Raw genomic sequence first — 57,671 nt, 5'->3', positions numbered from 1 at the left:
GTATCCAAAAGGTGGAAATATGCTGCATGCCATCAGGCATAGCCTTAATAACGATGATTTGTTCAGGTCTATCCTGCGGGGATTAAATAAAAATTTTTATCATAAAACTGTTACCAGCGCACAGGTAGAGTTATACATTTCCAAGCTTGCAGGCTATTCTTATGCTAAAGTTTTTGACCAGTATTTAAGAACCACTCAAATTCCTGTTTTTGAGTATTCTATTAAAAATGGTGTGGTTAAATATCGTTACACCAACTGTGTAGAAGGGTTTAATTTACCTCTGGTACTTAAAAAAGATGGCGTTCAACCCTTAAAAATTATACCGGGCAAAAATTGGAAACAAACTAAACTTGGTTTAAAGCAATCGGCTTTATTTGAAAAATCAGCAATCGAATTTATGTATTATCTGCAGGCAAAAGCACAATAAAAACCTACAAACTTAAAAAGGTATATTTACAGTTGGTATCGGTTAAAATAAAATAATTGTGCGCTGTGCCTATAGCATAACTTTGAAACAATCTTGAGATAGATGAGAAACATCTTTAACAAATCGGGATCAAAAAATCAATCAAAAAGAAAATTATTATTAATAAAAGAATTAAAAAATGGCAATAAATTGGACAGGGGTTTTTCCGGCGGTAACAACCAAATTTACAGCAAACGATGAATTAGATTTTGCAGCATTTGATTTAAATATCGAAGCGCAACTGGAAGCAGGTGCTAAGGGGATTATCCTGGGTGGTTCTCTTGGAGAGGCTAGCGTATTAACGGATGAGGAGAAATTTGGCCTGCTATCACATACTTTAGAAGTTGTAAATGGTCGCGTGCCGGTGTTATTAAACATTGCAGAGTCAACTACTAAAAAAGCAATCGAGGCTGCTAAAAAGGCAGAATCTCTTGGGGCGCAAGGTTTAATGTTATTGCCGCCAATGCGCTATTATGCATCGGCAGATGAAACTTTAGCTTTCTTTGGTGCCATTGCAGAATCAACAGATTTACCAATTATGATTTACAATAATCCGGTAGATTACAAAATTGAGGTTACTTTAGATATGTTTGAAGCATTAGCGAAATATCCAAACGTTCAGGCGATAAAAGAATCTACCAGAGATGTTTCAAACGTAACACGATTGATAAACAGATTTGGTGATCGATTTAAGATATTTACAGGCGTAGATCCGCTTGCAATGGAAAGTATTGTAATGGGTGCACATGGATGGGTTGCAGGTTTGGTAGATGCTTTTCCAAGAGAAACGGTAGCTATTTTCAATCTGATAAAAGAAAACCGAATCAGCGAAGCGTTAACAATTTATCGTTGGTTTTTACCTGTATTAGAGTTAGATATTCACCCAAAATTAGTTCAGTACATTAAATTAGCCGAGGTTGCAACAGGTTTAGGCACCGAAGCGGTAAGAGCACCCCGCTTAGCACTTGTAGGCGAAGAAAGAACTAAAGTATTGAAAATTATCAATGATGCCTTAGCTGTTCGTCCGGAACTTCCTGCTGGCAGCTGGGGTAAATAAAACTAAATATGATTGGAAAAAATATTGTTGCGAGCGCATACAAAGATAGTCACGAAACTCCGCTCCAAGCGATAAATCCTGCAACAGGCTTATCGCTTGAGGGCGATTTTTTTAAGGCAAACCAAACAGATGTTGAAGATGCTTTAGTAGCCGCTACAGCCGCATTTGAAACTTTTAGAAACATCCATAAGGATAAAAAGGCAGCTTTTTTAAATGCTATTGCTGATGAAATTTCTGCTATTGCTGAGGTTTTAGTGCCTCGTGCATCTGCAGAAAGTGGTTTGCCAATTGCCAGATTGCAAGGCGAACTGGGCAGAACAACCGGTCAGTTAAAACTTTTTGCCAACTTAGTTGCAGAAGGTTCCTGGGTTGATGCGGTGATTGATACCGCCATGCCCGAAAGGCAACCTTTGCCTCGCCCGGATATTCGTAAAATGCTTGTGCCTATTGGTCCGGTTGTTGTTTTTGGCGCCAGTAATTTTCCATTAGCGTTTTCTGTAGCTGGTGGCGATACGGCTTCAGCCTTAGCGTCTGGTTGCCCTGTAATTGTAAAAGCTCATCCTGCTCATTACGGCACTAGCGCACTTGTTGGTGCAGCCATTATTAAAGCCATAGAGAAAACAGGCATGCCAAAAGGATTATTCTCACTGCTTTTTGATGATGGTTATGCTATTGGTTCTGCGCTTGTATTGCATCCTTTAACTAAGGCCGTAACTTTTACTGGCTCTTACAATGGAGGCATGGCATTGGTTAAATTGGCTCAGGAACGTAAAGAACCTATCCCGCTCTTCGCTGAAATGGGTAGTATAAATCCAATTGTTTTATTACCGGAGGCGATAAATACACAAGCTGAAGAATTGGCGAAGAAATATGCTGCATCTATTACTTTAGGTGCTGGTCAGTTTTGTACTAATCCAGGTTTAATGCTGGCCATATCATCGCCAGAATTAGAAAATTTTAAGCAGCTATTGGCTGCAGAAATATCTAAAGTTCCTTCTGCTACCATGTTAACTCCTGGTATTGCTAACAATTACATTAAACTTTCAACAGCAGTGCATGCAGAAGATGGCGTCGAACTTCTTTCTGCATCAACGGTAAAAAATGCAGAATTGCAAAACCAGTCTGAAGCGAAAGTAGCACAAGTATCTGCCGCGAAGTTTATCGAAAATCCAAAGCTCCACGAAGAAATTTTTGGCCCTTACTCGCTCTTGGTTGTAGCAAATAATGTTGCAGAGCTAGAACAGGTTATTGCGGTATTAAATGGACAATTAACAGTTACCATCATGGCGGCGGCTGATGAAATTCGCCAATACCAATCACTTATTCATCTGTTAACAAATAAAACCGGGCGTATTATTTTAAACGGTGTGCCAACAGGTGTAGAGGTTTGTGCTGCTATGCAACACGGTGGGCCATTTCCTGCCACCAACGACAGTAGGTTTACTTCGGTAGGTTCATCCGCAATTCATCGTTTTGTGCGGCCGCTTGCTTACCAGGATTGGCAACAGGAATTTCTGCCAGAAGAATTGAAAGACAGTAATCCCCTTGGGATATTTAGAATGGTAAACCAGCAATTAACAAAGTAATATGAATAAAACCTTCTTTTGTGTAGATGCGCATACATGCGGTAACCCGGTAAGATTAGTGGCCGGCGGTGGGCCACAATTATTAGGGGCTAATATGAGTGAAAAGCGTCAGCACTTTTTAAAGGAATATGATTGGATTAGAACTGGTTTAATGTTCGAGCCGCGTGGTCACGATATGATGTCAGGAAGTATTTTGTATCCACCACACGATCCGGCAAATGATGTTGCTGTTCTGTTTATCGAAACCAGCGGTTGTTTGCCCATGTGTGGTCATGGCACCATTGGTACCATCACTATTGCCGTAGAAGAAGGCTTAATTCAACCAAAGGTTCCGGGTGTAATTCGTATGGAAGCGCCTGCAGGACTTGTAGAAATTTCTTACAAGCAGGAAGGAAAAAAAGTAAAATCTGTAAAGCTAAAAAATGTGGCTTCTTATCTTGCTGCTGAGGGATTGGAAATTGACTGCCCTGATTTAGGAACATTAACTTTTGATGTAGCTTATGGTGGAAATTTCTATGCGATTATTGATCCGCAAAGCAATTTCCCCGGTTTGGAAAATTATACTGCATCTCAATTAATAACCTGGAGCCAAACCATACGTAAGCGTATCAATGAGCAATATACTTTTGTTCACCCGCAAGACGAAACGATTAATGGCTGTAGCCATGTTTTATGGACTGGTAAAACTTTAGACCCGAACTCTACCGCTAGAAATGCAGTTTTTTATGGTGATAAAGCCATTGACAGGTCGCCTTGTGGTACCGGAACATCTGCCCGTATGGCACAATGGTATGCAAAAGGTAAGCTTAAAGTTGGTGAAGATTTTATACATGAAAGTTTTATCGGGAGCAAATTTACGGGTAAAGTAGAAGCTGAAGTTGAATTAAATGGTTTTAAGGCTATTATTCCAAGTGTAGAGGGATGGGCAAAGGTTTATGGATATAACACGATTAAAATAGATACGGAAGATGATCCTTATGCTTATGGATTTCAGGTCATCTAATCAGATCTTAAAATAAAGAAATAAATGTCGAAAGTAGTGATAATAGGAGGAGGAATTGTTGGACTAAGTTCGGCATACTATCTCCAGAAGAAAGGATTTAAGGTTACAGTTTTAGATAAGGGAGATATTACTGATAATTGCTCATTTGGAAATGCCGGAATGATTGTACCCAGTCACTTTATTCCTTTGGCGGCTCCCGGTATGATCAGTCAGGGTATCCGCTGGATGTTCAATAGTAAAAGTCCGTTTTATGTACGTCCATCGCTAAACCCAAATCTTATCGGCTGGGGATTAAAGTTTATGAAACATGCCAATGAAAAGCATTTGGCTTATTCGGCAGAACCTTTGAGAGATTTATCACTATTGAGCAAGAAACTATATGAGGATTTATCAAATGAGCCCGGTTTTGATTTCGAATTAAAAAATAACGGAATTTTAGCTTTCTATAAAACTGAAAAAGCAGCAGAAGAGGAGGCGCATTTAGCTGATAAGGCAAAAACACTTGGTTTGGATATGGCTATTCTATCTGCAGCAGAATGTAAAGCATTACAACCAGATTTAAACTTGGATGTGTTAGGTGCGGTGCATTATCGCTGCGATGCACATCTTTATCCCGGAAAGTTAATGAATGGGTTGTTGCAATACCTTAAAGCTAATGGTGTAGATATTGTATACGGAAAAGAAGTTGATAAGATTGAAACCGAAGGCGATAAAATTACAAAGGTTTTTGCAGGCAATAACGAATGGGCTGCTGATCAGTTTGTGTTAGCAACAGGCTCTTGGTCGCCGGCTGTGGCTAAAATGGCCGACTTAAAAATTTCGCTTATGCCCGGCAAAGGTTATTCTTTTATGGAAAATGAGCCGCTAAACCGGATGACTATTCCAGCTTTACTGTGTGAGGCAAGAGTGGCTATTACCCCAATGAATGGAAAGATTCGTTATGGGGGTACAATGGAATTGGATAAGATTAACGAAAGGATAAATATGCAGCGTGTTAAGGGAATTGTAGAATCTATACCCAAATATTTTCCTGATTTAAAACCTGCTATCCCCGAAGCGAAAAATATTTGGTATGGTTTCAGGCCATCTTCTCCTGATGGTTTACCTTACATTGGTCGCAGTGAAAAAAGAAAGAATTTGATAATCGCTACCGGACATGGTATGATGGGCTTAAGCTTGGGTCCGGCAACCGGTTTATTGGTTAGTCAAATTGCTGCGGAGGAAAAAACTGAGATGAATACGCTCGCTTTCCAGGCAGAGCGGAATTAAATGCCGCGAAAACTATTAGTGTAGTAAATATTTCTTAAATAATATTCCTGTCTCTATTATATAAACCCGTAATCTTAATTGATTTGCGGGTTTTTTTGCTATTTAAATTGTTTTGGACATTTTTTTTAATTGTTTTGAGAGTTTTTTTGTCGCAAGTTTCTGTAAATAACTTATTTTTCTGTCATTTAGCTCCATCAAGGTTATATCCACGGTGCATCAAAGCAAAAAGCCGCATTTTTCTTTAAAGAATTACCCTTGTTTAATGGGCAGCTAAAACTGAATATTGTCGAATACCAGCAGGATTTTAACCGTATTTGTGTTTTATTGTGTTTTTTGAGTTAATATCCTTATTTTCAGTCTGTGGATCAACTAACCACCAAACAAGATGAAAGTATTACCATTTACAATGCTTGTCCCAGATGACAAGAGTGTGATTTCGGAGCATATTCAGCTCCCGCATTTTTATCAATACCTTCACAGGCATGATGAATGGCAGATTACCTACATCGAAAAAGGTGAGGGAACGCTTATTGCAGGTAATGATATGCACAGTTTCAGAGCGGGAGATGTATTTGTAATTGGTGCTAAATTGCCTCATTTGTTTAAAAGCAATCCTGAATATTTTGCCGGTCAGGAAAAGTCTGTTTCAGCATGCTCTATTTATTTTAATCCTTCCGGAATTCTGGCTTGCTTATTTGCACTGCCAGAAATGAAATTAGCCAGCACTTATCTATCAAAAAATAAACACGGATTTAAAATTGCAGCCGGCTATACTCGTCAAATTTCAGCGAAGATGTTTGATGTTCACGAATCTTCAGGTCAGGATACACTTTTTGCATTCTTAAGTTTACTTACCGGTTTACAACAGCTGGGTGATAATATAGAGCCACTTTGCTCGGATTTATATTCTTCTAATTTTTCTGAGAATGAAGGTATGCGCTTAAGTAAAATCATCAGTTTCATTACCGAAAATTACAATAATCACATTACACTTGAGGATGTTGCAAATGCAGCATTTATGACACCTCAGGCATTTTGCAGATACTTTAAAAAGCATACAGGGCATACCTTCGTAACTTTTTTAAACGAAGTAAGAATTAACGATGCTTGCAAAAGTCTTCTTTCCGGTGATAAGGCCGATTGTATATCAGGCGTAGCCTATAAAGTAGGGTTTAACAGTATTACTAATTTCAATCGTGTTTTTAAAAGCATTATTGGCCAATCACCAAGAGCATATATTGATACCTACAATAGTGTAAGCAGGGTAACTTATGTAAGTGCATAGAATTTAAATAACAATAAATTTCACCTTAAAATGCCGAAGCTATCTTATTGATGGAGGCATTTGCTATTCCTTTTTTTTCACAATCATGTTAAAAAAAAATATAAAAAATACCCTGTTTGCATGCTGCATTTTGCTTGTTTCGGTTCAGGTAAAAGCCCAAACATCTAACTCAGAACTTTTTGAGCAAACCAGTGAAATGGGCACTATGATTCGGGGATATCAAAGCGATATTGATGCATTAAATGATTATTATAATCCATATTCGCAGGGTGGCTACTATAATTGGCCAATCCGTTCTTTTAACAGTCCCGATCAACGCAAACGCCTTACCGAGATTAATAACGACTACCTGAAAAAACTCAGTGCAGCAAAATTTGAATCATTTAGTATTCATGGAAAAGTTGATTACGTTTTGCTAAAGCGTGAAATTGAAAGTGCGCTTTTTAAACTTAATGCAGAGCAAAAAGATTATAAATCCGTAATAAAATATTTCCCTTTTGCCGATACGATTTATGGGCTTGAAAAGCTGAGAAAACGTGGCGTTTATCTGGAAGGCTCGGTTTTGGCTGCTCAGATTAATATACTTGCCAAGCAAATTGATACAGCTTGCATCTCTATAAAAAAAGCGAGCTTAAACTCAAGCGATTTAAAAACCGCAGCTGATGTTGCTACTGGTTTGAAATCACGGCTAACAAGTTTTTATCAGTTTTATAATAATTACGAGCCGGGTTTTAGCTGGTGGGTGCCTAAACCTTATCACGAGGCTGATTCTGCTTTAACGAAATATGCGGCGGTATTTACAAATAGCCTGGATTCGATTGCCAATTTAAAGGTTGATAAATTAAATATTAAAGGCACGCCAATTGGCCGGGCAGAATTAATCAGGCAGTTAAAGGAAGAATTTATTCCATACACACCAGAACAACTTATAGAGCTTGCCGAGAAAGAATTTGCCTACTGCGATGAAGAACTTTTAAAAGCTTCTGCAGCAATGGGTTTTGGTAAAAACTGGAAAGCTGCACAAGAGAAAATCAAAAATAGCTATGTGCCCTTAGGCAGGCAGGCAGAATTGATTGTGAAGTTGCAGGATGATGCCCTGCGCTTTATTAAGGCTAATGATTTAATCGATATTCCGCCACTTGCCGAAGAGACCTGGGGAATGGTTATGATGTCGGAAGAAAGGCAATTGGTTAATCCATTTTTTACAGGCGGCAGAGAAATTAGTATCAGTTATCCAACGGCTAGTATGCAAGAGGATGATAAACTAATGAGTATGCGAGGCAATAATCCTTATTTCTCCCGCGGAACCGTTCAGCATGAACTATTGCCTGGTCATCATTACCAATATTACATGAATAGCCGTTATAAAGGTTATCGCGATATGTTTAAAACGCCTTTTAGTGTAGAAGGCTGGCCACTGTATTGGGAGCTTTTGCTGTACGAAAAAGGCTTTGCCAAAACACCTGAAGAAAAAATGGGCATGCTTTTTTGGAGAATGCATCGTTGTGCCCGCATTTTATTTTCACTCAACTTCCACCTCGGGAAATGGAATCCGAAGCAATGTGTAGATTTTTTGGTAGATAGAGTTGGCCATGAAAAGGCAAATGCAGAAGGCGAAGTTAGGCGTTCTTTTAAAGGAGATTACAGTCCATTATACCAAGTGGCCTATCTTACAGGCGGTTTGCAACTATATGCTTTAAAAAAGGAGTTGGTAGATGGTAGAAAAATGTCTTTCAAAGAATTTCATGATAAAATTATTAAGCAAAACCTCATCCCGATCGAACTAATTAGAGCAACGCTGATTAATCAACCCATAACCAGAGATTTTACAACCAGCTGGAAATTTTACCAGCCTGCCCGCTAATTATTTTATTCTTTCTCAACTGAAAACTAAACCATCAATGAAACAAGAAACCACAGAATTTAAGCCTACCTTAAAATTAATGGATGCCACCATGCTGGTTGCAGGTAGTATGATTGGCTCAGGAATTTTTATTGTAAGTGCCGATATTACCCGAAATGTAGGCAGTTCGGGATGGTTATTGGTGGTTTGGTTAATTACCGGCTTTATGACATTAACGGCCGCATTAAGTTACGGGGAACTGAGCGCTATGTTTCCAAAAGCCGGCGGACAATACATTTATTTGAAAGAGGCCTACAATCCTTTAGTAAGCTTTCTGTATGGCTGGAGCTTTTTTACAGTGATACAAACCGCTACCATTGCAGCGGTGGGTGTGGCTTTTGCGAAGTTTACCGCCTACCTCTTGCCCGCACTAAGCGAAGATTTAGTTGCAGTAGATTTAGGATTTCTCACCATATCACCGGCGCAGCTGCTTGCCATAGGCGTAATTGTATTGCTTACCTACGTAAATAGCAGGGGCGTAAGCGCAGGTAAAACCATACAAACCACTTTTACCGTAGCTAAGTTATTAAGCTTGTTTGGGTTAATTGTTTTTGGTTTGTTTTTTCTTGATCAGGATATATGGAAAGCCAACTGGAATAATATGTGGACGCTCGGTTCGCTTTCGGCAGATGGAAACATTACAACCTATACCACATTTGCAGCATTTGGCGCAATTGCGGCTGCGATGGTAGGCTCTATTTTTAGCAGTGATTCATGGCACAATGTAACTTTTATTGCCGGAGAAATCAAAAATCCGGCTCGTAATATCGGCTTGAGTTTAGCCCTTGGCACCATCATCGTTACCGTACTCTATATTCTTACTAACGTGATGTACACGGGTGTACTAAGCCTGCATGATATAGCTTATGCAGATAAAGATCGTGTAGCAGTTGCAGCAGCAAATGGCATTTTTGGCACCGTTGGTACCATTACTATTGCAGTGATGATCATGGTATCTACCTTCGGATGCAATAACGGATTAAATATGGCCGGAGCCAGAGTATATTATTCTATGGGTAAAGATGGACTGTTCTTTAAAAAAGTAACCGAACTTAATAAAAATGCTGTGCCAGGGTTTGGTTTATGGATTCAGTGCATTTTTGCTAGTCTTTGGTGCTTAAGTGGTAAATATGGAGACTTGCTGGATATGATCTCTTTTGTTGTGGTTGGTTTTTACATGTTAACCATATTCGGGATTTTCATTCTCCGCAAAAAAAGACCAAACGCAGAACGACCATACAAGGCATTTGGTTATCCGGTATTACCCATTATTTACATACTTATGGGTTTATCTTTCTGCATTTTACTTATCATATTTAAGCCAAAATTTACATGGCCGGGTCTCATTATCACTTTAGCTGGTATTCCAGTTTATTATTTAATCAGGCGATTTAATCCTGATAAGTAAAATCAGCAGGTTAAGGCATTGATATTATCCTCTTTTATATTCACAGCTTAATACAGCTACAATGAAATTTAAACTCCGGTTTCAAAAATTGATTACCATAACGCTTCTACATTTTTGCTGTGCAACTGTTTATGCCCAGTTGCAGTATGCACCCACAGCTAAAGATATTGCCGAGGCTTACAGCAGAGCCAATAAATTGGATACGCTTTTGCGCAACATTCCTACTAATAACGAAATTGTTCCGGTGTGGTTAAAAAATGGGACGGCTTTTTGGTACAAGAAAAATCTGCCTAACAAAAACTGGGAATATTTTTATGTTGATGCGGAGACCGGAAAAAGAACATCGGCTTTTGATGCCGAAAGGTTAGCCCAAAATATCGAAAAAACTACCGAAAGAAAAACATCCGCTTTGCGTTTACCTGATTTATATTTTGCGGATGCAAACCAATTAAAACTTAAAATAAAAAACCAATGGTATGTAATCAATTTAACCGATTACAGTGTAAACACTACTGCCGATTCGACTGTATTTCGCTATAATGCTAAAACCCCACTGCAGCAAAAGCATTCTCGCTGGGAGTGGAATCCATCAATAAGTAAATCGCCAGATGGCAAAAACGAAATCGAAATTCGCGGCGGTAATGTGGTGCTTATTAATTTAGCTTCAAAACAAGAAACCGTTTTAAGTACCGATGGAACAGCAGATAAACCTTTTGGTAATTTTGAATGGTCGCCTGATGGAAAATCAATCATCGCTTACAAAATCAATCCGAAGGAAACTAAAAAAGTATACTATGTATTAAGCTCTGTACCAGGAACCACACGAGGAGAATTAAAATCCAGAGAATATGCACAGCCCGGAGATGATTTTACATCGTACCAGCCTTATGTTTTTAATGTTGCCAGCAAAAAAGCAACAAAAGTTGATGTGGAACCAATCGATTTTTTCGGTCCGCAGCCGTTACATTGGCGCAATAACAGCAACCGCTATTACACTTATGAAAAGGCCGACCGCGGCCACCAGCGTTTTCGGGTAATTGAGGTTGATGTAGAAACCGGAAAAACCAGAAACATCATTGACGAAAAAACCAAAACATTTATTTACGAAAGCAGAATTTACACGCGTTACTTGCCTAAAACTAATGAAATCATCTGGACAAGCGAACAAGATGGTTGGCGTCATTTGTATTTGGTAAACGGGATAACAGGCAAACAACAACTTATTACTAAAGGCAATTGGGTTGTGCGTGATATTGACAGCGTTGATGTAGTGAAAAGGCAGGTTTGGTTCCGAGCAAGTGGAATAAATGCTGATGAAGACCCATATTTTATCCATTATTATAGAATTGGTTTTGATGGGAAAGGTTTGATAAACTTAACGCCCGAGAAAGGCAACCACAGCCTTACTTTTTCTCCAGATAGAAAATATTATGTTGATACTTATTCGCAGGTAAACATTGCACCGATAAGCAAATTAAAGTTAACCATTAATGGGAAACAAATACAAGAACTGGAGCATGGCGAATTAGCACCTTTTCTAAAAACCGGCGTTAAGTTGCCCGAAGTTTTTGTGGCAAAAGGCAGAGATGCTAAAACGGATATTTGGGGCGTAATTTGTTTTCCATCAAATATAGACCCGGCAAAGAAATATCCCATTATAGAAAATATTTATGCCGGACCACAAGATAGTTTTGTGCCCAAAAATTTTCTGCCCGCAAGCGAAATGCAAAGTATGGCAGAGCTGGGTTTTATTGTAGTGCAAATTGATGGCATGGGCACAGCCAATCGGTCAAAAGCTTTTCATGATGTTTGTTGGCACAATTTAGCCGATGCAGGTTTTGAAGACCGAATTTTGTGGATGAAGGCGATGGCTGCTAAATATCCTAATGCAGATATTAACAAAATTGGAGTTTACGGTACATCCGCTGGCGGACAAAACTCTACAGGCGCTTTACTGTTTCATCCCGAATTTTATAAAGCTGCAGTTTCTGCATGTGGTTGTCATGATAATCGAATTGATAAACAATGGTGGAATGAGCAATGGATGGGCTATCCGGTTGGGCCGCATTATGCCGAACAATCAAGCATTACCAATGCTTCAAAACTTCAGGGCGATTTATTTTTGATTGTCGGCGAAGCCGATGAGAATGTTCCGCCAGAATCTACTTATCGTTTAGCTGATGCCTTGATTAAATCAAACAAGGATTTTGATATTCTGAGCATTCCAGGTATGGGGCATAGCGATGGTGGCGTGTACGGCAGGCGACGCAAAAGAGACTTCTTTATCAAACACTTGCTAAATGCAGAAACACCAAAAGTAAATTTAGTGGCACCAGTAAAGTAATTTACAATACGATTTTTTTAGCAAAACTTTCTGATTTTGTAAATCGGAATCATTGCCAATCAACATGGAAAAGATTTACAACAGCTTACTCATTTTTTTTCTTTTGGGATTATCTGGTTCAGCCTTAAGGGCACAAACCTCGTACTTAGCTAAAGGAAATGGTAACCCTATTATTCCAGGTTACTTTGCTGATCCTACGGTAAAGAAATTTGGAGATACCTATTATATATATGCCACAACAGATGGTAATGGAGGCGGTTTTGGGCCATCACAAGTATGGACTTCAAAAGACTTTGTAAATTGGACTTTGCAAGATATGAACTGGCCAACTACGCATCATTACTGGGCACCTGATGCTACTTTGGGTCCGGATGGGAAATACTACCTCTACTACTGTCAGCCCGTAGAAATATTTGGTGCATCATCAAAAACACCGGTTGGGCCATGGACACCACTCTTGGCCCCGGGTAAACCAATTGTTCCAAATTTTTTAGTGCCCAATGTAATTACTTTAGATGGGCAGACTTTTAAAGATGACGATGGAAAATATTATATGTATTGGGGTACGTGGGGTATTTATCCCAACCATGGCTGCGGTGTTGGTTTACTAAATAACGACATGAAATCATTTTCAAAATTAGCGCAGATTCCAAATACTGATGCTAAAGATTTTTTTGAAGCACCATTTGTTTTTAAGCGAAAAGGCATATACTACTTAACTTATTCTTCAGGTTATTGTGAGGATAGTACTTACAGGGTACAATACGCTACCGCTACCAATTCGATGGGGCCTTTTAAATACGCTTTAGATAATCCAATTTTAGCAACAAATAGCGATGGAACAGTTCATGGTCCTGGGCATCAATCGGTTTTACAGCAGGGCGATGATTTTTATTTGATTTATCACCGGCACAATAATCCGCATAATGATGGTGGTTACCATAGGCAAGTTGCCGCTGATAAAATCATTTTTGATGAAAAAGGCAATATTTTGAGACTGATACCAACACATGCAGGTATTGGTTATCTGGCTAAAAATGAAAATCCCCACCCAAACTTAGCTTTAGGGAAAAAAGCTTCTGCATCTTCATTTTACGATAGAGATTTTAAGGTAGATTTTGCCTTTGATAACAATAATGGCACCTTATGGAAAGCTAAAAATAATGTCGGTTCTGCATGGATTCAAGTCGATTTGGGCAAAACTCAACAGGTTAAAAGTGTACACACCCAATTTGAATATGCTACATGGTACTATCAATATAAAATAGAATACTCGCTTGGTGGTAAAATCTGGAAACTATACGCAGATAAGAGCAAAAATACCCAACATGGTAGTCCGATGATTGATTTTGGAAATGTTAAAGCCCGATACCTTCGCACCACTATTTTACATACAGAATACCCGGGTTTAAACAAGGGAATATGGAACATACAGGTTTTTGATAATCCGGCTTATAAACCGATGATGAATACCAAAATTAAACCTTGGAAATCTTTAAAAGGATTCGACTCGAAAGGATTGCTTATTGATTTAACATTAAGCCAGTTGAGGGTAGGTACAACAGCATCGACTGTTCTTAATAAAGGCAAATTAGCTGGTAAATTTTCTGCCGAAGGCGTAAATAAACCTATTGCTGCAATGATAGCCGGAAAGAAAGCCTTAGTTTTTTCAGGTAGAGAACGAATGACTTCATCGGTTACAGCACCTTTATCTCTACTTGGAAACAGTAGTTACAGCGTAAGTATGTGGGTGCTCAATCCTGACATAGAAAAAGAGGAAACTATTGTAACCTGGACACCAAAAGGTGGAGACAACTTAACCAATGTGGCGATAGGTTATGGCAATGGAAAAAATACTGGTGCTGCCATTCATTCCGGTTGGGCTGATTTGGGGTATAAACAATTGCCAAAATCGAAGCAGTGGCACTTGGTTACCATGGTTTTTGATGGAACAATGGAGCATATTTATGTAGATGGAAAATTAGATAGGGCAGAAAGAAGAATGCTTTTTATCAATAAACTAACCAGGTTTTTGATTGGCGGCAACGCCGATGGAACGGCAGGTTTCTCTGGTGCACTGGCCTCACTAAAAATTTACGACCGGCCGCTAACCGAAGAGGAGATATCTGCCAGTTTTACTAAAGGTTTAAGTAATAATACAACAGTTTATGCAACTGCGAAAAACCTCGATTATGGAAAGGCAGATACCTGGGAAAATGACGGCGCTGCCTTAGGTAAATTAGAAATAAAAGGAAAGGCAGAAGTTGCTGATGTTGCCGGGAAAATAGCACTTGTTTTAGAGAACAATTCCAAACTGATTCTTGGAAAAGAAATTGGCCGGGCGCTTAATTTTTCAAAACCATTTACAACCATCTTCTCTATTTTAGCTTCAAAAGGAACAATAAATAATTTTTATTTTGGGGATGGAAATAAGGCTGTACAAATAGCTGGAGATGGAAAATGGCAGCAAGTAATTTGCAGTTATGTTTCTGGTAAATTAAATGTTTACGTCAATGGCAAGCTGTCGGGCAATCCGTTCGTGGTAAATCGACAAAAAAATCCCTCTGTTTTACTTGAATCTTTTGGTGGCAACCCTGTTCATCTAACTGCAATTTCATCGATTGTTATTTATAATGATGCCTTTAACCAGGATGCATGTTTAAAAGAATTCGATTTTTGGAAAAAAACTTTGAATACCACTGATTTAAATGCTGTGTTTGCTTTAAAGCCATCGGCAGTTACGCCAAATATGGTTTATATGGAAGCGCAAAAATCTCTATTGCCAGGAGCTGTATTAGAATATCTTTTTAATGATGAAAAAGATAAAAAGCAGAAGCAATGGCAACAATCGGCAACCTATATTGATTTTACTGCCTTGCCACAGCAAACCTATAGCTACACGGTTAAAGCAAGAGATAATTTTGGGAATGTAACTAAAAGTTCCTTGCCCTACACTGTAACAACAGATTCTTCACGGTTTCTGGTTAAAAAACAATTTGGAACAGCTCAATCCATTCCTGCTGCAAATGATGTTTTGAAAGGAACATCATGGGATGGCTTTATGGGCAATGCGGATACATTAACGCAGCAAAACGGCATCTTAAAAATGATCTCAAAGAACACATTTTGGGATGGATCTGCAAGATTAGGTCCTTTCGTTTATCACAATGTGAAAGGAGATTTTGTTGCAGAGGTAACCTTGGCTGATATGCTGGGATGGACGCAAAAAAAAGCTTACGGCGCAAACGAAGCCGGAATTATGGTTAAAGCTACCGGAAGCAATACACAACTGCTTCAAAATGGCATAATGCCGGGTTGGGGTGTGGGTAATATCGTTACCGATTTAAATTCAAGCGGACGCAAGCAAACCAATAACCTTTCGGGTTGGACTTTTTTTAAAAAACTTCAAATTCAAAAGATAGGAAATACGTTTTATCTGCGTGGTAGCAACGATGGTAAAGACTGGAAAAACCTTCCGGGTAGTCCGGTGAGAAGAGATGATTTGACCAATATAGATTTACAGGTCGGGGTTTATCACGCTACTTATGGCGAAAATTTTGGCTATGGTGCTTTTAGCAATTTTCAAATTATTCAGCAGAAGTAAATACGATAAAATATCTCTTTTAGGTTTAATTACGGCTTTTTAATCTTCATTAGAAATAACTGGTAATTTAATAATGAAAACACTGTTTACAATTGTTCGCCCCGCCAGTGCAGCATTTTATCCTTTTACATTTTTACTTTTAAACGCAGAAGTTTTTTGTGCTGTTTCACTACTTTTGATCCATAATTTTTCATCATCTATATAAAAATACCATATCAATGTTCGATAAAAATATATATGCCGCGAGGAGAAAAGCTTTAGCTCAAGAATTAAAATCTGGTCTGCTTCTTTTTTTAGGAAACGAAGAAAGCCCATTTAATTATACCGACAATACCTATAGTTTTAGGCAGGATAGTACATTTCTCTATTTTTTTGGAATAGCTCAGGCTGGATTGGCTGCCATTATCGATATCGATGAGAACCGGACAATCATTTTTGGAAATGAAATGAGTATTGATGATTTGGTATGGATGGGAAGGCAGCAAACGCTTCAGGATAAAGCATATAATATTGGTGTGGAGCATGTTTTTCCAGCTAATCAATTGGCAGATTACATAAAAAATGCTCTTCATAAAAATAGAGCCGTTAACTTCCTGCCGCCATACCGGGCAGAGAATAAAATCAAGCTTGCAGATTTATTTAACATCGGAGTTGCGAATTTAAAACAAGCAGCATCTATTCGCTTCATCAAAGCGGTTGCTGCACAACGGTCGGTTAAATCAGTAGAAGAAATTATTGAAATTGAAAAGGCGGTAAACCACACCATTGATATGCATTTATTGGCTATGCGTAGTGCCAAACCGGGGATGATAGAGGAAGAAATTGCAGCAATCATTCATGGTGAAGCACTTAAAACGGGTGGCAATATTGCCTATCCAATAATTTTAAGTGTACATGGAGAAATTCTGCACAATCATTATCATGGTAATACTATGATGGAAGGGCAAATGGTGTTAAATGATTCGGGTATGGAAACGGCTTTTGGATACTGCGGAGATTTAACCAGAACTTTTCCGGTAGGGAAAAAATTTGATAACAGGCAGCGGGAAGTTTATGAGATAGTGCAGCAGGCACTACAAAATGCAGAAGCTGTTTTAGCACCAGGTAAAAATTTTATTGATGTACATTTTGAAGCCTGCAGAACCCTTGCACAAGGAATGAAAGATTTGGGACTGATGAAAGGTGATGTAAATGAAGTGGTTGCTGCGGGCGCACATGCGCTTTTTTTTCAATGCGGTACCGGGCACATGATGGGCTTAGATGTGCATGATATGGAAGACCTGGGTGAGGAATATATAGGCTATGATGAAACATTGAAAAAGGAAAAAACGCTTTTTGGATTAAAATCATTGAGACTAGGAAAGGCGCTTGAGCCGGGTTACGTACTTACTGTTGAGCCAGGGATTTACATGATTCCGGATTTAATTGATTTATGGAAATCTGAGAAAAGATTTGAATCCTTTATCAATTATGATGCGGTAGAGAAATTTAAAGATTTTAGCGGCATCAGATTAGAAAATAATTACAGCATTACAACAGATGGTTATCAATTGCTGGGTAAACCTTTAGCTATTGATGCTGATGAGGTTGAAGCAATAAGAGGCCAGGCTTATTAAATTTTTATGACTTACCAGGATAAATTAATGGCCATTAGGGCAGAAATGCTGAAAAATGGTATTGATGCTTACATTATTCCATCATCCGATTCGCACATGAGTGAATATGTGCCTGATTATTATAGATGCATTTATTTTGCTTCTGGTTTTACCGGATCTGCCGGAACATTAGTGATTACGGCAAATTTTGCAGGCTTATGGGCAGATTTTCGTTACTTTGAACAAGCCAACCAGCAATTAGAGGGTAGTGGGTATGAGCTGGTAAAATTAAAAATTCAACATACACCTGAATATATTGACTGGCTTTGTTCGAGGCTACCTTTAAATTCAACAGTTGCATTCGATTATCAATTAATGTCGATGGCGCTGGGAGCGGAGATTAAAACTTCTTTAGGTGCAAGGCAAATTCAGATAAAGGATGCTGACCTGCTTTTAAATATTTGGCAGAGTAGGCCGCCACTGCCAACAGACCAAGCATATCTATTGCCTGAAAAAGATTGCGGGCAGACTTTTGAAAGCAAAATTATGAATTTGCGGATTGAAATGCAGAAAAACAGAGCCGAAGTTCACGTCATATCGAGCTTGGATGATTTGGCATGGCTTTTCAATATCCGTGGTAAAGATGTAAGCTTTAATCCGGTTGTACTTTGTTATGCAATGGTTTCACTGAAAGAGGTCACGCTTTATATCCAAAAGGAGAAACTGACTGATAAAGACACAATACTGCTAACCAAACGCCATATTACAATCAAAGCCTATGAGCAAATTGCTGCCGATGTTTCGCAACTGAAAAACTGTTCGATATTATTAGATGGCAAACGAACCTGTTATCAGTTTATCAATTTGTTGTCGCCCTCCCTGCAAATTATTCAAGAAATAAATCCTGCGGTGTTTTTAAAATCAATTAAAAACGAGGTTGAAATTGAAAATACAAGATTGGCCATGATTCAGGATGGGATAGCATTAACCCGTTTTTTTAAATGGCTGGAAGAGAATATCGGGATAAACCGGATTACAGAAATATCAGCATCCGAAAAAATTAAATCTTTTCGCGAAGGCGGAAAAAGCTTTGCAGGTTTAAGTTTTGCCACTATTGCAGGCTATGGCCCTCATGCAGCCTTGCCTCATTATTGTCCTGATGAAGAGCGTGATAGTGAACTCAAGCCGGAAGGTCTTTTTCTATTGGATTCGGGCGGGCATTATTTTTACGGTACAACCGATGTTACCCGCACGGTGCCACTCGGCATTACCACTGATGAAGAAAAAAGAGATTATACCTTAGTGCTTTCTGCCATGATATTGGGCTCGGCTGCTAAATTTCCACAGGGTACAAGAGGTTATCAAATCGATGGGATTGTTCGTCAGCAAATGTGGCAAAAGGGAATTAATTATGGTCATGGTACCGGTCACGGTGTTGGTTATTATTTAAATGTTCACGAAGGACCGCAAAATATCGGGCCATCAAATGCTGCTATAGCTGTAGATTTAGGTATGATTACGTCTATCGAACCCGGTATTTACCGACCAGGTAAACATGGTGTCAGGATAGAAAATCTGGTGTTAACCGTAGCACATCAGAATACTTTTTTTGGTTCATTTTTGCAATTTGAAACACTTACGCTAGCCTATATCGATACTTCAATAGTTATTTCCGAACTATTAACGGCTGAACAGATTAGTTGGCTAAACACATACAATGCGATGGTTTACGAAAAATTGAAAGCTGAATTAAGTGAAGATGAACGGTTATGGCTAGCAAAGAAATGTAAGCCAATTTAAAAGCCAGTTTTGGTTAAGCGGTCATCTTCTAAGGGAATAGAGCAAACTTTGCGCTGGCTTAGATGGCTATTGGATTTCATGCTTTCTATAATCTTTTAATTTTTTTTGTCGAATAGATTTGTTGATGCAAAAAAGGATGACCAAATTAGCCTCAAACAAATCAAAGCCCTAATATATGATGCGTCTTTACAAAAGTAGTTTGGTAACATTGGCGCATGCCAAAATTGTTTTATCTATCTTTTTGCTAATAATATTTTGTAGCGATGCATTTGCGCAGAATACGGGTTTCAAAGTTATTCCTAAAGAAATCAGCGAGATATCTGGTTTGTATGTTGCAAACAGCAATCTCATTTACGTGCATAATGATAGTGGCGATACATCACGATTCTTCGCTATGGATGCTAAAGGCAATTTAATATCTACAATATATTTTAAAGGAGATGTTTCAAATAAACATTTAGGTGTAACGGATTGCGAAGACATAGCCGCTGGTCCCGGGCCTGTAAAGAATCAAAACTACATTTACCTTGGAGATATTGGCGATAATAGCAGTAACCGTCCTTACATTACCGTTTACCGATTTTTAGAGCCAGGCAAGCTTTCAAACAAGATGCAAATTAAAAGTGAAGCTGTTCATCTTAAGTATCCCAATGGTGCTCAAGATGCCGAAACTTTAATGATTGACCCGATTTCGAAAGAATTAATAATTGTTTCTAAGCGTCAAGATACAGTTGGAATGTTCTCCGCATCAATTGCTTTTAAAGACGGAGATACCATTACTATGAAAAAAGAAGGAAACCTTTTTCTACCTGGCAAAGGGATGTGGAAGTACGTTGTTTCTGGCGATATATCTCGTGATGGGCGACAGATTATCTTAAAAACTTATACAAATGTTTACTATTGGTTGAGAAATGGCCGTGAATCTATCTCTCAAACTTTGCATAGGCCGCCAACAAAACTTCCCTATATCCTGGAGCCTCAAGGTGAAGCAGTCGGATTTACACCAGATGGAAAATTTTATTATTCTATAAGTGAAGGAAAAAATGCAGCTATCTATCGATATAATATCCCAGTTATCCCCGCTAAAACCTTAAAATAAGCGTTGCTACACATCGTTTTATTAAATTTTACAACGATTTCTAATCCTTAAGAAATGATTTGAATGGATGATTTTTAAAAAAATTAAGCGGTATGCTTTTCTTTTCCGACAATACCCAGATGTGTAAAATTAAAACCGCTATTAAATTTTAATCCATAGCCCATAACACGGTCCAGGCTACTGTGTCCAAGCATTACAAGGCCTGCTAATTCCATGTAAGGTATTTTAAAAATCATACCTGAAAATGCCACAACAATTGCCACAAGTTGATGATGGAACAAGTTGTAGGTAAAAGCCCCTATCTTATTATTTACAAGGTATCCTAACATACCCAAGTCTGGGATTAAGAAGATAGGAATCCAAACCCACCATGCAAAATGTATTGGTAAATTATTGATTAGTAGAACTGAAATTAAAAATGGAACGATGGCTTCTGCCTGAAGGAGTTTTTTCATTGTCTTTTGATTAATAATCAAATTTCATGAATTTTAAACCACCCAAACGTTAACAAAAGATAATAAAATTTAGCGCTCTTTTTTGCTGATTATTCTTGCCCGGATGCGGCTAAGGCTTACCGGAGTTATACCTAAATAATTTGCGATGAGGTGTTGCGGTATGCGTTCAATTATTTTCATTTTATTTCCATGTAATAGTTGCAAATAACGCTCCTCGGGTGAATGTATTAGAAGTGAAGTCATACGCTCCTCTAACCCTAAAACAAGGTATTCAGCCAGCACTCTGCCAAACCTTTCCCACAACTGAGATTTATCGTAGAGCGAAAGGAGTACGCTATACGGGAAAGTGATAAGGCTACAATCGGTTAGTGCTTCAATTGTTAATCGAGAAGGTTGGCCGGTTAGTGCGCTAAAGTATGAGCCAACCAAGTGATTTTCGAAGTAAAAATAGGTTGTTTTTTCTTCACCATCATGAGTATAATAATGCCTCATATTACCATTGAGGATAAAACCGATTTGTTGTTCTCTTTTACCTTCGGTTATCCAAAATCCGCCTTTATCTAGGTGTCGGTAGCTTAAATGCGGAACTAAGAGTTCCCAATCCTTATCGGAGAGTTTTACAAATAGATTAATGGCATTTCTGAGCATTGCCACATGTTTTGCATCCATTACACTAATTTAAATATTATGTTGAGAAAAGCATCCCACCAAAAACATTTTCTGAAGGTGCTGCGATAAATGAAATCAGGCTTGACCGACTATGATTTTAATTGTAAATACGATATTACATTAGAACATTGCATTACATAAAATTAATACCTAAGTTTATGCAACCGTTTGCATAAATTAGATAAATTTAAAATAATGTATTTATTAGGCATAGATATTGGCACATCATCAGTTAAAGTTTCCGTAGTTGATGTTGCAAGTCAACAAACTATTGCATCAGTATCTTACCCAGAAACTGAAGCGGCTATTCATTCGCTGAAGCCTGGCTGGGCCGAACAATCTCCATCAGATTGGTGGACATTTACTCAAAAGGCGATTTTATTGCTAAGTGAGTCTGAAAAAATCGATACAAAGAAGATTGATGCTATAGGTATAGCTTACCAAATGCATGGTTTGGTGATAGTTGATAAAAATCAAAATGTGCTTAGAGATAGTATCATCTGGTGTGATAGTCGGGCTGTTGATATTGGGAATGATGCATTTGTTCATTTAGGAGAAACCCTGTGTTTAGAAAATTTGCTGAATTCTCCAGGAAATTTTACTGCTTCAAAACTGGCCTGGGTTAAAGCAAATGAACCAGAAATTTATGCTCAGATTGATAAGGTAATGCTGCCGGGAGATTATATTGCCATGCAGCTAACAGGAGAAATTACAACCAGTATCTCGGCACTGTCTGAAGGAATTTTTTGGGATTTTAAGCAAAATAATTTGTCGCAAGATCTTCTAAATTATTATGGAATTGATGAGCAATTAATTGCTGAACAGCGACCATTGTTCTCTATCCACGGTTATCTGAAAGAAAATATAGCCAGCCATTTGGGTTTAAAACACGGCATTCCTGTTAGTTATAAGGCAGGCGACCAGCCAAATAATGCACTCTCCTTAAATGTTTTAAAGCCGGGTGAAGTTGCTGCAACCGCTGGTACATCGGGTGTTATATATGGTGTGAGTAGTGATTTAACCTATGATAGAAAATCTCGGGTAAACACTTTTGCGCATGTTACCTACACTCCCGAAAATCCTAATACCGGTGTTTTGCTTTGCATAAATGGAACGGGTAGCATGTATCGTTGGGCCAAATACAATTTTGCACCGCATTTAAGCTACCCTGAAATAAATGAGCTTTCTGCTAAAGCACCAATTGGTAGTAACGGATTAAAAGTTTTACCCTTTGGCAATGGTGCAGAACGGATGCTGGGTAATAAATATACTGGGGGGCAGTTAATCGGAATCGACTTAAACAAACATACACTGGCAGATATTTTCAGGGCTGTTCAGGAAGGTATTGCATTCGCATTTCGCTATGGATTAGATATTATGCGGGAAAATGGAATGCAACCAAAAGTAATCAGGGCCGGCCGGGCAAATTTATTCTTAAGCGATGTATTTGCTCAAACCTTTGTAGATGTAACCGGTATTCGGCTGGAGCTCTACGAAAATGATGGAAGTGTAGGGGCAGCAATTGGAGCAGGCATTGGTGCGGGCATATTCAAATCCCCAGAAGAAGCATTTTCTCAACATAAAATGATTGGTCATCTTGAGCCTAAAAATAGCCTTGATTACGAGGGCATTTATAAAGAGTGGAAACAAGTATTGATTAATCAACTAAATAATCTCAAATAATAAAAACAAAGCGATGAATAAAGTAGTAACAGGCGAAAACGAATTTTTTAAAGGAATTAACCAAATCCAATTCGAGGGTTTGGAAAGTAATAATCCATTGGCGTTTAGATGGTATAATGCCGACAGCGTTGTGGGTGGTAAAACCATGAAAGAACATTTCAAATTTGCCTGCTCGTATTGGCACTCTTTTAATGGAAACGGAGCTGATCCATTTGGTGGGGCAACTCATATTTTCCCATGGGATGAAAAAAAAGACGCCATAGAAAGAGCTAAAGATAAGATGGATGCAGCATTTGAATTTATTACAAAAATGCAATTACCATATTATTGTTTTCATGATGTAGATGTTGTAGACTACGTGAATGACGTGGCAGAAAACGAACGCAGACTACAAACGCTGGTTGAATATGCTAAGCAAAAGCAATCTGAAAGTGGTGTAAAATTACTTTGGGGCACGGCTAATCTATTCAGTCATAGGCGCTACATGAATGGCGCTTCTACCAACCCTGATTTTCATGTTTTGGCTCATGGCGCTGCTCAGGTAAAATTCGCTCTCGATGCTACCATCGCTTTGGGCGGAGAAAATTACGTTTTTTGGGGCGGCCGTGAAGGTTACATGAGTTTGCTTAACACAAATATGAAACGAGAGCAGGAGCATTTAGCAAAATTTTTGCATACCGCTAAAGATTATGCCCGCAAACAAGGTTTCAATGGAACGTTTTTTATAGAACCAAAGCCTTGCGAACCATCAAAACACCAGTATGATTATGATGCTGCTACAGTAAAAGGTCTTCTGCAGCAGTACGATTTATTAAACGACTTTAAATTAAACCTGGAAGTTAACCACGCAACTTTAGCAGGGCATACTTTTCAGCACGAATTACAAGTTGCGGTTGACAGCGGCTTATTAGGCTCAATTGATGCCAATCGTGGCGATTATCAGAACGGTTGGGATACAGATCAATTTCCTAATGACATTAATGAATTAACAGAGGCCATGTTAATTATTTTAGAAGGCGGTGGCCTGCAAGGCGGCGGTGTAAACTTCGATGCTAAAATCAGAAGGAATTCTACAGACCCAGCCGATTTGTTTTATGCACACGTTGGCGGTATGGATATTTTTGCTCGTGCTCTGCTAACGGCTGATGCCATTCTTCAAAAGTCAGACTACAAAAAAATCAGGGCCGAACGTTACGCTTCTTTTGATAATGGAAAAGGTGCTGAGTTTGAAAATGGCAAACTCACATTAGAAGATTTAACAAAATATGCAGCTGAAAATGGAGAACCTGAAGTACGCAGCGGCAAGCAGGAATATCTGGAAAATCTAATCAATAGATATATTTAGGCTGAAAATTCAATAATTGTAGAAAAGCCCCTGCAAATATATGCTGTTGGCAGGGGTGTCTATTTAATTTATTTTATAATTGTTGCAGCTTATGGTTTTTCTGTTATTTGTAAACTCATCCTCCTAAATAGTGAAAAAAACAACAATATATGATATCGCTCAGGCGCTTAATGTAACAGTCTCAACCGTTTCAAGGGCTTTAAGTGGTTCTACATTAATTAGCAAGGCAACAACTGATGCAGTTTTGAAAGCAGCCAAGCAAATGAATTATACGCCGAATAAGCTTGCTTCTGCACTTAAATCAGGAAAAACATTCATTGTCGGAATAATTGTTCCATCGGTAGAAGCACACTATTTTGCCTCTATCATACATAGTATTGAGGAAGGACTAAAGGAGGACGGCTATCGAATTATCTTGTTTCAAACCAAAGAATCTGTCGAGAATGAAATAAAAGGCGTTAAAACATTACTCGAAGCTCAGGTTGATGGTATTATGGCGTCAATGTCGCTGGAGACAGATGATGTAAGCCATTTTCACGAAATTATAAACCAAAATAAACCTTTGGTGCTTTTTGATCGAATAAATAAACCGATAGAGGTTCCAACGATTTCTTTAGATGATTTTCAGGCGGGTTATCTCGCAACGGTGCATTTGATAAAAAACGGCTACAACAAAATAGCCTTTATAACAACTTCACGCCAGATAAGAATTTTTAGTGAGCGTTTACGTGGCTACACAGCAGCCATGAATGAAAACAGTTTATCAATTATGGAGGATTACATAATCTTTGGTGGCCTCTCTGTAGAAGATGGACGCCTGGGCGCTGAAAAACTGATGAAATGTGAAGAAATTCCCGATGCTGTTATTGCAGCCGACGACTTCACAGCATTGGGTGTAATTAAAGAACTGAAAAGAATCGGTAAAACTCCGCCACAAATTGGGGTAATCGGGTTTGCTGATGAAGGATTTTCTGAACACATAACGCCTGGTCTTTCAAGCATCGATCAACATCCCTCAAAAATGGGATTGCTCTGTGCAGAAATGTTTTTAAAGATGGTCAAACAAAAAAATGTCTATCAAAATGTTAGACATATCGTAATGGAACCAACTGTTATAGAGCGCACATCAACTAATCGTAAATATTAATCAGCTGTTGATTAGAGAGTATTAGCGTGCCTATTTAAAAATAGTAAATTAAGAATTATCCGTTCAAATACCCATTTTAATATTGTTTGATATAATCATTACATTTACAAATAGCCCAAAGTAATTCTACAAGGCAGCAAAAAAAAAATAACCAAATAAAGCACAATTCCAAGTATCGGATATGGCCCGCATTTTTAATTTCTTCCTTTCATCTATACTTCTTTTCCTGTTGTCTTTTCAGGCTACAGCCCAATTGAATTTTAAAAGTGAATTTTATTCAACAGAAAACGGCCTTTCACATGATGCGGTAACAAATATCATAAAGGATCGTGAAGGCTTTATCTGGGTTGGTACCTGGAATGGGATCAATCGTTTTGATGGACATAATTTTCGTTCATTCAAATCTTTTCCGGGTGATCTCTCACATTTAAAAAACGACCGTATTGATCAAATTGTTGAAGACTTAGGAACAAATTTGTGGATCAAAGCCTACGACAACCAGATTTATCGCTTTAATAAAATCAAAGAACAATTCAGCCCTTTCAAAATGCATCATGGTATAAAAGTGCTTTTTAACCGGATAAAAGTTGGTAATGAGGGAGAAATATTTTTAATTACCAAAAATGATGGTTTAGTTATCATTCCAGATCCAAAAATCCCCGAAATATATAATCATTTCTCTGCTCATACTTCTTCTGCAATTAGATTGCCATCTGGTAAAATAAATTTCGTTTTGGAGGATGCACAGAAAAAAGTCTGGATAGCCACCGATAAAGGAATTGTTTGTTTAAGGAAACAAAATAAACGTTTTGTTCAGATTAAACTGGATGCCAGCATTTTCATTGCAGAAAATTTCGGGTCGTTTGCAGAAAGCAGGTTCAGTCTATTTTTCGGTTCTGACAAGGGGAAACTCATTACGGTCAACAAATCTAACGCTTCCTCAAGGTTGGAGCGTATATCAGCATACAAAATCAATAATCTTTTAGCATCAAAATTCGAGGAAAAAATCTACGCTTCAACATCAGCAGGAGAAATCATCACCTTATTTGTAAATCCATTTAGAAGTGCCACAATAACCCACGCTGGCGAAAATCTGACATGGATGTTTGAAGATAATGCCGGGATGGTTTGGATTGAGCCAGAACATAATGGTGTGATTTCCTATAATCCAAAAACCAAGGTTTTAAAGAAAATTAGCGCAATAAGCGATGATGGATATTCCTACAATGGAACTTATTTCAGCGCTTTTGAGGATAATAAAGGTAGAGTTTGGGTAAATATGAAAAATGCCGGTTTTGGGTATTTTGAAGGCGATAAAACGGAATTTAAAATATTTAACAGTGGTAAAAGTTCATCCTTCGATAACCTTCCAAATGCCATTACTGCCTTGTTTTATGAAGGCGAAGGGGTTATTTGGTTTAGTAGTGTGGATAGAGGAGTGAATAAATTAGTATTGCAGGAAGGTTATTTTAAACAACGTTTTCCAGTGGAGAAAACCATACAGAAATTAGACAATGATGTGCGAGGGATATGGGTGGACAAGAAAAACCGGCTTTGGCTTGGCCAGAAAAGTAAAAACATTTATGTTTTTAAAGATGGGAAGCGCGTTTCCATTAAATTTACTAACCAAGAAAAAGCCAGCTTAGGTGCGGTATACTGTATTTTAGAAGATAGTAAAAACAATATTTGGCTCGGTACAAAAGCTAATGGCTTATTTTTGGCAAAGCCCGTAAATAAGGACAGAACCAGCTATTCGCTTACTCATTTTAAAAAAGAACAGATGTTGCCGTTTTCATTAAACAGTAATGAAATCTATTCGCTTTTGGAAGATAAATTTGGTAAAATTTGGATTGGCACTTTTGATGAGGGTTTAAATGTGGCGAATGTTAGTGGGAGCAAGGTTAAGTTTTGGAATAAACATAATGGTTTAAAAGGTTATCCAGGTGAAGGTTTTCAAAAAATTAGAACATTAGCATTGGATAGCGCTGGCAACGTATGGATTGGAACAACGGATGGCTTACTGATTAAGGATGCAGGTTCTCTGAATTTGCCAGGTAGAAGGTTTTCAACCTATGCTAAAAGGCCGGGTGTAAAAAACAGCCTTGGCAATAATGATATTCAGTTTATATTCCGTGACCATAGAAATAAAATGTGGTTAAGTACTTCAGGCGGTGGTTTGGATAAAGCACTCATAAATGACCCTTTTAAAAAGGTAAACTTTAAAAATTATACCACACAGAACGGTCTCCCAAATGATTACGTGCTCAGTTGTACAGAAGATCATCATGGTTATATATGGGCAGCCACTCAAAATGGATTGTCGAAATTTGATCCATTAAAAGAAGAATTTACCAACTATGGCACCCATAATGGATTACCAAAAGTAACATTCTCCGAATCCTCTAGTCAGCATTTTGCTGATGAATCTACTGTATTTGGTACCAATCGAGGCTACATTTATTTCCATCCTGATAGTGTTTTAACCAGGAAAACTTCTGCCAAAATGGTGTTTACCAACCTGCAGGTAAACAATGTCGATCAATTTCCAGATTCAAACGGAATAATCGAGGCCAATGTTAACTATTTGAAGAAGCTCAAACTTAATCATGATCAAAATATTTTAAGTATTGATTACGCCGTCTTAGACTCAAAGAATGGCGCAAAGCAATCATATGCATATCGTCTTCGAGGCTTTGAAACAAGTTGGAACATTAACAGAGAAAGACGGAGAGCCACATACACCAATTTACCTCCGGGGAATTACATATTTGAGGTTAAAAGTTTGGATAAGGAAAGTTTCATTAATCCGCCTTATAAACAGCTTGAAATAAGCATTTTGCCACCTCCATGGAAAACATGGTGGGCCTATTTAATTTATGCATTAATAACCTTGGCCTTGATTGAAGGTGCAAGAAGGATAGTTCTTACCATGATCAATCTTCGCAATAAAATAACCATCGAGCAGAAAATGGCAGAATTAAAAACAAACTTTTTTACCAATATTTCTCATGAACTACGAACCCCACTTACATTAATCTTAAACCCCATTGAAGAAATACAAAGGAATGAGGTACTCAGTCAGCAAGGTGCTGATCAGATTGAGATTGTAAAAAAGAATTCGAACCGAATGATTCGCTTTATCAATCAGCTTTTAGACCTGAGAAAGTTGGAAAGTGGCAAGGCAAATCTTCAAATTGCAAATTTTGATTTAACTATACTAATTAAGGAAGTTTCGTCCTATTTTCATGAAACTGCATTGAAAAGGAACATTACCCTTTCACTTATTCCAGATAACATTGCATTGTACATCTGGGGCGATAGGGAAAAATTAGATGTGGTAATATACAATCTCCTTTCAAATGCTTTTAAGTTTAGTGCGGATAACTCTAACATTCTGATAAAGGTTGATAACGACTCTGCCAATGAATGTTTAAGCATTTTGGTTCAAGATCAGGGTATTGGTGTTTCAGTAAATAAACTGGAAGAAATATTCAATCTCTATTATCAGGGAAACAATCCTGATGATATCAATCAGAAGGGATCAGGAATTGGCCTGGCGCTTTCCAAAGAAATAATTGAATTACATGGTGGCCAGATATCTGCACATCAAAATAGCGGTCAGGGTCTGAGTATTAAAGTAACTCTTATAAACAATAAAACTCATTTTGTGGGAGATAATATCGAATTTGTTGCGAATGATAAGGGTTTAGCCCTGAACAGTACAACAAAGGCAGATGCTAGACCTGAGCGGATTGATTCTGATGTTCAACAAGAAATAAGGTTGCTACTGGTGGAGGATAATGATGATTTGCGGAACTTCCTTAGCACACAACTTAGCAGATTTTATCAAGTTGAAACAGCTGCTGATGGGGCTGAAGGCTTATTGAAAGCTCAAAAATCTATGCCCGATCTAATTGTAAGCGATGTGATGATGCCTGTTATGAGCGGTATTGATATGCTCGACAGGCTAAAGAGCGACCTTGCAACGAGTCATATTCCTGTGGTCTTGCTATCGGCAAAATTTTCTATCGAAGACCAGATTAAAGGATTACAATATGGAGCAGATTATTATATCACAAAACCATTTAATAATGAGTTTCTGATAGCCGCGATTGCAGGATTAATTAAACAGCGACGAAGGGCCTTCGTTTATTTGGTAGAGAAAAAACAACTACCCCCTCTGCAACCCTCTGATATTGTGATTACCGATAAAGACAAACTGTTCATGGAAAAGGTAATCGAAATTGTTGAACAAAACATGGAAAACACTGATTTTAACATAGATTCTGTTGCCGAAGCAATTGGCATGGGAAGATCTACATTTTACCGTAAATTTAAAAGTTTAACAGATTTTGCGCCAGTTGAATTTGTTAGGGATATGCGTTTGCAACGAGCAAAACAGTTTCTTGATGGTGGTGAGAAAAGTATTTCTGTAATTGCATATACCGTTGGCTTTACTAATGCAAAGTATTTTAGCACTTGCTTTAAAGAAAAATATAAATTTTCTCCTTCAGAATACTTGAAATCAAAAGGTGAGTAATTGATTTTGACTAATACTTAAACCCATTTGCACATTTTTTAACCAGCCCTTTGTGCTTCTGATTATATTTTTGTCTTATTACTAACCAAATAGCAGATTGTTTAGTGCGTTCAGCAGTTATCAATCTGAAACGGATATGAAAGATATGAGAAGTATAAAATGCAAGGTTATTTTTGGTAAAATCTTTTGTGGTCTATTCCTGACTATAATACTTACAGTAAGCACCTCTAGTGTAATTGCTCAGCAACACCTTAAATTGCATTATGATAAGCCAGCACAAAATTGGAACGAAGCACTACCACTTGGTAATGGCCAGTTAGGTCTTATGGCTTTCGGAAATCCTTCAAAGGAACATTTGCAGTTGAACGAGGAAACTGTATGGGCAGGTGAGCCCGGCAATAATGTACCATCAAATACAGCCAGTCAAATAAACGAAATTAGGAGTTTACTATTTCAAGGTAAAAACCAGGAAGCCCAGAACCTTTCTAATCAAACCTTTCCACGCCAGTCACCCGCCAATCTCAATTATGGTATGCCCTATCAAACAGTTGGTGATTTATGGCTAACCTTTCCTGGTCACCAAGTTTATAATAGTTATTACCGCGAACTGGATATCAGTAACGCAATATCAACAGTAAGCTATAAGGTGGATAACATCACATTTAAAAGAAAAGTCTTCGCATCGCTTACAGATGATGTTATCATTATGAAAATTACTGCAGATAAGCCCAAAAGTGTCAGTTTTACTTTGGGATTATCCAGTACGCAAAAAGACCATCAGGTTAAACAGGTTAGAGGTTATCTGCAACTCTCTGGTAACGGAGGCAGTGTAGATAATAAGCTAGGAAAAGTAAAATTCGAGGCGCTGGTAATGCCAATTGTGAAGGGTGGATTGATTGAAAGAACTGATTCATCATTAACGGTTAGCAAAGCTGATGAAGTTATAGTTTATATTTCCATTGGTACAAATTTTATAAATTACAAGGATTTGTCTGCCGAGCCACTTATAAAAGCAAAATCGATTTTAAACAGCGCAATTGCTAAAAAATATGACCAGGCTTTCGCCGCTCATCAAAAGAAATATAAGTTATTTTTCGATCGGGTAACATTAAATTTGGGAGATTCCAATCAGTCTAAAAAAACAACCGATGTAAGGATTAAAGAATTTGCAAATCATGCAGATCCGCAACTTGTAGCCCTCTATTTTCAATTTGGAAGATACCTTTTAATCTCAAGTTCACAGCCAGGAGGTCAGCCCGCAAATCTTCAGGGTATTTGGAACGATAAAAATTCTCCCCCTTGGGATAGTAAATATACCGTGAACATCAACACGGAAATGAACTATTGGCCCGCTGAAATTACCAATTTATCTGAAATGCACCAACCATTATTTTCCATGTTAAAAGATTTGGCAATAACAGGTAAGCAAAGTGCAAGTAAAATGTATAACGCCAGAGGCTGGAACATGCACCACAATACCGATATATGGCGAATTACCGGCATTGTTGATGGTGGCTTTTATGGGATGTGGCCAATGGGTGGTGCCTGGCTCACCCAGCATTTGTGGCAGCATTATCTTTTTACAGGTGATACAAAATTCTTAAAAGAAAATTATCCAATTTTAAAAGGTGCAGCTATGTTTTATCTTGATGTGTTGAAACAAGAGCCTAAAACCAAATGGCTGGTAATGGCGCCTTCAATGTCGCCAGAAAATACATACGAGAAAAACGTAGGCGTAACTGCCGGAGCGACAATGGATAACCAACTGATTTTCGACACGTTTAATAACCTGATAAATGCAGCAAAAGTTTTAAAAACAGATCAGTCCTTTTCTGATTCGATTGCAACTGCACTCGCAATGATGCCCCCAATGCAGATTGGCAAACACAATCAATTGCAAGAGTGGCTGCAGGATTTAGACAGACCTGATGACAAACATCGGCATATTTCTCATCTTTATGGCTTGTACCCCTCCGGGCAAATTTCTCCATTTCGCAATCCCCAACTGCTGGAAGCTGCCAAAAACGCTCTTATTTACCGCGGAGATAAATCAACAGGATGGTCTATGGGCTGGAAGGTAAATTGGTGGGCACGAATGCTGGATGGTAATAAAGCTTACAAACTTATTTCAGATCAGCTCACTCCGGCCCCAATGGAAACCAAAGGCCAATCTGGAGGTACTTATCCAAACCTGCTGGATGCGCATCCACCATTTCAAATAGATGGTAATTTTGGCTGTACTGCGGGTATAGCAGAAATGCTGCTGCAAAGTTATGATGGCAATATTTACATATTACCAGCCTTACCCGATGCCCTTAATGAAGGCAGAATTGCTGGGCTAAAGGCCCGGGGAGGTTTCGTATTGGATATTGAATGGAAGAATGGCAAGTTAACTAAACTCTCCATCCAGTCAACGCTGGGAGGAAACTGCCGGTTAAGACTTTCAGACAAGGTAAGCTTAACCGGGAATGCTAAGCTAATAAAATCCGCAGGAGAAAATTCAAATCATTTCTATCAGGTTAATACCATAAAAGATCCACGGTTATCCAAAGAAGCAAATTTGAAAGGGATTAAGATTCCTCAAACTAATCTTTTCGATTTCAATACAGTTGCTGGCAAAACGTATATTTTTACTGCGCTTTAGTTCATTACTAAGCATAAAATAGCCGCTAGGTGCTTTAAGCGTTTATTTTGCACGGAAAATAGACTCTTTTGGTCAATTTTTTTACCCCTTTAGTTTCGGCGGTATATAAATTTGTTTATCAAGATGGAGTAAAGGTTAACTTTATTTCATTTTTTTACTAACCAAATTGTCAAATTGTATGAGCGTTTAAGAAGTTCTTCTTTAGTTAACAGCGTAAATCATTCAGCATTTTTTTTAAATTTTTAACATTGCCAGATTCGTAACCAATTATAAACTTCAGTTGTGCAACCGTTTGCACTAGAATTAATAACTAACTAAATAACCTTGGATTTTATTAGTAAAACCCAATCTAACCAATCAAATTATGAGGAAAAATTACAGCATTAATCTTAAAAAAAGGGCGTTTCAAAACATCAGATTATTGAAAAGTCCAAACGATCATAGTGAAGTCAACCTCCAGCAAAAAACATTTTTTTGTTCACCATTCAACTGATCGATTATGAAATATATATACATTTTTATAGCCTTATTTCTATGTTCTGCACAATCAGCTTGGTCGCAGAACCGTATAATCAAAGGTCAGGTAATAGATGAAAAAGGCGTATCGATTGTAGGTGCAACTATATCAATTAAAGGAACAAATAGAGGTATCAATACAGACAACGATGGTAAATTTTCAATCACAGTTCCACCGGGTGTAGCAACCTTGGTGGTTCAATTTATAGGCTATGTAAAAAAAGAGGTAAATATTGCGGCCAACATTACGAGTTCAAAAATTACACTTCAAGAGGATATTAATGTCCTTCAGGAAGTTACTGTAGTTAATGTTGGATATGGTACAGTTTCCCGCGAAGCCCTTACCGGTTCCGTTTCATCCCTTCGTGCTGATCAGATAAAGGATATTCCGATTAATTCTGCAGAGCAAGCTTTGGCAGGTCGACTGGCCGGGGTTCAGGTAACTGCTACAGATGGTGCACCAGGTACTAACGTGCAGATTAGAATTAGGGGCGGAAGTTCCATCACTCAAGATAATTCTCCACTATATATTGTTGATGGGGTACAGGTGGAAAATGCGTTAAGGGCATTATCACCTCAGGATATAGAATCTATCGACGTATTAAAGGATGCAGCATCTACTGCAATTTATGGCGCCAGAGGTGCAAATGGTGTTGTATTAATCACCACCAAAACGGGTAAGCGTGGCAAAATGACAGTGAGCTATAACGGTTTTGTAGGTGCAAGCAAAATTTTAGGAAAATTAGATGTGCTGGACGCAACCGATTATCTTAAATATCAATACGAACGCAGTAGGGGAAATGTTATTGATAGTACCTCATTCGTAACTAACTATGGGCCATTTGATACATTGGAGGTTTATCGCGATAAAGGTCGCGATTGGCAAAATGAGGTTTTTGGAAAGGTTGCATTGCAACAAACCCATAACCTGAGTTTAAATGGAGGCGATGAGAAAATCAATTACAATTTAAGTTTAACAACAAACGGTCAGGAAGGGGTGATGATTAATTCAGATTTCGACCGGAAGCTATTGGGTTTTAAAATGGAGTTGAGACCTAACCAAAAATTTAGAGCAGGATTCAACGTAAGGTATACTGATGAACGAATTAATGGAGCCGGAGTATCGAGCCCCGGACTGGCAAGGGACAACTTCCTGAAAAATACACTTTCTTACAGGCCAATAGACAGCAAAAATCCAACTGACATAGATTTTTATGATGCGCAATATCTGGCTGTGTCCGATTTAAGAAATCCTGTTATTAATGCAACTGCAGTTTACAGGAAAACATTTGGAAAACGATACAATTTATCGGGATATCTTAGTTATGCAATAACCCCAGAAATAACGGCAAGGGTTACGGCCGGGTATGATAACAACAATTCCAGAACAAACAACTTCTACTCAGAAATTACCGGTCAGGCGTCGCTTTATTCTGCAATGCCAATTGCCTCAATTTTAACAGGTACCGTAAATTCCTTAAATAATTCTAATACTATCACTTATAGTAAAAAGAATATTGCAAAACATCATGATATTGATGTATTACTTGGTCAGGAATCTTACCAAACCAGAAATGAACAATTTAATGCCGAAACGAGATACTTTCCTTTAGGAATTAGTCCTGAAAAGGCATTATCAAATATGAACTTGGGGAATCCACCTGCAGGTCAGGCTCAGCCACGCCCCACTACCAATAATATTATGGCCAGAACCTTTTCATTTTTTGGCCGGGTTAATTATGGTTTAAATAAAAAATATTTGTTAACGCTTACGGCCAGGGCAGATGGAAGCTCTAAATTTATGGCTGGACAGCGTTGGGGCTTTTTTCCATCCGGCGCTTTTGCATGGAGAATTTCTGATGAAAAATTTGCAGAATCTATTAAGCCAATAGTTTCTGACGCTAAGCTGAGATTAAGTTATGGTTCTACAGGTAATAATAGAATCAATGATTTTAGTTATTTGCCTCTATATTCTTCCAATACCTATTATGGATTAAATGATCAGCTTGTACCAGGTGTGGTACCTACACAGTTAGCCAATCCAAATGTGAAATGGGAAACAACAGTATCAAGAAACTTAGGCCTGGATTTAAGTTTCTTCAAAAACAGGGTTCAGTTTACAACCGACATTTATTACAACAGTACTAAAGATTTATTATTGCAGAACCCTATACCACAAACTTCTGGCTACACACAACAAACGCAGAATATTGCGGCAACATCAAATCGCGGTATCGAATTTCAGTTGTCTGGATTGATTCTGCAAACCAAAGATTTTAGTTATTCTGCAAGCTACAATATGTCTTTCAATAGAAACAGAGTAGAGAAACTAAATGATGGCATCACCAGTAAAGGATATGCTTCGGGCTGGGATACCAATACAGGTAACGACTTTCTTGTTGAAGTTGGAAAGCCTTTGGGCCAAATGTATGGCTACCGCTCTGATGGGTATTACAAGGTAAGTGATTTTAACTTTAATGCTATTACAGGTGTTTATACCTTAAAACCAGATGTAGCTTCCTTTTTTGGTGTAACCAGGAGCACTATTCAGCCAGGAACAATGAAACTTCTGGATTTGGGCGGCTCAATAAAGAATCCTGACGGCAGTCCTGCTATTCATACGGATGAAGACAGAACGGTTATTGGAAATGCTGCACCAAAATTTATAGGAGGCTTAAATCAGCAATTTTCTTACAAGAACTGGGATATGAGCATTTTTGTGAACTTTAGTGTGGGAAATGATATTTATAATGCCAATAAAATTGAGTTAACGAATGCCAGATTACGTGGTGTAAACTTACTTGAATCTGTTAATGGAAGATTTTCAACTATCGACCAAAACGGAAAATCAATCTATAATGATCCAGCTAAGTTAGAAGCTTATAATGCAAACGCAACCACCTGGCGACCGTATGAAAACAGCAACCTATTTACCGACTGGGCTGTAGAGGACGGCTCTTTTTTAAGAATTAATAACATTACGCTGGGTTACACCCTTCCAAAAGATTTTGCAAAAAAAATCAAACTCTCAAGCCTTCGTTTTTATGCAACAGTAAACAATCTGGCCACCATAACCGGTTATTCAGGTTTCGACCCGGAAGTAAATACCCGTACCAATGGCGGATTAACTCCTGGTGTGGATTATTCTGCTTATCCAAGATCGAGAACAATACTCTTTGGACTTAATTTAACATTTTAAAAACTAAAATTTCAGATTATGAAATTCAACAACATAAAAATATTAGCCTGCAGTACGATAATGGCTACAGCTCTATTTGGCTTAGGCTCATGTAAAAAGTATTTGGAAATAAAACCAGAATCTGCGTTTTCCCCTGCAGATATTTTTAGCAATGTTTCAAGTGCGAATTCAGCCATAATGGGCGTATATCAACTTTTAGCCGGAGATGATGGTTACGGGCAGCGGCAATCACTCGTTTTTGTTAACGATACCGATGAGTTTTCCAGAAGTGGTGATGTAGATGCAGGCGCCCGCGGACTTGCACGTTACAGCGCTGATGCAGGAAATGGCGAACTTGCTGCAACCTTTACAAGAGGATTTCAAGCTATAGAACGTGCCAATTTATGTATTAAATATATCCCACAGATGGTAGCATACAATAGTGGTTCTGCATCTGACCAGAAAGAATTGAGAAGACTTTACGCAGAAGCGCTCGTACTTAGGGCAATATATTATTTTGACCTGGTTAAAAATTGGGGCGATGTTCCCTTGCAATTGGAACCTTCAGTTTCGGGAATGGATTTTAATCTTAGTAAAACCAACAGTGATGTGATTTATGATCGCATTTTGGGTGACATCGCAAGTGCTGAACGCATGTTGCCATGGCGCAAGGAAACAACCATAGATGAACGCATAACCCAGGGTGCTGCACGTGGCATGAGGGCTCGAATTGCTTTATTTAGAGGAGGATACCAATTGCGTAGAACATCTAAAGTAATGGAAAGATTACCAGATTACCTAAAATATTACACTATAGCAAGAGATGAGTGCGATACGATTATGAAATCTAACCAGCACGCACTTAACCCAAGTTTTTATGACGTATTTAAGAAAGCTAACGAACTTACTTTAGATAATGTTTATGGTGAACGAATGCTTGAAGTTGCGCAGGCTGGCGGAAATGCCAATTATGATAGTAAATTAGGAAGGGCTAGCGGTACCCGTATTGCCGATGGTTCACGCTATGGCCCAGGTGGCGGAGCCTTAAATCCTACAGCAAGTTATTTTTATTCTTTCGACGTGTCTGATCCGAGAAAAGAAGTTACCATTGCCCACTACAATATAGATGCTAACAATTTAAAAAGTCCGGCTCGGATGACTGAAATGAATGATGGTAAGTACCGTAGAGACTGGAGACCAATTATCGCCGGAGCTACTCAAACATTAGGAATCAACTGGATTATGTTGCGCTATTCTGATGTATTATTGATGTACGCAGAAGCGGTTAACGAAATAAATGGCGCACCGGATGCATCGGCGATAAAGGCATTTGAAGATGTACGAAGAAGAGCATTTTCGGCAAATTTAAGTAAAGTTGGTACAACACCCACCTCAAAAGCAGCATTTTTTAATGCGATTGTACAAGAAAGAAGCTGGGAGTTAGGTGGAGAAGGCATAAGAAAATATGATTTAGTACGCTGGAATTTATTAGGCGCTAAACTAATTCAAGCCAGAACAGAAATGACAGCCATTGTTAATACACCTGCAAAATATCCTCGCTATTTATATTATAGAAATGTGGGCGAAGAATTTGAATTTTTGCCAGGTACTGGATATTATTTGCCAGATCCTGCTGTAGCGCCAGCTCCATTGTATAATGCTACTACAAATCCAACAGGTTACATCAGGGTAGACTGGAGACAAAATTTAACAACTACCGCTGGAGGCGCAATAGAAAAATTGGGACGCACTTTTCAATCTAATCACTCTGAAGTGCTGCCTATCCATAGGAGTATTTTAGATCTTAATCCTAATCTAAAACAAGATTTTGGATATTGATATCGACTCACCGCCTTATCAATAAAATATATGCTTGGCCTGAAGGTTTGAAAACCGGAAGGCCTTGCTTATCAAAGTCTAATTCAGCTCATAAATTTTACGATAATGTTATTCGGAACAAAATTTAAATAAATCAATAGAAATAATGTCGATTTCAGAGTTAGTGCGAAACGCTATATTAAAAGGCTATACAATGCCTCCGGCTAATGCTTTGGCAGCTGTAAAACCAATAGGGTTAAAGAATTCAGTCGACCATTTTATTGCACAGCTGCAAGACTCAGGCGCTAAAGTTTTTTTGAATAGCTATTACTTTTCTAATGCATTCGGTCCCGTTTCAGCCCGGCTTTTAGGGAAAACAAGGCGGCAAATAAGGAAATCGCTCGCCTTTTTGCGTGTGCGGAAATTTGTGAATTGTAATTTCAGGGCCAAGTTGGGCGTAGCTGCATGTGGCGCTATTTTTATTTCAAAACAGGATATGATCCTACTTCAGTTAACAAACGAATGTAGATTCGCTTCACTATACATCGATGCGAATGACGTCTTATCAGATTTATGCCAAGCAAACGTGCTCATTGAGCAATATCAGCAATCTGATGGATATTATGTTTCAGGGCCAAACCGTTTGGCGCATAGCCCCTTAAATGAGTTAAGGAACATACCGAGGCTTGTGGTTTATATTTCCAAAAAGCAGAAACGAGGTCCGGTTTTTAGCGCCTAATCTAAGGTTCTGTATCGCACTTAACCGCCAGTTAATTTTTTAAAATACTCAAACTAACTGGTGCTCAATACTTTGCAAATGCTAAAGCTTAACCATATTAACATGAAATTAAGATTATTCAACCTGTTTTTATTATTGACTATTGTATTTACTTACTCCTTTGCGCAGCAAACTCCTATAAAGTTTACGGTATCGCACAATGGTAATGGTGATTACAGAACTATTCAGGAAGCTATCAATGCTGTACGTGATCACATGCAATCAAAGGTTACAATTTTAATAAAATCGGGAATCTATCACGAAAAAGTTGTTATTCCAGCTTGGAAGAAAAACATCATGATTATTGGCGAAGACCAGAAAACAACAATTATAACAAATGGGGATTATTCGGGTAAACTTTTTGCTAACAAAGATTTTACAGGTAATAATAAGTATAGCACATACACCTCATATACCCTATTGGTGCAAGGCAACGACTGCAGCCTGGAAAATATTACAGTAGAAAATTCGGCTGGACCAGTTGGACAGGCAGTAGCCTTAACCGTTGAGGCCGACCGCTTCGGGGCAAAAAATTGTGCATTTTTAGGCCACCAGGATACGCTATACACCTCAAAAGATGGTCGATGTTATTTTGAGAATTGCCTTATTACCGGCACCACTGATTTTATTTTTGGAGAGGCAACAGCAATATTCAACAGGTGTACCATCAAAAGTCTTACGGATTCGTACATCACCGCTGCCTCCACAACCCGCGAGCAGGTTTTTGGCTATGTATTTATGAATTGTGAACTAACTGCACTTCCAACCGTTAAAAAGGTTTTTTTAGGTAGGCCATGGCGGCCTTTTGCAAAAACAGTTTTCCTGAATTCCAGTTTTGGCGGGCATATTGTTGCAGAGGGTTGGCATGCCTGGCCAGGCGATCCCTTGTTTGCAAATAAGGAAAAAACAGTATTCTATGCAGAGTATGGGAACACCGGACCGGGCGCAGGTACCGCGGAAAGAGTACCATGGGCAAAGCAACTTTCTAAAAAAGAAGCTGCTCATTACACCATTAAAAATATCCTTGGCGGCTGGATTCCAGCCTTTTCAACAATTTAGCGTAGGCCTTCAATAAGAAACATAATTATTGTGTTGGGATGTTGCTGAGGCATATCCAATGCTGAGGAAATTCGATAGATTAATTGGCATGCAGCTATAATATTTTGGATTAGTTAGGCCGATTATTAAGCCTTGCTGCTTAAATAAGCCAATAAGTTTGCTATGTGAAGACAAAATATTAAATAAAAAGCTTGCGTTGTAAGTTAAAACAGAAAAGCAAATTATGAGAGCATAATTTAGTAAACCAGAACAAATCATCAAAGAAAGAGCAACTTTGGATATTTACGAAGTTAAAAACTTATTCAGCTATCTATTTAAGCCTGCTCAATCTACTTTTAATAACAATCTTAAGCAATCAGCGCTTTAGCCATTGGCGATCCGTGGCTTTACAATGAGTATACTAATGGCAGGTTACCAAAAACTTTTGAAAACGATAAGTCAGCGAACGATTTAAGTATGTTTATCCTAAATTTGATAAAACTTAAGAACTTTAGAATGACAGGGAAATAAGTTTTAGCTTACATGATTTACCTGGTCTAAATTCTGCAAAAATTTGATACCTGAATATGAGAAAAATTGATGTGATATGCTGTATTTTATTGGGAATCAGCTTTTTTTCTTGTTCGGATGCGGGGCAAAAAGCTGCGAACGAAAGTAAGCAGGATTCGGTAGCTTCATGCAGCCAAAATCTACCTAAGCGCTTCGGTGTAGAAAATGATACAGCTACTTTTGTTGCCAATAAAGCTAGCCATAAGGGTATGGTTTTTATTCAGGGTGGTGAATATTTAATGGGGGCGGTTGATAAAGATGGGCGGGAAGATGAATATCCGCAACATAAGGTTAGGCTCTCTTCATTTTGGATGGATATTAATGAAGTAACAAATGCTGAATTTAAAAAATTTGTAAAGGCAACAGGATACGTAACTACTGCAGAAAGAAAACCGATATGGGAAGAAATGAAAAAACAACTTCCCGAAGGAACGCCTAAGCCACCAGACAGTGTTTTTAGTGCAGCCTCATTGGTGTTTTATCAACCTAAATACATTAATGGTTTTAATAATGTTGCCCAATGGTGGCATTGGGTAAAAGGGGCGAGTTGGAAACATCCACAAGGACCAGAAACTAACATCATAGGAAAGGATAATTATCCGGTTATTCATATTTCCTGGGAGGATGCTATGTCTTACTGCAAATGGGCTGGAAAACGTTTGCCTACGGAGGCAGAGTGGGAATATGCAGCAAGAGGAGGTTTGAAAGATAGTTTATACCCCTGGGGAAATGAAGATATTGAAAAAGGCATCCCTAAAGCAAATACATGGCAAGGAAGCTTTCCGGTTAAAAACACAAACTGGGATAAATTTGGAGGTTTAGCACCTGTGAAACAATTTGAGCCAAATAATTACGGATTATTTGATATGGCTGGAAATGTTTGGGAATGGTGCAGCGACTGGTATCGTTCAGATTATTATCAAACGGCTAATACAATATCCACTAACCCCACCGGCCCTTCAGACAGCTACGACCCAATGGAGCCGCTTGTACAGAAAAAAGTGGTGCGTGGCGGTTCTTTTATGTGTAATTCTGCTTACTGTAAAGGGTATCGGGTTACTTCAAGGATGAAAACTTCTACTGATACCGGACTTGAACATACAGGGTTCAGGTGCGTTAGTTCTGATTAGCTAACCTCCAACGGCTTTTAAGAAAAAACTTTTGTCTGCTCAATATCTTTGCGGAAGCATATTTATTTAGCAAAATTGCCTCGCTTTATTTATACAAAATTCAGGTCTTTACCTCATTCACATATCTTTAACAAATGTATTAAATGTAATGGCTAACCAGTTACATCGAAATAAGAAACGAAACAATAAGTATCTTAATCCTTATAGCTTATAAGTTCTTTAAAGCTATATTATTAGCTTTTCATTGTTAATTAAGCGTACGTAAATTTTTGAAAGCTATCAAAATACTTATCCGTATGTTCATTGGATTTATTGGCATAAAAAAAGGAAACAACAAAAACATGTTGCTTCCTTAAGTAGCGGGGAGCAGGATCGAACTGCCGACCTCAGGGTTATGAATGCCGCCTTATACGGTATTGTTGTTTGATAGTCAGCATGTTAAGCGTCATGAACATGTATTTGAGTCACTTTAAGATTCAAATTATGTTTACAGAACCAAAAATCGTGTCAAACGATAAACTCAAGTCAAGAGCTTATGTAATTTTTTATTACAATGGAAAAAGATATAGAGAATACAATGGTAAACGCCTAAACCTTGACCTAAACCCTAATTACTCCAAGACATTAAAGGATAAGAACCGACTCCTGTCCGCCCTAAGATTTGCTTTTCAGAAAGCACTCGATTCGGGATGGTCGCCATTAAAAGACATGTCTAAACTTCGAGCCACTTTTGGAGAAGGCTTAATAGAGGTATTGAATGATAAACTGAGTTCAGAGTACAGCAGAACTTATAAAAGAGATTTAGAGACGCTGCACAAACAGCTAACTGAGTTTTTGCCAAAGCATCTAATGGGTAGTATTGTTGCTGATATTGATCGCTCATACTTCGAGAAGTTCTTAAATCAATTCAAGAGTTCTAACCGCCACTATATGAACAAGAGGAGGTCGCTTTCTGTATTCTTTACAGGTATGATTAAGAAAGGATATACAACTCTTAACCCAGCTTTAGACACTGACAGGCTAAAGGTTAAGTCAGTTTTACATGAGCCTTACAGCTCTTCTGAACTAAAAGCCATCTTAGGCTATCTTAAAGTTCACTATCCAAACTTGCACTTATGTTGCTTAATGACTTATGGATGCCTACTGCGTCCTCATCAAGAAATCCGTCTGCTTAGGAAGAGCCACTTTAACGATGATTTGACTCGTATTAGTTTATCTGGTAAAGAAAATAAAAGTGGTCGCATACGTTCAACCTTCGTTCCTCAGTATGTGAAGGATGAACTTGAGATTAAGTTATCAGATGCAGATGGTGATGATAATATTTTTACCCTCGACAAGTTGCCTTTCAACGATGATTATTTCAAGACGCAATGGTCTAGGGCTAAAACAGAAATGCTTAAGATAAGATTAATACGTAAAGGACAAACTATTTACTCCTTTCGACACTCTGGTGCAATTGCGGTTTACAAGAAAACCAAAGACATCCACATACTGCAACAGGTATTGCAGCATTCAGATATGGCAGTTACACTTAATTATTTGAGAGGGTTGGGTGAAGTTGCAGATGAAAGATTGCGAGATGTATTACCAGAATTGTAGGATGGTTATAGTAGCCTGGGCGATGAGCCCAAGCTATTTCATTTTACATCATACATTCATCAGCAAAGCTGTAGTATCTATCTGTTGTAACGATTATGTGATCGCACACCTCAATCTCTAACAACTTACCTCCCTCTTTCAACTTTTGCGTGATCTTCAAGTCAGCGTTGCTTGGCTTTGTATTTCCACTAGGATGATTATGTGCAAGTATTAACTTGCTACTGTTAGTCTTCAAAGCAATGGCAAAAATCACTTTAGGGTCTGCCAATGTTCCTTGTACCCCACCAATTGAGATATCTACAATCCCTAAAACCCTATTGGTAGTGTTCAATAGGATCACTTTAAACTCCTCCAAATACTCAATACTGCCTAACTTCCAATGCTGTAAAAGGATGTGGTAGGCATCATTAGAACTGTTAATTTGAGGTCGTTCTTGCACCTTGTAACCTGTTCTGTAGCTTACTTGCACTTCGGCTACTTTGAATTGTTCTTGTACCATAATTGTATCTATTTAAATATGGCACATGTATCAAGCTTTCATACCAATTAAGCAAAGGAGGAACGGAATAAATAGACTGTGCGGTAGCTACATGAGCGTTTATGCCGTAGTTCCTTTAAGCGTATTGGGAGGACAAGTTTAAATTTGTGAGTTATTGTTATAGATACTCCTCAGCAGCAATATTAATATAACTTACCCTTAAGCCAATAACTCACCCTAACCAGTAATATCAAAACAGGAACTTCAACCAATGGTCCAATCACACCAACAAATGCCTGTGGAGAATGGATGCCAAATACAGCAATTGCTACTGCAATAGCCAATTCAAAATTATTTCCCGTTGCAGTAAATGCAATCGCAACGTTTTTATCATAGGAGACATTTGACCATCTATTAATAAAGAAACTTAGTAGGAACATTAGAGCGAAGTACAACACTAAGGGAAGAGCAACCTTTAACACATCCAATGGAAGCTCTAATATCTTATCACCTTTTAAACTAAACATCAATACGATAGTGAACAGTAATGCATAAAGTGTAATTGGAGATATTAACGGAATGAACTTCCTATAGAACCAATCCCTCCCCTTACATTTAATGAGTAATCTATTTGATATGATACCCAACAGGAAAGGAATTCCCAGATAAGTCATTACGCTCAATATAACATCCTTAATGTCTATCTGCACACTGAAACTACCTAAACCAAGCTTATTAGGCAGCACGTTGATAAACAACCAAACGTAGAATGAATAGGCAACTATTTGAAATACGCTATTCAAGGCTACCAATAACGCTGCGTATTCTCTATTACCTTTAGCAAGGTCGTTCCAAACTATAACCATTGCGATACATCTAGCTAAACCTATCATCATTACCCCGACCATATAACTTGGTTCATCACTAAGGAACAATGCCGCCAGAATGAACATTAGAACTGGTCCAACAATCCAATTGAGTAGCAGTGATATACCAATCACCTTTCCATCCCTTAATGCTAATGGTAAAATTGAGTAGTCAACTTTCGCCAATGGCGGATACATCATAAGGATTAGACCTATTGCAAGAGGTATGTTTGTTGTTCCTATTGATAGTGCTTCGGTAACTATTGAAATGCTTGGGAACACATACCCCAATGCAACTCCAAAAGCCATTGCAAGGAATATCCAAAGAGTTAAATAGCGGTCGAGAAATTTCAGCGTTACCTTCATCTTACTTCTTGATCTTAGAGAATAAATAGAAAATCTCAGCAGCAATCTGAAAGCTCCGTTCAGTGTAAACTTGCTTCTGCTCAGGTGTACCATCTGATACTTTAGGATCTTCAAATATAATTGGCACACGCTTGTCCGCACCTGCTATGAATGGGCATCCGCCGTCTGCCTGTGAACACGTCATAATTGCAACGAAACCACTTACTGGATTAAAGGGATGCTCATAAGTCTTCGAAAAGCCTATAATCGGCAATGAGTTGTCCGCATACTTGATCATGTAGATTGGGTTATTCGTTTCAGCTAACTTCTCTATCTCAAATCCCATTTCCATTAGGGTTTCTGCCACCATAGGAAACATTGCGGTAGCCTCTGTCCCTCCAGAATAGCAAACCACTTTAGGCACTTGATAGTATGATGCTGCAACCTGAGCCCATATCTGCGCTAGATGGCTTCGCCTAGAGTTGTGCGTGCAGATGAAGTTGATGTTAACGTCACTATCGGAACTCACTCGCTCCTGTAAGTAGTTTGTTAGTGAGTTTAATACTTCCTTGCGTTCATCACTTATATGCATCTCCAAGATATTAGCAATGTTTGTTTTAATGTCGTCGTACATAACTAACAGCAGCCAGAATTAGGTGAACATTCAGATTTATTAGTGCTTGCAAGGTTTACCTTTACTTTACTCTCCGGTATGCCACACGCTGTATTGGCAAGACAAGCTGTTGTTTTACTAGTAAGTATGAAGTGTGTTCCGTTGTAAGCCAAACCGTATCTACCGATGGTATTACTTTGGTACTCTACCTCAATCTCTAAGTCTTCCAATCCTAATGTTTCTTCGGAGAGCTTGATGATTGATAGTAGTTTACCTGGCTTCAATCTATGCTCGTAATCGTCTGCATTCCATAACTGAAAGTTAACTACGGTTTCTTTACGCACATTACCTCCACAGTCGATAAAATGTTTGGTTACCAGTCCAACTTCTGTTACGTGAAAATGCTCCGGTACAAATGAACCATTCTCCAATTGAAACTCGACGTTATTTAACGTTGGTAGGGTTTCTTTTACTTGTGATAATCTCATATTTCTTAGAGTTTAATTATTATATCGCTATATTACGATTAACGTGAGTATAGAAAAGCTAGCAGCAGCCTTTAGTAGATACACCATCTGCTAAGAAGTTGTTCAAGAGCACTTTAACACTAAGCCATACCGCTTCATCTATGCAATAGCAAACGCTAGTACCCTCAATGTTCCCTTTAATTATACCTATGCTTTTCAATTCCTTTAAGTGTTGTGATATCGTAGCTTGGGCAAGCCCAAGTTCTTCAACGAGATCATTACAAATGCATGCTTGCTGCTTGATAATGTGCTGCAGAATTGCTACCCGTGCAGGATGCGCCAACGCTTTCAAGACGTTTGCTATTTCGTTCTGTTCAGTAGTGAAGATATTGCTTTTAGTAAGTCCCATACGTTTGTATCGCAATATTACGATTAATGATTTATATTATATTACAACCTTATTAAACAAGACAATCCTATGACGTACGTGTTGAATAACTTAAGCTGACATTTTCAACTTAGGTGGGCTATCAATAATGGTAACGGAATAAAAGTGTGCTTGGTGACTGTAGACGATTAGATCAAACGTCATCATCACTGTTTAGTAGCAGTAGCAAGTCTGAATCGTTGTTTAGTTTCTTCAAAGTTGATACAACGTTAACACGCTTGCCAACCATATCGCGCTTCATTAGCTCTTGAATAATGCATCTAATACCGTCATTTTGTATTGAGAGGTTGCTTCGTTGTTGCACTTTTATTTATTACTAGGGTTTATAAATAACAAATAGGAAACAAATTGTGCGTATGGGAAATACATGATTTTTGAAAAGGGTACACTCTGAAGCATGCATATTACTTTTTTATCTTTATTTTCTTAGCCACATCAAACAAGTCAGCGGTGTACTGTTCATATAAGTCAAACAGAAACTCTAACCGCTTCATTTCGTTTATAAATGGTTGAGGTCGATATGCCAGGTCAACCACCTTATCGAGTTCAGAGTGCGCCTTTTGCAATGAGACTGGCATAGTAAGAGGGTTGTAAAGGTCTGATAAGGAGCTGTTCATATACTGACTACGCACATCCAAAACATGTTGTGCCTTTATCGAAACGGCTTCAATTTGTTTTTTGTTGGAGTCACGAGGCCAAGGATAGTTATTATATACAATGTCTATGGAGTATCGATATCTACTTTCAAGTCTACCACATACAGTTTTCAACCAAGACATGTGCATTTGAGACATAAGGATTCCAAAATGATAGAGGCTAGCATCTGGAATGGATAGGCACGAATTATTTAATATGTCGTTTGAGGTCATGAACCCCATCGGAATATAAGGTCGGCTCTCAGATGAGTGAGATGGTATCAGTATGTATTCGGTCGAAGGTTGGCGGTTCTCCGTAAAAAGAGTTGGCTGTCGTGCCCACTGTACAGTAGCTATTTTGGTACTATTCAACCTCATTGTCTTAACAGCGTTAATTCGATTCATGACTTGTGGTAGTTTGAGCAACTCAGTAGGATTGGCATCCACCAACCACAAACAATACCTTTTCAGTCCATTTAAGAATTCATGCGCGGATATCAGAGGCCGAACAAATTTTTTGGCCATAGGTTCCACATTTAGAAACTGGATTACCTCATCTTCTGTAAATAAAAAATTGCCCCCGTCAGTGGGTTGACTTCCCTTAAACATTTTGGGCGCATTCGAAATTGACTTCGTCCGCTTGCTAATGAATGTGTCTGTTGCGTCGATAAGGTAAGGGTTGATATGCTTAGCGACGATTTCATGTGCCTCACCTTTGACGTCCTCATATTCATAAATCGTTTTTCGGATTGTATCAAAGGTGGCAAACCCGATGATTACACAATACACACCAGCATTTCCTCTCGCTTCGTTAACCCATTTAAAAGTTCTATGGGCAAAGTGAATCACACCGCCATACGTCTGCAGAATGGGCCTCCATAGTAAAGCTACTTGTTCTCCCTGTACGATTGAGTTTGTTGACACAAAGGCCACTTTGGTTTTAGTTCCCTGTATAAATTTAACAGCCCTCATATACCAACCACTTACATAGTCTAGAGTACCACTCCCTGTAAGGCCCCCGAACTCATCTACAATCTGACCCCTTTGTTTTGCGGTCATTAGTTTTGAACCTATGAACGGAGGGTTACCAATGATATATGAAAGCTCTTCCTTGTTAACGATGGTATTCCAGTCAGTTTCAAGTGCGTCTGCATTGAGAATAGTTGCCGACTTACGCAATGGTAGCCTAACGAAATATTGACCAAACTCACTACTTATTTGCATGTTCATCTGATGGTCTATAAGCCACATTGCAACCTCAGCTATCCTTGCAGGAAACTCTTCGAACTCGATGCCGTAAAACTGGTCCACATCGAGCCAAATAATGCTTTCTATACTGGTTGCAATCTGATTCTTAAACTGGTAGCGAAGTATTTCAATCTCCAACAACCTCAATTCCCTGTAGGTAATAACAAGGAAGTTACCGCAGCCACACGCAGGATCAAGGAACTTGAGCAAGCTAAGTTTCTTGTGAAATGAAGGTAGCTTGTTCTTGTTATCTTTAATGGAATTAAATTCTTTCCATAGCTCATCAAGGAACAACGGTTTGATAAGTTTCAATATGTTTTTTTCGCTTGTGTAATGAGCACCTAGGTTTCTGCGCTCCTGAGGATTCATAACACCTTGAAACATTGAACCGAATATGGCAGGCGATATCTTACTCCAGTCGATGTAACAGCATTCCAATAATGTTACTCTCATCGCACTATCGAAACTTGCGAAAGGTAACACTTCCTCAAAGAGCTTACCATTAACATATGGGAATGCATTTAATTGCTCATCGAGGTTTTTAAATCGCCTTTCATTTGGTGTATTAAGGGTTTGGAATAGCTCTTGAATCTTCGATGCTAAGTCACTACCGTCTTCATTCGTTCTATCCTCAATGAAGTTTTGAAACTGCTGCCGTTCAAAAATAGTGGTGTCTTCTGCGAACAAACAGAAAAGCAAGCGAACTAAGTAAACTTCTAAAGGATGCCCTTCATAGCCAATGAATTTTAACCTGTCGTGCAGCTTAGCCATTAACGCTGCCGCTTTAATATTAACAGGGTCTTGTTCTTTGTAAACTCTCTTTTGATATCCCGCTATAAAACCAAAGTGCTGTACATTGTGCACTAAGTCCTTTAACTTGAACTCAGTTGTTTCTTGGTTCTCGGTGTCGAACAAACGAAAGTTTTCAAAGTCGGATACCAGTATATACTTAGGTAACTCATGCTCCTTAATACCATGGATGTAGTCTTTGGCTTGAATGAAGGCTTTGTCAAGGTTCTTTCCCTTGGTTTTCATTTCAATAAGGATGGTTCCTTTCCACAACAGATCGATGTAGCCATCTGCCTCATTCAATTTTTTTACACGATGTTCAAACGTACCAACACGCTTCCTAGTGATTCCAAAGATGTTAAAGAACGCTTCAAGGAAAGGTTTAGCATCTGCATCCTCATTGTAAGTATCTTCCCACTCCTTAGAGAACGCTACTGCTCTATCTTTTATCTCGTTCCAACTTAAAGCCATTCTTTATTATTCGTTAAACTGTATTGTAATTGTTATAGAACTCATGCTTGAAATTTGTTTGTCACTTCTGAAGTAGCCAACGAGCGGATTAAAGCTAAGACCCAATGCTCAAGATTAGCTAAACGAAATCCATTAGCGGAACCGTATGTTGTATAGTCCCATCTGCATTCTCCTTCAGTATATTAGCATATTTCACATCTATCCCTTTGCCAGCCAAGCTTTTGCCAAATGCATTTAAATAAGGCATTTGAGCTGTCGGCTTCAGTAACTTTAAAAGCTCGGTACCAGACTTGCTAAAAGCATGAACTTCAGTACTAGCTATAGGCGTATTAGCTGTTTTGTTTGCGATTATAATTATATTAGCAGACGTAAAAACCGAAGTCGATCCCTGTGGCGTATCGAGCATCTGATACGAGATAAAATTATCTGGATTTAACAATCCAACCTCAACTAAAGTAGAACGAACCTCATAACTAAGATATTTAGAAGTTGAATCACTATCTTTAAAAATAAATAATGACTCATTACTTCTAATCGCATAGTTAGAGGCTTTTATAAATGTATCAGCTTCATACTTACTTAGATTTCGAATCATTTCAAGCGTACGCAATGAAAATGATTTCGGCTGTTTAACTTCACCTGCAAGTATTTTACCCCATAGGGCTTGCATATCAACGTCTGAAATATCTTCTGCCATATTGAAAAACCTAGTCGTCCAGTCATTGCTTACAGGTTCTTCAGATACGGATTCTTCTTGAGATAACTCGTCGGCTGCCACATTAGAAATCGCATCTATATTCATTTGCCTTTTCATCTCCCTGTGCAGAAGTCGATCTTGTAGTCTCTCGTAGGAAGCTGCCTCAATTTCTTTACCTTCGGCTTCAGCTCTAGACTTAGCTCTTTCAATTATTTCGATTTCATAAGCCTTGGCATCCGCCTCCTTCCTCATTGCTCTAGGTTTATAGATTGTACCAATAGCACTACTTATGACTTCTATAAGCTTTTCCAGAGGCTTCCCATCTACTTTAATAAGATTAAATTCGGGCATGTTAATTTAGTTTAAATTTGAGCTTGGCTAAGATAAGAAATAATTTGTAGTTCCATACTAGGTGCTCACCGCTGCTGCGAACTGAGAAAATGTGTGAGAACTGGTAGCTGCAAAGCAGCGAGGTTCGATCTATGTTTTAACACAAGCGTCAGCGCAGCATTTTCGACTACGCAGGTGAGCTGAAAAGTGGAATGCGTGTGGGCTTATCCAGGATAAAGCGAAGCAAATCCTAGATAAGAACAGAGAAAGCATTCATGAGGCGACTGCTTTGCCAAAATTAAAACCATGACAAAAACGAAGTGACTGGCGCGTGTTTTAAGTGGCATTAACCTCGCCGAATACCGATCTACCTACCTTATAGCACTGTCTGATGGTAAGAACTAATGTCATAAAAGTAAACGCAGTTAACTTATAAGAAAGCAGAACAGTACAATTCCTTACCGAATCAAAGACTAAGCCCTCCCTTTCTCGCTGTAAGCCACTAAATGAGAGAGGGAGGAAATTAGGATGACATTATATCTAATATTCAAGCCGATCTTTTACTAAATTAGCTGTCTGCTTAAAATCATACAACTCTATTATTTTGTAGTAATTCCTTTAGATTGTGATATCTTCTTGAAATTGAAATATTCATCAATTCTTTTATTGTATCTTCGGATATTTTAGCTCTATCTTTATTCCACCTCTGCCAAGCTGCATGAGATTTTCCTATATGATCTCCTACATAATATGCTACAGAATTTAAATTATAGGCTGCTGACTCCAACAATGCTGGCGGCATTCTTTTTAATTCAACATTGATTAAAATGTCAATAGTCACCTTTAGATTCTCGTCATATGCGTGGAAAGCACCACTTGGTCCCGATCTATCCCAAGTTTTTTGTATAGCTCTAACATAGATTTCCAATAAACCAGATATAACCATAATATCGTTGTCTTTGAAGATTTTCAGGATGTCCTCCCTATGGACATCATCATCAATAAATCTAACAATATCTAAATCCTCCGCTTCAAGCAATTCTTGATTAAATTGACGATAATCAGCCATCAGACTTTGATATTCATCAACATTCGAATCTATTTTCATTTTTAATTCTGCAAGCAGTGATGATAAGTCGTTAAATTCAATAATTATGATTCCATTTTGAGTTAAATATGGGGTAGTCTTTGGTGACTGGCAATATAAAAATTGGATTATACCTTGTGGATATAGCACGTTTTTATCAGAGTAAACATTTTTTGACCAATCTACCGCTGTAAGAACATTGAAATCTCCCAAATTGTAACCAATTAAGACAGTTAATGATTCCTTTATAGTAAGGGGTAATTTTTGCTGTCTGTATTCGTTTGGTCTAAATAGCGAAATATAATCTTCTTGTGTGATAATAATAGAATCAGGATTAGTTCGTAACCCATGAAGATGGTAGACTGGAATCTGGTCAGATTGCGACACCATGTAATCACTAGGACTTAAAGAATAGCCTTTTCCGGTCAGAATACTTTCAATTATGGTATCATAATTTGTTGTGATTACCCATTTGGGATTTATGCTTTCAAAATATTCTGCATATTCCTTGCGCTTCCCTTTTTCTGGATACCAACTTGTAATGTCAGCTATTTTTTCCTTTAACTTCTTGACCGCTTGCTGATAGTCTATTGAGTTTTCTATCGCATAAACCTTGCATAATTCCGTTGCAATTTCAGGGTAAGATGAGCCTGCCTTATTGATTTTGTTGTAATCAACTTTTAGATTTTTACAACATTCCTCAATTAGTTTTGGCCAAGAGAGTGCGACTGTTGTGAATGCATCATTAAGAATTGCCATCGGCAAGCCAGCACCTATGAACAATCCTAAGTTTCCATAAATAGATGATTCTGCAATTAAGTCAAATACTTCTTCCTTGTTTTTGTATTCTTTTGGTGTCATTGAGAGTATAATTTTCACGAAAGTAACAAAGTGGATTCACTTTCTAAAATCCGCGAAATACTTTCAACAGCACGGTTATTTTAACCATATTCTAAAAATAAGAATATTAGCAAATTTGCTAGATGCAATGGTCAAAAAACAATTTATTTTAGATGCTTTTGGAGAGCCACAATGCTATGGCTCTTTTATTAATTCAAGTATCCCACTAGTGTATCTACTCTGATTGAGCCAGTTATCGTTTCCACTTTTAGAAAGGACGATCTCCTTATACAACCTCAACTCTTCATCATAAAATAAAACAGATTTGGTATGCCAACCTGAATCATATATACAGATTGGCGATTCAACCACAAGTGCATTCTTCAAATCCTCTATAACATCTTTGCTCAACTCTAGTTGCAAATCACTTTGGTAAAACTCGCAATTAGCAAGCTGTTTAAAGAGTTCATCTGGTCTAATGTGACGCTCATATGGTACATTGCATTCCGTTACACCATCATCATCTTGACTCTCATCACTGCTGTCAAATACCGTATAATCCGGGTTCTCTCCAGAGATGTAAAGATTGAAATACTCTTCTTCAGGGATGCTGTAATGATATTCATTGCCTTTGCTATCTAAATAAAAACCTCTTTTGTCAAAGTCAATATTATAGAAATCACTTTGGAAGAGGTATGGCAGACTTTCTATTGATAGGTAATTGTCTAAGGGTGAATTTAAGTGTTCTTCGTTCATTACAGGTTATGTTGGTTTGCCAATGTGTAACTTATATAAAATAAAGATGGGCTCAATCATTTCAGCACTAACTTACGGATTTCATATGCACATCGTGTGAATATTGTGGGGGTCAAATTGGATTGGCGAAGATTGTTAGATTTACATCATCCAGTATCACCAAATCTTAAATGAGTTAACTATAAGTGTACGTCCTTCCTCCGAGCATACCGCTGAGATTCTTCTTCCAACTTGTATGTAATCGATAATCACAGCTTTTCTCTCATCAGTCAGATTCCTAAAATCAAAGTTTACGAAAGTAGATGTCCCTTCCTTATCAATAACGTAGACACCTTCAACATCCTCATCCACACTGATAATTTTACCAGCAATGATGAATGTAGATGCACTACTATAGACCTCATTAGGAAACATCTCAGAGCTCTTTACTGAAACAATTGGCTCCACTTCCCTCTTAACAATTCGTGGCTTAGGGGTATCGATTACTGCGTCAATAACAAAAGTGTTCGCATTCAGGGAGGTGTCAATATTATTAGTTGCATGGTCTATCACGCCAATCCCAAACGTTGATTTTTTAGAGCTGCTAACCGCCTCAGCATCAATTGATTCACCATGACCTTGAGACTTCATGATTAACACTGTTCCAAGAACAAGTACGAACGCAGCTAAACAAGAAACAATGATATATAAAACTTTAGTCTTCATATCAATCTAGTTTGCTTAAATAACATATAGCTCTCCCACAAGGGATGCCACCAACAAACTTGCCTCCAACCTGAGCTGGTCTATATCTAATATTCCATGGCACATTCAAATCCACAATCAATACTAAACCACTCTTCGATCTGCTAGGTCTTAACTGGATATTAATCTTTTCTTTGTCTTCGCCTTTTGATAACTGAGTCGAGTAGTAATCTCCATCGGCATCGTTTGTTAACGCTAGTATCGTATCCTCATTTTCCTCAATGTCCTTTACGATTACAAAGTCCTCCTTAAATTGCAACTGGTATTGTTTCTGTTTAAGCTTGTCTCTGAGAAATCCACCGATTGATTTGCCCCCTACAGTATCATCGGAGCACTTAGGTAATGTATTGTATTGTCCACCATCGGCTTCGACATTAACAACCACATACTTACCATCTTTCATTTTGTTACAGCTTGTGAGAATCAAGACTGTCGCAAACAGCATTAGTAATCTTAGAGTTTTCATTTAGATTTAGAACCGATAGTCCCAGCCGGTTGGTTAGTAAACACGAAAGCGTAGGGAACTGTACCAATCCTGCAATCAGAGGCTCCTAGGAGGGCCATTGCAACAGGCGGACAGCACCTACGCTTTTGCGCAGGCGTGAACCACTCTGTTCTTGTTGCAATGTTCGAAATGTTCCTAGGATTCCTGAATGCAAGAACTGATAGCTACGCTAAAATTCTTTATATGTTGTTGTAATTTACTCTATGTTTATTTACTTCTTGTGTTTTAAGTTGCGTAAAGATAATCAAGAGCAATGAAATATAAGAGCAGTTTGCTCTTATATTTTTAGTTTGGTAATTCCTGTTTCTCAACTGTATTGATTGAAACGTAATCTGTTTCTCCCTCCGCTATTCTTCTATAAAAGAAATTGTGTTGCTGTTCAGCAGGTAAAAAGTTCACTCTAAGTGCGTACTCAATGCCAGTAGTATTGTCATTCGATTGCGTAATTGAATAAGCTTCCCTTAGTAATTGGTTGGTTAAGCTACTGCCGAACTTTTCTAGTGCTTCAAGTCCGCAGTCTAAAAAGATATAGAACCTACCATCCTTTGGACTCATTGAGAGCGTTACGTTATGAAAGTAACTTAGATACTCTTTAACAAGATTTGTATTCTGTTCATTCTTGGTGTGTTCCATCATTGCATAAGTGCGAAACTTGGTAACTTCGAACCGTTTCAGCAGTTCGATTGCTTTGTCTACTATAAGCGTGTAGGCTTTCTCAACCTCTTTGTTAACGGTTTGAACATCCGCTGTTACTGCAACGAACTGTGTTCTGGTTTGAGCTTTCACTCTTGTTTGTGCTTTCATTGTTAAGAATTAAAAGTGATTAAAAAGGAAAAGCAACCCGACTGAGTTGCTTGTAAGTTGTGGGGGTATGAACCATCGCAGAACTGGGTTTTTTGAGCTTTACCTGAGTACCAGAGTTACTCCCTGTCATTAACTGCTTTCATTAAGGAATCATGTTCCAAATAACGTTACGACTTAAAGCCGTCTATCGTATCAGTCATTCTGCGATGGTAATGGGATTGTGTTAACTTTTATAAAATAAGGAAGCGGCGTGTATTTGGACTCCTTCCGTATTGATGTTATAAAAGTTAAACAGTATAAAAGTGATGGGTTAAGATACCTAGCTGATTAAGCCAGACATGAAGTGAAGTGGTCAGTTTGCAGCGAAATCGATTGTTGAGATGAAGCGGTTTGGTTGAACCTGAAGACAGCGATTAAAAAATGATGGATAATCATCTTTGACTACCCTGTTCGCACAATGAGAGAGAGCCATCTTATCAATCAAGCTTAGCACCTCAAGTTCAAATGGACAGTTGAACAGGGTGTATTCGATTACGTAGTCACAATTAATCGTACAACTTAAATAGAGATGGAGGTGCTTTGTTTGAATGCAATGTAATCCCTCGACATCCTTTGGATGCTTACGCAGATTGATTTCAAGGCACAATCTATCTTCATCAATTGGTAGTGATTGGTGCAGCACTTTAACCTTATTGACTAACCTGTGAAACATTCTTTCTGTGAGCAGGTTAATGCTCTTTTGCAACTCACTGCCGCGCTTGCTGGCTCGAACGTGGTTCTTGTAAACGAATTGCTTGCTGCTCCATTGTTCTTCAACGATTGAAACCTGTTCGGGAAGCTTTTTTAAATGGCGTGGGAGTTTTGAATGCTCTGTTTTCATTTCTTAAAGGTTAAAATGTGTCAAATGGCTGCTTGTATTTTAAAGCATTTATGTGGGTATAGAGTCTTTTCTATACTTTTTACTTCGCCAGCCGGCACCTAGAAGGGGGCTAATGTCCAACCTACGTTTCAGAGCGCAAAAATCACAGGATTTCCGTTTAGGCACTACTCTTTCAAGGTTACATTTGGAAAATGTTAACTTTTATGAAAGCAGATTATAATATAACATGAGACTGCCATACCTGTCAAATCACACATATTATTCACTTTGAGATTTGAAGTGGAGGGGGGTGGGTTTGGTAGAACCGTCTGTAAAAATTATATTTTTAAAATCTAGCACCTATTGCTAAATTAGAGCAATGGATGGAGCATTAACTTACTCACTTAAAGTATGGCTTACAAGTATAGTTATAGGTACGTTTGCTTTATGGTCAACAATGATTATTTTCTCTCCTGCTAAAGACGCACCTTGGAGTTAGCTGCCCTCATTCGTATTATTGACATTGGTAATCGCAGCATTCATATCTTTCCCTTCATCATTAGTATTGTTTCTATCCACCTACATTCTTATTAGAAGAGCTGTAGCTCCATTAAGTACAAATATTTTATATTAGTTTGATAGCTATTGCTGCATGCTTTATAACGTTTACCCTCATAGCTAGTTTTGATCATACCTCAGTGTTTGACAGAGGCAACTTCACTTTGCTTCTTTGTTATAGTTTACCAGTTCCGATTTGCGTTTGGTTCTATGGAATTAACACATCAAAGAGAGCAAGTCTTCCAGAGGTAACTACACAAAAGAAATAATTCCTGTGGAACACTCTAACTATACTATACTTATACTCAGTATAATTAGAGTGTGTCAGGGGTAACTTTGGCTTTCACTTACCCCTGATTTTTCGTATCTTTATAATACTACCCAACGAGATCAGTTGCTTCCTCAGCAAGTTAAGATAACCTTATAATAGGTTTAAGAGATCTAAATGATAATACGAAAATGAATTATGGAATATATGGAGTTGCTACATTTGACTGGAGGAATTTAGTCGTCAGATTTAGAAAGAAACTTTTAAATTTGATTATATGAGCAGACGAATGTTTGATGAATCCTTCAGGAAGATGGCAGTAGAGCTTTCTTAC

39 protein-coding genes (1 of these 39 running past the window's edge) are annotated in these 57,671 nt (G+C 38.2%); 24 read left to right on the top strand and 15 right to left on the bottom strand.

Features of this window, described 5'->3' with window-relative positions:
- The 13 genes from LUA86_RS18000 to LUA86_RS17940 all read left to right on the top strand — a co-directional run.
- Positions 1 to 427, top strand: the 3' portion of a protein-coding gene (locus LUA86_RS18000) for a M1 family metallopeptidase (RefSeq protein WP_231465396.1). The gene continues 1,199 nt to the left of window position 1, outside the view; the window shows 427 of its 1,626 coding nt (coding positions 1,200–1,626); its start codon lies off the left edge, out of view; it ends in the stop codon at positions 425 to 427.
- Positions 428 to 605: 178 nt separating this feature from the next.
- Positions 606 to 1,523: a dihydrodipicolinate synthase family protein gene (locus LUA86_RS17995; protein ID WP_231465395.1), complete on the top strand. Its 918-nt coding sequence runs from the start codon at positions 606 to 608 to the stop codon at positions 1,521 to 1,523.
- Positions 1,524 to 1,531: 8 nt separating this feature from the next.
- The gene (locus tag LUA86_RS17990; RefSeq protein ID WP_231465393.1) at positions 1,532 to 3,109 is read left to right on the top strand and encodes an aldehyde dehydrogenase (NADP(+)); all 1,578 of its coding nucleotides are present in this window, start codon (positions 1,532 to 1,534) and stop codon (positions 3,107 to 3,109) included.
- A gap of 1 nt (position 3,110) precedes the next feature.
- Positions 3,111 to 4,112 (top strand): 4-hydroxyproline epimerase, encoded by a 1,002-nt coding sequence (locus tag LUA86_RS17985; RefSeq protein ID WP_231465390.1) that lies wholly within the window; start codon positions 3,111 to 3,113, stop codon positions 4,110 to 4,112.
- A 24-nt stretch (positions 4,113 to 4,136) separates the two neighbouring features.
- The gene (locus tag LUA86_RS17980) at positions 4,137 to 5,381 is read left to right on the top strand and encodes an FAD-binding oxidoreductase (protein ID WP_231465388.1); all 1,245 of its coding nucleotides are present in this window, start codon (positions 4,137 to 4,139) and stop codon (positions 5,379 to 5,381) included.
- Between the two features lie 385 nt (positions 5,382 to 5,766).
- Positions 5,767 to 6,666: an AraC family transcriptional regulator gene (locus LUA86_RS17975; protein WP_231465386.1), complete on the top strand. Its 900-nt coding sequence runs from the start codon at positions 5,767 to 5,769 to the stop codon at positions 6,664 to 6,666.
- Positions 6,667 to 6,751: 85 nt separating this feature from the next.
- On the top strand, positions 6,752 to 8,530 hold the full coding sequence (locus LUA86_RS17970; protein WP_231465384.1) for a DUF885 family protein: 1,779 nt from the start codon (positions 6,752 to 6,754) through the stop codon (positions 8,528 to 8,530).
- A gap of 37 nt (positions 8,531 to 8,567) precedes the next feature.
- Positions 8,568 to 9,977 carry an APC family permease gene (locus LUA86_RS17965; protein ID WP_231465382.1) on the top strand — a complete coding sequence of 470 codons (1,410 nt, stop codon included), beginning with the start codon at positions 8,568 to 8,570 and terminating at the stop codon, positions 9,975 to 9,977.
- 61 nt (positions 9,978 to 10,038) lie between these two features.
- Positions 10,039 to 12,321 (top strand): S9 family peptidase, encoded by a 2,283-nt coding sequence (locus LUA86_RS17960; RefSeq protein WP_231465380.1) that lies wholly within the window; start codon positions 10,039 to 10,041, stop codon positions 12,319 to 12,321.
- Between the two features lie 64 nt (positions 12,322 to 12,385).
- Entirely contained in the window at positions 12,386 to 15,925 is a 3,540-nt protein-coding gene (locus tag LUA86_RS17955; protein WP_231465379.1) for a family 43 glycosylhydrolase, read from the top strand.
- Positions 15,926 to 16,143: 218 nt separating this feature from the next.
- On the top strand, positions 16,144 to 17,541 hold the full coding sequence (locus LUA86_RS17950; RefSeq protein ID WP_231465377.1) for an aminopeptidase P family protein: 1,398 nt from the start codon (positions 16,144 to 16,146) through the stop codon (positions 17,539 to 17,541).
- Positions 17,542 to 17,547: 6 nt separating this feature from the next.
- Positions 17,548 to 19,320: an aminopeptidase P family protein gene (locus tag LUA86_RS17945; protein WP_231465375.1), complete on the top strand. Its 1,773-nt coding sequence runs from the start codon at positions 17,548 to 17,550 to the stop codon at positions 19,318 to 19,320.
- A 175-nt stretch (positions 19,321 to 19,495) separates the two neighbouring features.
- Positions 19,496 to 20,419: a hypothetical protein gene (locus LUA86_RS17940; protein WP_231465373.1), complete on the top strand. Its 924-nt coding sequence runs from the start codon at positions 19,496 to 19,498 to the stop codon at positions 20,417 to 20,419.
- A gap of 83 nt (positions 20,420 to 20,502) precedes the next feature.
- Here LUA86_RS17940 and LUA86_RS17935 read toward each other — a convergent pair whose 3' ends face one another.
- Positions 20,503 to 20,874, bottom strand: coding sequence for a DUF4260 domain-containing protein (locus tag LUA86_RS17935; RefSeq protein ID WP_231465371.1), 372 nt, complete (start codon positions 20,872 to 20,874; stop codon positions 20,503 to 20,505).
- A gap of 69 nt (positions 20,875 to 20,943) precedes the next feature.
- Positions 20,944 to 21,543: a Crp/Fnr family transcriptional regulator gene (locus LUA86_RS17930; protein ID WP_231465369.1), complete on the bottom strand. Its 600-nt coding sequence runs from the start codon at positions 21,541 to 21,543 to the stop codon at positions 20,944 to 20,946.
- A 195-nt stretch (positions 21,544 to 21,738) separates the two neighbouring features.
- Here LUA86_RS17930 and LUA86_RS17925 point away from each other — a divergent pair, with 195 nt between their 5' ends.
- The 11 genes from LUA86_RS17925 to LUA86_RS17875 all read left to right on the top strand — a co-directional run bounded on the left by LUA86_RS17925 (position 21,739) and on the right by LUA86_RS17875 (position 43,529).
- Positions 21,739 to 23,226, top strand: a complete 1,488-nt coding sequence (locus LUA86_RS17925) for a xylulokinase (protein ID WP_231465367.1) — start codon at positions 21,739 to 21,741, stop codon at positions 23,224 to 23,226.
- Between the two features lie 13 nt (positions 23,227 to 23,239).
- Complete coding sequence (xylA, locus tag LUA86_RS17920) at positions 23,240 to 24,571, top strand: xylose isomerase (protein ID WP_231465366.1); 1,332 nt, start codon at positions 23,240 to 23,242, stop codon at positions 24,569 to 24,571.
- 130 nt (positions 24,572 to 24,701) lie between these two features.
- The gene (locus tag LUA86_RS17915) at positions 24,702 to 25,718 is read left to right on the top strand and encodes a LacI family DNA-binding transcriptional regulator (protein ID WP_231465364.1); all 1,017 of its coding nucleotides are present in this window, start codon (positions 24,702 to 24,704) and stop codon (positions 25,716 to 25,718) included.
- A gap of 181 nt (positions 25,719 to 25,899) precedes the next feature.
- On the top strand, positions 25,900 to 30,258 hold the full coding sequence (locus LUA86_RS17910) for a hybrid sensor histidine kinase/response regulator transcription factor (protein ID WP_231465361.1): 4,359 nt from the start codon (positions 25,900 to 25,902) through the stop codon (positions 30,256 to 30,258).
- 145 nt (positions 30,259 to 30,403) lie between these two features.
- A complete protein-coding gene (locus LUA86_RS17905) occupies positions 30,404 to 32,902 on the top strand; it encodes a glycoside hydrolase N-terminal domain-containing protein (RefSeq protein ID WP_231465359.1) in 2,499 nt (832 codons plus the stop codon).
- Between the two features lie 499 nt (positions 32,903 to 33,401).
- On the top strand, positions 33,402 to 36,617 hold the full coding sequence (locus LUA86_RS17900; RefSeq protein ID WP_231465357.1) for a TonB-dependent receptor: 3,216 nt from the start codon (positions 33,402 to 33,404) through the stop codon (positions 36,615 to 36,617).
- Between the two features lie 18 nt (positions 36,618 to 36,635).
- Entirely contained in the window at positions 36,636 to 38,435 is a 1,800-nt protein-coding gene (locus LUA86_RS17895) for a RagB/SusD family nutrient uptake outer membrane protein (protein ID WP_231465354.1), read from the top strand.
- Between the two features lie 145 nt (positions 38,436 to 38,580).
- Positions 38,581 to 39,153 carry a hypothetical protein gene (locus LUA86_RS17890; protein WP_231465352.1) on the top strand — a complete coding sequence of 191 codons (573 nt, stop codon included), beginning with the start codon at positions 38,581 to 38,583 and terminating at the stop codon, positions 39,151 to 39,153.
- Positions 39,154 to 39,255: 102 nt separating this feature from the next.
- Complete coding sequence (locus LUA86_RS17885) at positions 39,256 to 40,251, top strand: pectinesterase family protein (RefSeq protein WP_231465349.1); 996 nt, start codon at positions 39,256 to 39,258, stop codon at positions 40,249 to 40,251.
- Between the two features lie 566 nt (positions 40,252 to 40,817).
- Positions 40,818 to 41,930, top strand: coding sequence for a formylglycine-generating enzyme family protein (locus LUA86_RS17880; protein WP_231465347.1), 1,113 nt, complete (start codon positions 40,818 to 40,820; stop codon positions 41,928 to 41,930).
- A gap of 483 nt (positions 41,931 to 42,413) precedes the next feature.
- On the top strand, positions 42,414 to 43,529 hold the full coding sequence (locus tag LUA86_RS17875; protein ID WP_231465346.1) for a site-specific integrase: 1,116 nt from the start codon (positions 42,414 to 42,416) through the stop codon (positions 43,527 to 43,529).
- A 43-nt stretch (positions 43,530 to 43,572) separates the two neighbouring features.
- On the opposite strand, the gene LUA86_RS17870 is transcribed toward LUA86_RS17875, so the two are convergent.
- The 13 genes from LUA86_RS17870 to LUA86_RS17810 form a co-directional block, all read right to left on the bottom strand.
- Complete coding sequence (locus tag LUA86_RS17870; RefSeq protein ID WP_370634393.1) at positions 43,573 to 43,998, bottom strand: RadC family protein; 426 nt, start codon at positions 43,996 to 43,998, stop codon at positions 43,573 to 43,575.
- Positions 43,999 to 44,210: 212 nt separating this feature from the next.
- Positions 44,211 to 45,239 (bottom strand): ACR3 family arsenite efflux transporter, encoded by a 1,029-nt coding sequence (arsB, locus tag LUA86_RS17865; protein WP_231465341.1) that lies wholly within the window; start codon positions 45,237 to 45,239, stop codon positions 44,211 to 44,213.
- A gap of 1 nt (position 45,240) precedes the next feature.
- Positions 45,241 to 45,852, bottom strand: coding sequence for a low molecular weight phosphatase family protein (locus LUA86_RS17860; RefSeq protein ID WP_231465339.1), 612 nt, complete (start codon positions 45,850 to 45,852; stop codon positions 45,241 to 45,243).
- Between the two features lie 2 nt (positions 45,853 to 45,854).
- Positions 45,855 to 46,319 (bottom strand): DUF6428 family protein, encoded by a 465-nt coding sequence (locus LUA86_RS17855; protein ID WP_231465337.1) that lies wholly within the window; start codon positions 46,317 to 46,319, stop codon positions 45,855 to 45,857.
- A gap of 58 nt (positions 46,320 to 46,377) precedes the next feature.
- Complete coding sequence (locus LUA86_RS17850; RefSeq protein ID WP_231465335.1) at positions 46,378 to 46,707, bottom strand: helix-turn-helix transcriptional regulator; 330 nt, start codon at positions 46,705 to 46,707, stop codon at positions 46,378 to 46,380.
- Positions 46,708 to 47,150: 443 nt separating this feature from the next.
- Entirely contained in the window at positions 47,151 to 49,889 is a 2,739-nt protein-coding gene (locus tag LUA86_RS17845; protein ID WP_231465333.1) for a DNA methyltransferase, read from the bottom strand.
- Between the two features lie 118 nt (positions 49,890 to 50,007).
- Positions 50,008 to 50,937: a DUF2806 domain-containing protein gene (locus LUA86_RS17840; protein WP_231465331.1), complete on the bottom strand. Its 930-nt coding sequence runs from the start codon at positions 50,935 to 50,937 to the stop codon at positions 50,008 to 50,010.
- Between the two features lie 565 nt (positions 50,938 to 51,502).
- Positions 51,503 to 52,864: an SIR2 family protein gene (locus LUA86_RS17835; protein WP_231465329.1), complete on the bottom strand. Its 1,362-nt coding sequence runs from the start codon at positions 52,862 to 52,864 to the stop codon at positions 51,503 to 51,505.
- 174 nt (positions 52,865 to 53,038) lie between these two features.
- Positions 53,039 to 53,599: a hypothetical protein gene (locus LUA86_RS17830; protein ID WP_231465327.1), complete on the bottom strand. Its 561-nt coding sequence runs from the start codon at positions 53,597 to 53,599 to the stop codon at positions 53,039 to 53,041.
- A 156-nt stretch (positions 53,600 to 53,755) separates the two neighbouring features.
- A complete protein-coding gene (locus LUA86_RS17825) occupies positions 53,756 to 54,304 on the bottom strand; it encodes a hypothetical protein (RefSeq protein ID WP_231465325.1) in 549 nt (182 codons plus the stop codon).
- Between the two features lies 1 nt (position 54,305).
- The gene (locus LUA86_RS17820) at positions 54,306 to 54,746 is read right to left on the bottom strand and encodes a hypothetical protein (RefSeq protein ID WP_231465323.1); all 441 of its coding nucleotides are present in this window, start codon (positions 54,744 to 54,746) and stop codon (positions 54,306 to 54,308) included.
- A 387-nt stretch (positions 54,747 to 55,133) separates the two neighbouring features.
- Complete coding sequence (locus tag LUA86_RS17815) at positions 55,134 to 55,652, bottom strand: hypothetical protein (protein WP_231465321.1); 519 nt, start codon at positions 55,650 to 55,652, stop codon at positions 55,134 to 55,136.
- Between the two features lie 352 nt (positions 55,653 to 56,004).
- A complete protein-coding gene (locus LUA86_RS17810; protein WP_231465319.1) occupies positions 56,005 to 56,532 on the bottom strand; it encodes a hypothetical protein in 528 nt (175 codons plus the stop codon).
- Positions 56,533 to 57,671: the final 1,139 nt, after the last annotated feature.

This window comes from Pedobacter sp. Leaf132, from assembly GCF_920984695.1.
Classification (GTDB): Bacteria; Bacteroidota; Bacteroidia; order Sphingobacteriales; family Sphingobacteriaceae; genus Pedobacter.
The sequence above is the reverse complement of the archived record's forward strand: the minus strand, read 5'-3'. Positions and strand labels throughout refer to the sequence as shown.

What these genes read in the sequence shown, in the direction of transcription:
- LUA86_RS17895 (WP_231465354.1), top strand. Translation starts at nt 36,636, where the DNA reads ATGAAATTCAACAACATAAAAATATTAGCCTGCAGTACGATAATGGCT.
- LUA86_RS17930 (WP_231465369.1), bottom strand. Translation starts at nt 21,543, where the DNA reads ATGGATGCAAAACATGTGGCAATGCTCAGAAATGCCATTAATCTATTT.
- LUA86_RS17810 (WP_231465319.1), bottom strand. Translation starts at nt 56,532, where the DNA reads ATGAAAACAGAGCATTCAAAACTCCCACGCCATTTAAAAAAGCTTCCC.
- LUA86_RS17980 (WP_231465388.1), top strand. Translation starts at nt 4,137, where the DNA reads ATGTCGAAAGTAGTGATAATAGGAGGAGGAATTGTTGGACTAAGTTCG.
- LUA86_RS17940 (WP_231465373.1), top strand. Translation starts at nt 19,496, where the DNA reads ATGATGCGTCTTTACAAAAGTAGTTTGGTAACATTGGCGCATGCCAAA.
- LUA86_RS17855 (WP_231465337.1), bottom strand. Translation starts at nt 46,319, where the DNA reads ATGAGATTATCACAAGTAAAAGAAACCCTACCAACGTTAAATAACGTC.
- LUA86_RS17880 (WP_231465347.1), top strand. Translation starts at nt 40,818, where the DNA reads ATGAGAAAAATTGATGTGATATGCTGTATTTTATTGGGAATCAGCTTT.
- LUA86_RS17835 (WP_231465329.1), bottom strand. Translation starts at nt 52,864, where the DNA reads ATGACACCAAAAGAATACAAAAACAAGGAAGAAGTATTTGACTTAATT.
- LUA86_RS17820 (WP_231465323.1), bottom strand. Translation starts at nt 54,746, where the DNA reads ATGAAAGATGGTAAGTATGTGGTTGTTAATGTCGAAGCCGATGGTGGA.
- LUA86_RS17965 (WP_231465382.1), top strand. Translation starts at nt 8,568, where the DNA reads ATGAAACAAGAAACCACAGAATTTAAGCCTACCTTAAAATTAATGGAT.
- LUA86_RS17950 (WP_231465377.1), top strand. Translation starts at nt 16,144, where the DNA reads ATGTTCGATAAAAATATATATGCCGCGAGGAGAAAAGCTTTAGCTCAA.
- LUA86_RS17815 (WP_231465321.1), bottom strand. Translation starts at nt 55,652, where the DNA reads ATGAAAGCACAAACAAGAGTGAAAGCTCAAACCAGAACACAGTTCGTT.
- LUA86_RS17970 (WP_231465384.1), top strand. Translation starts at nt 6,752, where the DNA reads ATGTTAAAAAAAAATATAAAAAATACCCTGTTTGCATGCTGCATTTTG.
- LUA86_RS17975 (WP_231465386.1), top strand. Translation starts at nt 5,767, where the DNA reads ATGAAAGTATTACCATTTACAATGCTTGTCCCAGATGACAAGAGTGTG.
- LUA86_RS17910 (WP_231465361.1), top strand. Translation starts at nt 25,900, where the DNA reads ATGGCCCGCATTTTTAATTTCTTCCTTTCATCTATACTTCTTTTCCTG.
- LUA86_RS17935 (WP_231465371.1), bottom strand. Translation starts at nt 20,874, where the DNA reads ATGAAAAAACTCCTTCAGGCAGAAGCCATCGTTCCATTTTTAATTTCA.
- LUA86_RS17830 (WP_231465327.1), bottom strand. Translation starts at nt 53,599, where the DNA reads ATGAACGAAGAACACTTAAATTCACCCTTAGACAATTACCTATCAATA.
- LUA86_RS17850 (WP_231465335.1), bottom strand. Translation starts at nt 46,707, where the DNA reads ATGGGACTTACTAAAAGCAATATCTTCACTACTGAACAGAACGAAATA.
- LUA86_RS17825 (WP_231465325.1), bottom strand. Translation starts at nt 54,304, where the DNA reads ATGAAGACTAAAGTTTTATATATCATTGTTTCTTGTTTAGCTGCGTTC.
- LUA86_RS17900 (WP_231465357.1), top strand. Translation starts at nt 33,402, where the DNA reads ATGAAATATATATACATTTTTATAGCCTTATTTCTATGTTCTGCACAA.
- LUA86_RS17905 (WP_231465359.1), top strand. Translation starts at nt 30,404, where the DNA reads ATGAGAAGTATAAAATGCAAGGTTATTTTTGGTAAAATCTTTTGTGGT.
- LUA86_RS17960 (WP_231465380.1), top strand. Translation starts at nt 10,039, where the DNA reads ATGAAATTTAAACTCCGGTTTCAAAAATTGATTACCATAACGCTTCTA.
- LUA86_RS17840 (WP_231465331.1), bottom strand. Translation starts at nt 50,937, where the DNA reads ATGCCCGAATTTAATCTTATTAAAGTAGATGGGAAGCCTCTGGAAAAG.
- LUA86_RS17990 (WP_231465393.1), top strand. Translation starts at nt 1,532, where the DNA reads ATGATTGGAAAAAATATTGTTGCGAGCGCATACAAAGATAGTCACGAA.
- LUA86_RS17885 (WP_231465349.1), top strand. Translation starts at nt 39,256, where the DNA reads ATGAAATTAAGATTATTCAACCTGTTTTTATTATTGACTATTGTATTT.
- xylA (WP_231465366.1), top strand. Translation starts at nt 23,240, where the DNA reads ATGAATAAAGTAGTAACAGGCGAAAACGAATTTTTTAAAGGAATTAAC.
- LUA86_RS17890 (WP_231465352.1), top strand. Translation starts at nt 38,581, where the DNA reads ATGTCGATTTCAGAGTTAGTGCGAAACGCTATATTAAAAGGCTATACA.
- LUA86_RS17995 (WP_231465395.1), top strand. Translation starts at nt 606, where the DNA reads ATGGCAATAAATTGGACAGGGGTTTTTCCGGCGGTAACAACCAAATTT.
- LUA86_RS17860 (WP_231465339.1), bottom strand. Translation starts at nt 45,852, where the DNA reads ATGTACGACGACATTAAAACAAACATTGCTAATATCTTGGAGATGCAT.
- LUA86_RS17925 (WP_231465367.1), top strand. Translation starts at nt 21,739, where the DNA reads ATGTATTTATTAGGCATAGATATTGGCACATCATCAGTTAAAGTTTCC.
- LUA86_RS17955 (WP_231465379.1), top strand. Translation starts at nt 12,386, where the DNA reads ATGGAAAAGATTTACAACAGCTTACTCATTTTTTTTCTTTTGGGATTA.
- LUA86_RS17985 (WP_231465390.1), top strand. Translation starts at nt 3,111, where the DNA reads ATGAATAAAACCTTCTTTTGTGTAGATGCGCATACATGCGGTAACCCG.
- LUA86_RS17875 (WP_231465346.1), top strand. Translation starts at nt 42,414, where the DNA reads ATGTTTACAGAACCAAAAATCGTGTCAAACGATAAACTCAAGTCAAGA.
- arsB (WP_231465341.1), bottom strand. Translation starts at nt 45,239, where the DNA reads ATGAAGGTAACGCTGAAATTTCTCGACCGCTATTTAACTCTTTGGATA.
- LUA86_RS17845 (WP_231465333.1), bottom strand. Translation starts at nt 49,889, where the DNA reads ATGGCTTTAAGTTGGAACGAGATAAAAGATAGAGCAGTAGCGTTCTCT.
- LUA86_RS17945 (WP_231465375.1), top strand. Translation starts at nt 17,548, where the DNA reads ATGACTTACCAGGATAAATTAATGGCCATTAGGGCAGAAATGCTGAAA.